Origin of the sequence: Nonlabens sp. Asnod3-A02 (genome assembly GCF_045063755.1) — a bacterium.
Lineage (GTDB): Bacteria > Bacteroidota > Bacteroidia > Flavobacteriales > Flavobacteriaceae > Nonlabens > Nonlabens xylanidelens.
In genome coordinates, this window is the sequence record NZ_JBEFOC010000007.1 from 1,384,115 (window position 1) to 1,441,785 (window position 57,671).

Annotated in this window: 53 protein-coding genes (1 of these 53 cut by a window edge); 18 read left to right on the top strand and 35 right to left on the bottom strand. The window is 34.5% G+C overall.

The window, feature by feature from the left end:
• Together lpxD and ACJJVN_RS09700 are read right to left on the bottom strand one after the other, a co-directional pair.
• On the bottom strand, positions 1 to 339 hold the 5' portion of the coding sequence (gene lpxD, locus ACJJVN_RS09695; protein WP_405377958.1) for a UDP-3-O-(3-hydroxymyristoyl)glucosamine N-acyltransferase. The gene continues 654 nt to the left of window position 1, outside the view; 339 of the gene's 993 nt are visible here — the first part of the coding sequence; its start codon is at positions 337 to 339; its stop codon lies off the left edge, out of view.
• 126 nt (positions 340 to 465) lie between these two features.
• Positions 466 to 1,524 (bottom strand): NAD(P)-dependent alcohol dehydrogenase, encoded by a 1,059-nt coding sequence (locus ACJJVN_RS09700; protein ID WP_405368798.1) that lies wholly within the window; start codon positions 1,522 to 1,524, stop codon positions 466 to 468.
• Between the two features lie 212 nt (positions 1,525 to 1,736).
• Here ACJJVN_RS09700 and ACJJVN_RS09705 point away from each other — a divergent pair, with 212 nt between their 5' ends.
• On the top strand, positions 1,737 to 2,186 hold the full coding sequence (locus ACJJVN_RS09705; protein WP_405368800.1) for a tRNA (cytidine(34)-2'-O)-methyltransferase: 450 nt from the start codon (positions 1,737 to 1,739) through the stop codon (positions 2,184 to 2,186).
• 52 nt (positions 2,187 to 2,238) lie between these two features.
• On the opposite strand, the gene ACJJVN_RS09710 is transcribed toward ACJJVN_RS09705, so the two are convergent.
• The 4 genes from ACJJVN_RS09710 to ACJJVN_RS09725 all read right to left on the bottom strand — a co-directional run bounded on the left by ACJJVN_RS09710 (position 2,239) and on the right by ACJJVN_RS09725 (position 4,555).
• Positions 2,239 to 2,925, bottom strand: a complete 687-nt coding sequence (locus tag ACJJVN_RS09710; protein ID WP_405377959.1) for an OmpA family protein — start codon at positions 2,923 to 2,925, stop codon at positions 2,239 to 2,241.
• 10 nt (positions 2,926 to 2,935) lie between these two features.
• Positions 2,936 to 3,415, bottom strand: coding sequence for a lipocalin family protein (locus ACJJVN_RS09715; RefSeq protein WP_405377960.1), 480 nt, complete (start codon positions 3,413 to 3,415; stop codon positions 2,936 to 2,938).
• A 162-nt stretch (positions 3,416 to 3,577) separates the two neighbouring features.
• Complete coding sequence (locus ACJJVN_RS09720) at positions 3,578 to 4,009, bottom strand: Hsp20/alpha crystallin family protein (protein ID WP_405377961.1); 432 nt, start codon at positions 4,007 to 4,009, stop codon at positions 3,578 to 3,580.
• Positions 4,010 to 4,114: 105 nt separating this feature from the next.
• Complete coding sequence (locus tag ACJJVN_RS09725; protein WP_146080375.1) at positions 4,115 to 4,555, bottom strand: TerB family tellurite resistance protein; 441 nt, start codon at positions 4,553 to 4,555, stop codon at positions 4,115 to 4,117.
• Between the two features lie 45 nt (positions 4,556 to 4,600).
• Here ACJJVN_RS09725 and ACJJVN_RS09730 point away from each other — a divergent pair, with 45 nt between their 5' ends.
• Positions 4,601 to 5,908: a DUF2254 domain-containing protein gene (locus ACJJVN_RS09730; protein ID WP_405377962.1), complete on the top strand. Its 1,308-nt coding sequence runs from the start codon at positions 4,601 to 4,603 to the stop codon at positions 5,906 to 5,908.
• 20 nt (positions 5,909 to 5,928) lie between these two features.
• Here ACJJVN_RS09730 and ACJJVN_RS09735 read toward each other — a convergent pair whose 3' ends face one another.
• The 4 genes from ACJJVN_RS09735 to nadC form a co-directional block, all read right to left on the bottom strand.
• Positions 5,929 to 6,354, bottom strand: coding sequence for a DUF2147 domain-containing protein (locus ACJJVN_RS09735; protein ID WP_405377963.1), 426 nt, complete (start codon positions 6,352 to 6,354; stop codon positions 5,929 to 5,931).
• Positions 6,355 to 6,421: 67 nt separating this feature from the next.
• Entirely contained in the window at positions 6,422 to 6,985 is a 564-nt protein-coding gene (locus ACJJVN_RS09740; protein WP_104515045.1) for a chalcone isomerase family protein, read from the bottom strand.
• Positions 6,986 to 7,014: 29 nt separating this feature from the next.
• Positions 7,015 to 7,947 carry a YihY/virulence factor BrkB family protein gene (locus tag ACJJVN_RS09745; RefSeq protein WP_104515046.1) on the bottom strand — a complete coding sequence of 311 codons (933 nt, stop codon included), beginning with the start codon at positions 7,945 to 7,947 and terminating at the stop codon, positions 7,015 to 7,017.
• Entirely contained in the window at positions 7,940 to 8,806 is an 867-nt protein-coding gene (gene nadC / locus ACJJVN_RS09750) for a carboxylating nicotinate-nucleotide diphosphorylase (protein ID WP_104515047.1), read from the bottom strand. The genes ACJJVN_RS09745 and nadC overlap by 8 nt, the downstream gene beginning before the upstream one ends.
• 196 nt (positions 8,807 to 9,002) lie before the next feature.
• On the opposite strand from nadC, the gene ACJJVN_RS09755 reads away from it, so the two are divergent.
• The 8 genes from ACJJVN_RS09755 (at position 9,003) to ACJJVN_RS09790 (ending at position 19,120) form a co-directional block, all read left to right on the top strand.
• Entirely contained in the window at positions 9,003 to 11,978 is a 2,976-nt protein-coding gene (locus tag ACJJVN_RS09755) for a VIT domain-containing protein (protein ID WP_405377964.1), read from the top strand.
• Positions 11,979 to 12,286: 308 nt separating this feature from the next.
• On the top strand, positions 12,287 to 12,760 hold the full coding sequence (rlmH, locus tag ACJJVN_RS09760) for a 23S rRNA (pseudouridine(1915)-N(3))-methyltransferase RlmH (RefSeq protein ID WP_405377965.1): 474 nt from the start codon (positions 12,287 to 12,289) through the stop codon (positions 12,758 to 12,760).
• A 14-nt stretch (positions 12,761 to 12,774) separates the two neighbouring features.
• Positions 12,775 to 13,773 carry a hypothetical protein gene (locus tag ACJJVN_RS09765; RefSeq protein ID WP_405377966.1) on the top strand — a complete coding sequence of 333 codons (999 nt, stop codon included), beginning with the start codon at positions 12,775 to 12,777 and terminating at the stop codon, positions 13,771 to 13,773.
• Positions 13,774 to 14,364: 591 nt separating this feature from the next.
• On the top strand, positions 14,365 to 16,545 hold the full coding sequence (locus tag ACJJVN_RS09770; protein WP_104515052.1) for an endonuclease MutS2: 2,181 nt from the start codon (positions 14,365 to 14,367) through the stop codon (positions 16,543 to 16,545).
• Positions 16,546 to 16,947 carry a thiol-disulfide oxidoreductase DCC family protein gene (locus tag ACJJVN_RS09775; RefSeq protein WP_405377967.1) on the top strand — a complete coding sequence of 134 codons (402 nt, stop codon included), beginning with the start codon at positions 16,546 to 16,548 and terminating at the stop codon, positions 16,945 to 16,947.
• 62 nt (positions 16,948 to 17,009) lie between these two features.
• Complete coding sequence (locus ACJJVN_RS09780) at positions 17,010 to 18,095, top strand: OmpA family protein (RefSeq protein WP_405377968.1); 1,086 nt, start codon at positions 17,010 to 17,012, stop codon at positions 18,093 to 18,095.
• Between the two features lie 7 nt (positions 18,096 to 18,102).
• Positions 18,103 to 18,684 carry a hypothetical protein gene (locus ACJJVN_RS09785; RefSeq protein WP_405377969.1) on the top strand — a complete coding sequence of 194 codons (582 nt, stop codon included), beginning with the start codon at positions 18,103 to 18,105 and terminating at the stop codon, positions 18,682 to 18,684.
• A 136-nt stretch (positions 18,685 to 18,820) separates the two neighbouring features.
• Positions 18,821 to 19,120, top strand: coding sequence for a hypothetical protein (locus ACJJVN_RS09790; protein WP_405377970.1), 300 nt, complete (start codon positions 18,821 to 18,823; stop codon positions 19,118 to 19,120).
• 6 nt (positions 19,121 to 19,126) lie between these two features.
• Here the strand turns inward: ACJJVN_RS09790 and ACJJVN_RS09795 are convergent, their stop codons facing one another.
• Both ACJJVN_RS09795 and ACJJVN_RS09800 read right to left on the bottom strand, forming a co-directional pair.
• The gene (locus ACJJVN_RS09795) at positions 19,127 to 19,300 is read right to left on the bottom strand and encodes a hypothetical protein (protein WP_405377971.1); all 174 of its coding nucleotides are present in this window, start codon (positions 19,298 to 19,300) and stop codon (positions 19,127 to 19,129) included.
• A gap of 66 nt (positions 19,301 to 19,366) precedes the next feature.
• Positions 19,367 to 23,083, bottom strand: a complete 3,717-nt coding sequence (locus ACJJVN_RS09800) for a metallophosphoesterase (protein ID WP_405377972.1) — start codon at positions 23,081 to 23,083, stop codon at positions 19,367 to 19,369.
• Positions 23,084 to 23,123: 40 nt separating this feature from the next.
• On the opposite strand from ACJJVN_RS09800, the gene ACJJVN_RS09805 reads away from it, so the two are divergent.
• Complete coding sequence (locus ACJJVN_RS09805) at positions 23,124 to 24,323, top strand: Pycsar system effector family protein (protein WP_104515058.1); 1,200 nt, start codon at positions 23,124 to 23,126, stop codon at positions 24,321 to 24,323.
• Here the strand turns inward: ACJJVN_RS09805 and ACJJVN_RS09810 are convergent.
• Entirely contained in the window at positions 24,304 to 26,673 is a 2,370-nt protein-coding gene (locus ACJJVN_RS09810) for a GAF domain-containing protein (RefSeq protein WP_405368824.1), read from the bottom strand. The genes ACJJVN_RS09805 and ACJJVN_RS09810 overlap by 20 nt on opposite strands.
• Before the next feature lie 112 nt (positions 26,674 to 26,785).
• On the opposite strand from ACJJVN_RS09810, the gene ACJJVN_RS09815 reads away from it, so the two are divergent.
• Positions 26,786 to 27,901, top strand: coding sequence for a redoxin domain-containing protein (locus ACJJVN_RS09815; protein ID WP_405377973.1), 1,116 nt, complete (start codon positions 26,786 to 26,788; stop codon positions 27,899 to 27,901).
• Between the two features lie 14 nt (positions 27,902 to 27,915).
• Here the strand turns inward: ACJJVN_RS09815 and ACJJVN_RS09820 are convergent, their stop codons facing one another.
• Entirely contained in the window at positions 27,916 to 28,551 is a 636-nt protein-coding gene (locus ACJJVN_RS09820; RefSeq protein WP_104515061.1) for a rhomboid family intramembrane serine protease, read from the bottom strand.
• Positions 28,552 to 28,599: 48 nt separating this feature from the next.
• Here ACJJVN_RS09820 and ACJJVN_RS09825 point away from each other — a divergent pair, with 48 nt between their 5' ends.
• Positions 28,600 to 29,511 carry a lysophospholipid acyltransferase family protein gene (locus ACJJVN_RS09825; RefSeq protein ID WP_104515062.1) on the top strand — a complete coding sequence of 304 codons (912 nt, stop codon included), beginning with the start codon at positions 28,600 to 28,602 and terminating at the stop codon, positions 29,509 to 29,511.
• Here ACJJVN_RS09825 and glmM read toward each other — a convergent pair.
• Positions 29,471 to 30,865: a phosphoglucosamine mutase gene (glmM, locus tag ACJJVN_RS09830; RefSeq protein ID WP_104515063.1), complete on the bottom strand. Its 1,395-nt coding sequence runs from the start codon at positions 30,863 to 30,865 to the stop codon at positions 29,471 to 29,473. The two genes, ACJJVN_RS09825 and glmM, sit on opposite strands and share 41 nt — an antisense overlap.
• Positions 30,866 to 30,928: 63 nt before the next feature.
• Between glmM and ACJJVN_RS09835 the strand changes: the two genes are divergently transcribed.
• Complete coding sequence (locus ACJJVN_RS09835; protein ID WP_405368833.1) at positions 30,929 to 31,513, top strand: ACP phosphodiesterase; 585 nt, start codon at positions 30,929 to 30,931, stop codon at positions 31,511 to 31,513.
• A 167-nt stretch (positions 31,514 to 31,680) separates the two neighbouring features.
• On the opposite strand, the gene ACJJVN_RS09840 is transcribed toward ACJJVN_RS09835, so the two are convergent.
• The 6 genes from ACJJVN_RS09840 to ACJJVN_RS09865 all read right to left on the bottom strand — a co-directional run bounded on the left by ACJJVN_RS09840 (position 31,681) and on the right by ACJJVN_RS09865 (position 38,465).
• Positions 31,681 to 32,148, bottom strand: a complete 468-nt coding sequence (locus tag ACJJVN_RS09840; RefSeq protein WP_405377974.1) for a hypothetical protein — start codon at positions 32,146 to 32,148, stop codon at positions 31,681 to 31,683.
• A gap of 1,243 nt (positions 32,149 to 33,391) precedes the next feature.
• Positions 33,392 to 33,880 carry a hypothetical protein gene (locus ACJJVN_RS09845; protein WP_405377975.1) on the bottom strand — a complete coding sequence of 163 codons (489 nt, stop codon included), beginning with the start codon at positions 33,878 to 33,880 and terminating at the stop codon, positions 33,392 to 33,394.
• 257 nt (positions 33,881 to 34,137) lie between these two features.
• Entirely contained in the window at positions 34,138 to 35,088 is a 951-nt protein-coding gene (locus ACJJVN_RS09850; protein WP_405377976.1) for a hypothetical protein, read from the bottom strand.
• Positions 35,036 to 36,127: an RHS repeat domain-containing protein gene (locus ACJJVN_RS09855; protein ID WP_405377977.1), complete on the bottom strand. Its 1,092-nt coding sequence runs from the start codon at positions 36,125 to 36,127 to the stop codon at positions 35,036 to 35,038. Before ACJJVN_RS09855 ends, ACJJVN_RS09850 begins: the two co-directional genes overlap by 53 nt.
• A gap of 74 nt (positions 36,128 to 36,201) precedes the next feature.
• Positions 36,202 to 37,308 (bottom strand): OmpA family protein, encoded by a 1,107-nt coding sequence (locus ACJJVN_RS09860; protein WP_405368837.1) that lies wholly within the window; start codon positions 37,306 to 37,308, stop codon positions 36,202 to 36,204.
• Positions 37,309 to 37,445: 137 nt separating this feature from the next.
• Positions 37,446 to 38,465 carry a threonine aldolase family protein gene (locus ACJJVN_RS09865; RefSeq protein ID WP_405377978.1) on the bottom strand — a complete coding sequence of 340 codons (1,020 nt, stop codon included), beginning with the start codon at positions 38,463 to 38,465 and terminating at the stop codon, positions 37,446 to 37,448.
• 120 nt (positions 38,466 to 38,585) lie between these two features.
• Here ACJJVN_RS09865 and prfB point away from each other — a divergent pair, with 120 nt between their 5' ends.
• From prfB to ACJJVN_RS09880, 3 genes are all read left to right on the top strand, one after another.
• Positions 38,586 to 39,692, top strand: coding sequence for a peptide chain release factor 2 (gene prfB / locus ACJJVN_RS09870; protein WP_104515069.1), 1,107 nt, complete (start codon positions 38,586 to 38,588; stop codon positions 39,690 to 39,692).
• A gap of 70 nt (positions 39,693 to 39,762) precedes the next feature.
• Complete coding sequence (locus ACJJVN_RS09875) at positions 39,763 to 42,207, top strand: TonB-dependent receptor domain-containing protein (RefSeq protein WP_405377979.1); 2,445 nt, start codon at positions 39,763 to 39,765, stop codon at positions 42,205 to 42,207.
• A 98-nt stretch (positions 42,208 to 42,305) separates the two neighbouring features.
• Complete coding sequence (locus ACJJVN_RS09880) at positions 42,306 to 42,803, top strand: hypothetical protein (RefSeq protein ID WP_104515071.1); 498 nt, start codon at positions 42,306 to 42,308, stop codon at positions 42,801 to 42,803.
• 77 nt (positions 42,804 to 42,880) lie between these two features.
• On the opposite strand, the gene ACJJVN_RS09885 is transcribed toward ACJJVN_RS09880, so the two are convergent.
• The 14 genes from ACJJVN_RS09885 to ACJJVN_RS09950 all read right to left on the bottom strand — a co-directional run bounded on the left by ACJJVN_RS09885 (position 42,881) and on the right by ACJJVN_RS09950 (position 54,313).
• Positions 42,881 to 43,273 (bottom strand): protease complex subunit PrcB family protein, encoded by a 393-nt coding sequence (locus tag ACJJVN_RS09885; RefSeq protein WP_405377980.1) that lies wholly within the window; start codon positions 43,271 to 43,273, stop codon positions 42,881 to 42,883.
• 31 nt (positions 43,274 to 43,304) lie between these two features.
• Positions 43,305 to 44,441 (bottom strand): N-acetyl-alpha-D-glucosaminyl L-malate synthase BshA, encoded by a 1,137-nt coding sequence (gene bshA, locus ACJJVN_RS09890; RefSeq protein ID WP_104515073.1) that lies wholly within the window; start codon positions 44,439 to 44,441, stop codon positions 43,305 to 43,307.
• A 10-nt stretch (positions 44,442 to 44,451) separates the two neighbouring features.
• Positions 44,452 to 47,385: a glycoside hydrolase family 3 N-terminal domain-containing protein gene (locus tag ACJJVN_RS09895; protein ID WP_405377981.1), complete on the bottom strand. Its 2,934-nt coding sequence runs from the start codon at positions 47,383 to 47,385 to the stop codon at positions 44,452 to 44,454.
• A 139-nt stretch (positions 47,386 to 47,524) separates the two neighbouring features.
• The gene (locus tag ACJJVN_RS09900; RefSeq protein ID WP_146080378.1) at positions 47,525 to 47,743 is read right to left on the bottom strand and encodes a hypothetical protein; all 219 of its coding nucleotides are present in this window, start codon (positions 47,741 to 47,743) and stop codon (positions 47,525 to 47,527) included.
• A 15-nt stretch (positions 47,744 to 47,758) separates the two neighbouring features.
• Positions 47,759 to 48,241 (bottom strand): ABC transporter ATPase, encoded by a 483-nt coding sequence (locus tag ACJJVN_RS09905; RefSeq protein WP_348115875.1) that lies wholly within the window; start codon positions 48,239 to 48,241, stop codon positions 47,759 to 47,761.
• A gap of 3 nt (positions 48,242 to 48,244) precedes the next feature.
• Positions 48,245 to 48,454, bottom strand: coding sequence for a hypothetical protein (locus ACJJVN_RS09910; protein ID WP_405377982.1), 210 nt, complete (start codon positions 48,452 to 48,454; stop codon positions 48,245 to 48,247).
• Positions 48,454 to 48,666 (bottom strand): hypothetical protein, encoded by a 213-nt coding sequence (locus tag ACJJVN_RS09915; RefSeq protein ID WP_405377983.1) that lies wholly within the window; start codon positions 48,664 to 48,666, stop codon positions 48,454 to 48,456. Before ACJJVN_RS09915 ends, ACJJVN_RS09910 begins: the two co-directional genes overlap by 1 nt.
• Positions 48,666 to 48,875, bottom strand: coding sequence for a hypothetical protein (locus ACJJVN_RS09920; RefSeq protein ID WP_104515077.1), 210 nt, complete (start codon positions 48,873 to 48,875; stop codon positions 48,666 to 48,668). Before ACJJVN_RS09920 ends, ACJJVN_RS09915 begins: the two co-directional genes overlap by 1 nt.
• Entirely contained in the window at positions 48,876 to 49,511 is a 636-nt protein-coding gene (locus ACJJVN_RS09925; RefSeq protein WP_405377984.1) for a hypothetical protein, read from the bottom strand.
• Entirely contained in the window at positions 49,512 to 50,303 is a 792-nt protein-coding gene (locus ACJJVN_RS09930) for a (Fe-S)-binding protein (protein WP_405368854.1), read from the bottom strand.
• Positions 50,304 to 50,404: 101 nt separating this feature from the next.
• Positions 50,405 to 50,836 (bottom strand): phosphoheptose isomerase, encoded by a 432-nt coding sequence (locus ACJJVN_RS09935; RefSeq protein WP_104515080.1) that lies wholly within the window; start codon positions 50,834 to 50,836, stop codon positions 50,405 to 50,407.
• A 3-nt stretch (positions 50,837 to 50,839) separates the two neighbouring features.
• Positions 50,840 to 52,195, bottom strand: coding sequence for a 4Fe-4S dicluster domain-containing protein (locus ACJJVN_RS09940; protein WP_405377985.1), 1,356 nt, complete (start codon positions 52,193 to 52,195; stop codon positions 50,840 to 50,842).
• Positions 52,196 to 52,201: 6 nt separating this feature from the next.
• Entirely contained in the window at positions 52,202 to 53,155 is a 954-nt protein-coding gene (locus tag ACJJVN_RS09945; RefSeq protein ID WP_104515082.1) for an MlaD family protein, read from the bottom strand.
• Between the two features lie 72 nt (positions 53,156 to 53,227).
• Complete coding sequence (locus ACJJVN_RS09950) at positions 53,228 to 54,313, bottom strand: N-acetylmuramoyl-L-alanine amidase (protein ID WP_405377986.1); 1,086 nt, start codon at positions 54,311 to 54,313, stop codon at positions 53,228 to 53,230.
• Positions 54,314 to 54,333: 20 nt separating this feature from the next.
• On the opposite strand from ACJJVN_RS09950, the gene ACJJVN_RS09955 reads away from it, so the two are divergent.
• Complete coding sequence (locus ACJJVN_RS09955; protein WP_405377987.1) at positions 54,334 to 57,177, top strand: putative LPS assembly protein LptD; 2,844 nt, start codon at positions 54,334 to 54,336, stop codon at positions 57,175 to 57,177.
• Positions 57,178 to 57,671 lie beyond the last annotated feature (494 nt).

Below are 57,671 nucleotides of genomic sequence, written 5' to 3' on the forward strand. Positions count from 1 at the left end.
TGCTGTTTTATCAACTACTGCTGTTGCATGAATATCGGTATCAAAAGCAGGTGTCTCTGGTTGAAAAGCTTCTAACAATCTCGCCATAGCAAGATCTGCATTTTTAACCTTGATAAAAGCACGATTATCTCCAGGCTGCAACTCTATATTATCATTAATAATAGCAACTGACGAATTTGAATCTGCCCAGAATTTTGCATATTTCTTATTTCCTATAAAAGTAAGATCGCTATTTGAGGCATTTCTTATCTCGTTAACACCTGTTACAGCATGAGTTGTGTTGCCTACTTGTTCTCCTTTTAAGATCTCGTTTATTTGTTCTACAGTAAATGAATGCATAAATAGTTAGTTGTTAAGTGGTAAATCTAAGTATTTATAAAAGAAAAGTAGCACTGTGTGCAGAAACAAGGCATAAAAAAAGACCGTACAAAACGGTCTTTTTAAACTTAATTATTTTTAAATCTCTTATTTCTTCAAAGATTCCATATCAATAACAAAACGGTATTTTACATCATTCTTTTGTACTCTTTCAAAAGCTGTATTGATCTCGTCCATATTGATCATTTCTATATCAGACACAATATTGTGTTCTCCACAAAAGTCTAACATTTCTTGAGTTTCTTTGATACCACCTATTAAAGAACCAGCAACTCTTTTTCTACCTAGAATCACACTACCTCCATGCATAGGCTCTAACGGCTCTATCGCACCTACCATACACATAGTAGAATCACGTTTAAGTAAATGTAAATAAGGATTGATATCGTGTTTTACTGGAACTGTATTAAGAATAAAATCAAAGGTTCCTTTATGTGCTGCCATAGCATCACTATCCTTAGAGATAAGAACACCATCTGCTCCTAGACGCTTAGCATCGTCTGCCTTACCAGGAGAAGTAGTAATCATAATCGTTTCTGCACCCATAGCAGCTGCAAACTTAATACCCATGTGACCTAAACCACCTAGACCTACAACACCTACTTTATCACCTTTCTTGACTTTCCAGTGGTTAAGCGGTGAGAATGTAGTAATTCCAGCACATAATAAAGGTGCGGCAGCTCTTGCGTCTAGATTTTCTGGAACTCTTAGTACAAATTCTTCTCTAACTGTAATACTTGTAGAATAGCCACCAAAAGTATGATCACTATCTGCTCCACCTATTTTATCCTTACCGTTATACGTACCTACCATACCGTTATCACAGAATTGCTCTAGGTCATCTTTACACGCACTACACGTCTGACAAGAGTCTACCATGCAACCTACACCTACTAGATCACCTACTTTATAACTAGAAACACCGTTCCCTATTTGAGAAACCTTTCCTATAATTTCATGACCAGGTACGATAGGGTATTTTGCATTACCCCAGTCATTTTGTTTTGCATGTATATCACTATGACATACACCACAGTAAAGTATATCGATTTTTACATCATTTTCATTAAGATCACGACGTTTAATAGTCATTTCCTTTAAATCTGCATCCTTATTTACTGCTCCGTACGCTTTTACTTCTTGCATTTTTTATTGTTTAAATACCTCCTTATCGGTTCTGGTATTGTGGTTATTATTTAGTTTTGCAAAACTAGCCAGAAATACGTTTTAAATGGGTTAATAACGCGTTAAAGCATTAGTTTTTTGCTATTAAAATTTATGAAAATTCCGCTTTCGCGAAAGCGGAACACATCTAACTACACTCTTCTACTGTATCTTTACCTACTTAATACAAGTTTATGCTACACATAGTTCTCATAGAGCCAGAAATTCATACCAATACTGGTAATATAGGTCGTTTAAGTCTGGCTACAGGTTCTCACTTACACCTAGTAAAACCATTAGGTTTTGAGCTAAGCGATTCTAGATTAAAAAGAGCAGGACTAGATTACTGGCAACATATAGAATTAAGCATCTATGAAAATGCTGATGAGTTTTTTGAGAAAAACAAAGATCGATCTATGGCATTTTTGAGCAGTCATGGAACTAAGGATTATACCGATATACCATTTGAAGAAGGAACGATGATTATCTTCGGGAAAGAGTCTAAAGGTTTATCAAGTGATATTACTGATAGATTTAAAGATCATTTATATAAAATCCCACAATACAGCGAGCATATACGCAGTATTAATCTAGCAAATGCGGTAGCTGTTATTACTTATGAAGGTTTGCGCCAATTGCGATAAATAAAAAACCCAACCATTTCTGGTTGGGTTAAATTTTAAAATTGGTAAGCGTCTATTGGTTAGATTCCATTTGCGCTTCTTTTCTCATCTCTTCTCCTGCTACTATTCCTATCTCTACTCTTCTGTTTTGCGCTCTACCTTCAGCAGTTTCATTAGTTGCTTTAGGAGAAGCCTCACCGCTGTAAGTCATCGCTATTCTATCGCTAGAAATACCATGTGTGGCTAAATAGTCCCTAACACTCGCAGCTCTTTTTCTAGACAATTCAAGGTTGTAATCTTCGGCACCCTGACTATCTGTATGACCTGCAACCAGCACTTCTGTACCAGGATAGTTATTCATTACATCTAACAGCTTATTAAGTGTAGTTTGTGAGTTTGCATTGAGCAGCGATTGATTAGTAGCAAATTTTACTCCACTACCTTCGTCAAAGGTTACTACTATTCCTTCTCCTACTCTTTCTACATCTGCACCAGGTAGGCTAGCTTCTATTTCTTTGGCTTGCTTATCCATATTGCGACCTATTAAGTTACCAGCGATACCACCTATTGCAGCACCTACTACAGCACCTTCAGTCTGGTTATCACCATCGCCTACATTATTTCCTATAATTAAACCTAGAATAGTACCACCTGCAGCACCGATTACGGTACCTTTTTGTTGACTATTGCTATTTTTAACTGCTCCACAACTTACTAATAAAGCAGCTGCGATTACTATTGTGATTATATTTGATTTCATAATTTTAGTTTTAATAATTGTTTTTGACAAAATTCATATTTACATAAACCGTCTCTCCATTTACACTAGCCGGTATACTCCAGGTCATGTTAGATTCATTTGCCCTGGTAATTTCTAGTTGATAGCCCGCATTAGATTCTGATTTATATTTTGTGTCTGTTATTTTAAGTAACAAATCTCCTTTTATCATTTCTTTATTGCCTGGTACATCCCATATAAAATATCTTTCACCTGTTGAACAATTTGCATTATTGATGTTGTATGTACCTCTATTATTGTTAGCTACAAAGTTCCAATTGCTACCCTCAAAACAACTAGCAGCAACATCTTGCAATAGCGTAGATTTAAATTCTCCTACTCCATCATAAGTAACACTCTCTATAATCCAATTACCATCTATAACTCGTGTAGTCTGTTTTACCGCATTAGTTGTAGAACAACTGGTAATCGCAAAAACTACAAGCAACCCTAAAAACAAAATCTTCTTCATAACTATTAATTTTATACGATATTATCATTTATATAATCTGACATGAGTTATAAAGTTCTTAATTAACAAAATTTACCAATAGACTTAACAGAATCCGATCGAAATCAAAAAAAAATCCAACCATAAATGGTTGGATTTTTTAAATCTAAACTTGGCTTACTCTTATTTTAGGGAAATCTTTCTTTTAGGCAGTGGTAATGCTTCTTCCTTCTTAGGAAGCGTTATCAATAAAACGCCATTTTTATATGAAGCATCTATATCATTTTGATTTACCGTTTCTGGTAAGTTAAAACTTCTTTTAAATGATTTCTTACCAAATTCTCTTCTCGTAAACTTAAGAGCAGCGTCTTCTTCTATTTTTTCTACTTGTGAAGCAATAGTAAGAACATCTTTATCTACTTCTATATGTACCTCATCTTTTGAAAAACCTGGGATACTTAATTCTAATAGATAACTCTCTTCTCTCTCTGCTACATTAATCGATGGTACGAAAGATTTTGCAGTCTCTGTTGTACCTCCTAAATAATCGTTTTTAAACATTTCATCAATAAGTGATGGTAACCAATTGTTTGCTGTTGTATGTGCTAATTTCATAATACTAATTTTTAATTGTTATGATTCAGCTTATTCAAACAGGATACCAAACAATAAAAGCGACATGATGTCGCTTTTAGATGGTTTAGCAATGACTAAATGTCATTAATTACTATTTCTTAGGTGTATTTGCATTAATTCTGACGGCGGTATTTCTCCATGTGGATATTTAAGCATGGTTTGCAATAATGCATCTACAGTCGTTTTTCTAAATCCGTATTGTAAAGCTACTTCATGTAATAGCTGTAACTCTAACTCATCTACATGACCATCAATATGCATCATTAACATCATTCTATGAAAATGAACTATACGCTTAGTATAATCCTTAGGCGGCATAGTTGTTAACTCTTCTGGATGGTTAATCATATAATCGATCTCTTCTTCACTTAAATCCATACGTTTTCCTACCGATGTTATAAAGCTCACCTCTTCTTTCTTTAGATGGTTATCTGCATGTGCCATTAGGATTAACTCGCTTATAATGTGTCTCTTTTCTTCTGTAGTGTAGGTCATGTGATATGATAATAATATGTGAAAATACATATTTATTAGGATTAACTTAACCACATTACTCTTACTTTTAAGAATATGAATTCGATTTTTATAAGACTCAAGTCCTTTTTCAACACAATTACTGGTAGTATTGCGTTTTACCCATCTTTTTATGCTGTAAGTGCTATTTTATTCGGTTTATTCATGAAATGGGCCGAAGAAATGAATGTTTCCAAAGCTTTTCAAGAGGTTTTCCCATCTTTAATAATTAACGATGTAGATACAGCAAGAAGCATTTTAACCACTTTAATAGCTGGTGGTATCTCTATGTTGGTCTTTACCTTTTCTATGGTGATGCTTTTATTGAGCCAGGCCGCGGCTAACTACTCACCTCGTGTTCTACCTAATTTAATATCTAATAGAAAACACCAGTTTATTCTTGGCGCATTTCTAGCAACCATTCTATATAATATAATAACAGTGATAGGTATAGATCCATCTGGTAGCGACTACCATCTTCCAGGACTATCGGTATTGATAGGTATTATAAGTGCCTTTGTAGCACTAGCAGCTTTTGTTTACTTTATTCATAGTATTTCTTCTAGCATACAAATCAATAATATACTAGAAAACATATATAATAAATCTAGTAAACGACTACAGAATCTTATAGAACAACAATCGTCACAAGATCAATTTCCCGATACTAGTGAATGGCATACGTATTCAACTAATAGAAGTGGTACCATACAAAACATAAGTGTAGAAGGTTTGAAAAAATCATGTGAGACTTGTAAAACTAAATTTGAAATGCTCACCACCAAAGGGAAATACATTCTAGATGGAGAAGCACTTTTTAAATCTGAAATAGAATTAAGTGATACACAATTAACTGAAGTGCATAAAAATTTTAATTATTCAGAATCTGAATTAGTTAGTGATAACTATGCCTTAGGATTTAAACAAATTACAGAGATAGGTATTAAAGCCATGTCACCAGGTATAAATGATCCAGGGACTGCTATAGACACCATTGATTACCTAACTGACTTAGTGCGTTTAAGAATGCTCAAAAAAGATCACAACATTGTACTTAATGAGGATAAAGAGGTTATAATAAAATTAAACACCACTAAATTTGAAGATCTTATCTATGATATTTTTGCGTCTTACCGCAAGTATTGTAAGGAAGACTTATCTGTAATGGGTAAACTGCTGCAATTATTCTCTCTTTGCATAGGTAGAGAAACCTGTGAACAGTCTTACTACACTACATTACACTTACAGGCACAATTACTTATTCACGATGCCGAAGAATCTATTTCCAACTCTCACGATCTAGATCGATTAAAAACACAATTTGAATCCATAGAAACTCAATACCATCAATTATCTAGTAATTGATCTATTAAGTAAGTATCCATTTAAAGCCTTATCCATGTTTGGGTTCTATAAAATATAGCGATATACCCTCGTACTTTTAACCGGTTAGGATTATCATCATCCAGCCATATTTTACAGGTATATGTTTTACCATTTTCTGGATCTAGAATATCACCTCCCTTATATACGTCTCCTTTTTTATTAAGACCCTGTATAATTTCTAGTCCTAGAATCGGTGCATCTTTCTGTTCTCCTTCACAGTTGATACATAATGCATTTTTAGGCGCATTCTTATCCAGTATTTTAGCAACTTTTCCATAAATCTTTCCATCTCTTTCATAGATTTCTACATGAGCTTTTACCACGCCAGATTCATCATCTATGGTTTTCCATGTACCTGTAACTTGTTGTGCATCCGCTTTCGCGAAAGCGAAAACACAAAGAACTATAAAAACTATATATTTCATTTTATGAGAATTAAAAAAGCCTATGTAAATTACATAGGCTTTCGTTTATTAATAAGTCGCAGATAGATTATTTACCTAACATACCGTCTTTAAGATCATCATCTGCAGGGTCTTCACCTAACCAAATACCGAATAAACCTTTCTTAAATTTTAATCCAGCGATAGTACCTAAGTCTTTACCGTTTTTAGAAACCTTAGTTCCTGTTCCTGGAGCATAAGCGATTTCAAAATGATCACCCTTTACGATTGCTTCACTAAAAAGACCGATAAATTTATTGATTTCAGATTGAATAGCTGCTCTTTCACTATCGGTACAGCTATCGCCGAAACCATCTTCTACAGCACTTTTCATTTTACTTTGTGTTACTTTACTATCTGTAATGTCCAGGGTAATTGCCATAGCCTGATCTGCACTTACTAGAGTAGATCCATTACTACTCTTTGTTGTAGTGTATAAAGCACCTACATAAAGTTCAAACCATAATTTCTGTCTTACACCAGCTCCATTTAAAGAAAGCTCTTGACCAGATACAGTTAAGTTTTTTTCTATAGATACGCCTTCGATAGTTTGCTGTGCAGTTGCAGTATACGTTCCTAAAAGAGCCATAACTGCTAAAAGTAATTTTTTCATTTTTTTAAATATTTTAGTTCTTAAATATACTACACAGATTTCAAATTCCGTGCCTTTAATGATCTAAGTGATGCATTTAATTCAAATCCTAGTAATAAAAGATTAGAATTGAGCCATATATAAACCATAAGAATAAGTAACGCCCCTATCGATCCATAGATCTCGTTATAAGAAGAAAAGTTATCTATATAAATACCGTATAGATATGAGAATATTATAATTAAAAATGTGGTTACTAGCGCGCCTATAGATAAAAAACTACTGGTTCTTCCATCTTTTGTACCGGTGTAATAGAGCGTACATATAAACATGAATAACATGATTATTAAAGTTACATACCTCAATAACTTAAGCCATATCTCCATAGAATCTTCGGTCATGAAATCTCTACTGCGCAATTCTGATATCCAGTACTCTACCACACCAGCTAATACAACACCTAGAAAAAGAAAGACAACTAACATAATAGAAACAGCAATAGCTACTACATACTGTCTAAAGAAACCACGGTTTAACTCTGAATGAAAGCTGCGCTCAAAACCATTAAATATCGCATTGATACCGTTTGCCATTAGAAACAAAGAGGTTAAAAATGCTACGGTAAGTAAACCGCTATTCCCTTGTAAAGCAATTTCTTTAAAAATGTTATCAAATGCACCTGCTGCCTGTGCCGGTAATAAATCATTTACAAAGAGTAATACCTCTTCTTGAAAATTATCTATTTCTATAAAAGGAATTAAGTTAAGTATAAATAGAATAAAAGGAAACAGCGCCATGAAAAAGCTATAAGAAATAGCACTAGCACGGGCAGAAAATGCTCCTTGAACAATACCTAAGTAGTAGGTCTCGCATAAATCCCAAGCGGTCATTCCTTCAAATCCAGGAAGTTTCCACTTGTCAATTAATGCCACTATCCATGATACTACAGGTATGCGGTCTACTATCTTTTTTACTTTACTCATGCACCGCTTTAAGACTTAAATCTAGATTATACACACTATGGGTAAGCGCACCACTAGAAATAAAATCTACACCACATTCTGCATATTTTCTTGCAGTATCTTGTGTTATACCACCACTACTTTCTGTCAGACATTGATCACCTATTAACTCTACCGCTTTTCTAGTATCTTCATAATTAAAATTATCTATAAGAATGCGGTAAACACCGTCATTAGTAAGGATTTCTTTAATCTCTTCTAGATCTCTAGCTTCTACGATAATTTTAAGATCGCGATTTGTATCTTTTAGATATTGTTTTGTTTTCTGAATGGCTTTTGAAACACCGCCAGCAAAATCGATGTGATTATCCTTGAGCATTATCACGTCGTATAATCCATATCTGTGGTTAACGCCGCCACCTATTACTACCGCCCATTTTTCTAGTATACGTATTCCAGGTGTGGTTTTACGAGTGTCTAGAATCTTTGTTCCTGTACCTTCTAATAGGTCTACAAATAATTTAGTTTTTGTAGCAATCGCACTCATACGCTGCATGGCATTCAACGCCAGACGTTCTGCTTTTAAGATGGATTGTGAAGAACCGGTTACATAAAATGCCTCATCACCATATTTTACAGGGCTACCATCTTCTATTCTAACGTCTATCTGTAATGTAGGATCTACTTCTTTGAATACCGCTTTCGCGAAAGCGACACCTGCCAAAATCCCATCGTCCTTAACTAGCAATCTTGCCTTACCTACAGCTGTAGCAGGTATACAGGACAAACTACTATGATCTCCATCACCTACATCTTCTCTCAATGCATTTTGGATAATGCGTTTAATTTCTTCTTGTGCTTCTTTTGAATTGTAGTCCATCGTGTTTATTTACATATCAAAAATAAGGCATTCCTTTATTATGTTAGAATATTTGGTCCATGCTTTTCATAGTTCACTCAATCAAATGGGCAGTTCACTCATTTAAGCTATAAATTAATGCTTAAAGGTTAGAAATTGTATCAAAATTAAACGGCATGTTAATTGAGAATCTTATTTCTCTACAAAACCTAACCTTATGAAAAAGTACTGCAATACATTTCTCGCGTTTTTATTCTTATTCTCACTTTACACTACTGCACAGCAATCTCCTGTTCTTAAAGTAGATGATAAAGAAGTAGGTCTCTCAAAATTAGATATAGATGTTAAGGTCACCGGTAACCGAGTGGTAACTACTTTTGATATGTTGTTTTACAATCCTACTTCTCAAATACTAGAAGGAGAGCTTAATTTCCCACTAGGTGATGGTCATGAAGTGTCGCGTTTTGCCCTAGACGTAAATGGCAAATTAAGAGAAGCCGTAGTGGTAGATAAAGAATTGGGACGTATAGCCTTTGAAGAAGTGGTGCGTCGCGGCGTGGACCCTGCATTATTAGAAAAAGGAACAGGAAATAATTATAAAGCACGCATCTATCCTATTCCTGCAAATGGCCATAAACGTGTAGTTCTAGCCTATGAACAAGAACTTACCTATGAAAATGAAGCACATTATTACCAGCTACCGCTAAGATTCAAGAACACTATAGACGATTTTCATTTGAGAATAGAGTTTCTAGACCAGTCCAAAAAACCTGTATTAATAGATGGACAGTTATCTGGGTTAAAATTCACGGACTGGCAACATAATTATGTGACCGACCTGAGATTAGAAAAATTTAAGGCAGATACCAACCTTAAAATCAAAATACCTACAGACATTGAAAATGATCAACTAACGGTATCTGGAGATCATTTCTATTATTACCAGACATTTTCTAACTTAAAAAAGAAACGTGCCTCTATGAAGGAAGTAACTCTTTTATGGGATGCATCACTATCTATGAAAGATCGTGAGATAGAAAAAGAGCTCGCTTTTTTAGATCTTTTCTTTAAAGAAAATCAAGATATTAAAGTAAACCTAGAGATTTTTAGTAATAAAATAATGACCAATTTATCTGGTATTAAAATTAGAAATGGAAAATGGAATAATATAAAAGATATCTTAAAAAATCAAACTTATGATGGTGGTACAGATTACGGCACAATAGTTAAAACACCTAAAACAGATGCTTACCTCCTATTTACAGATGGTTTAAAAACACTGAGCAATTCTGACTTTTATCCAGATGCACCAGTATTTGTGATTAATAGTTTAAAAAAATCTAATACACCATTATTAAAAGAATGGGCTCGAGCATCTAGTGGTAATTACATAAATCTTGTTACTTATGATACTGCAGCTGCTTATGATATGATTAAATATCAGTCGTTAGAATATTTAGGTTATGCGTCAAATAATAAACAAATAGAAATATTACCTAGAGCGACTCAGTTTATTGATAATAACTTCAGTCTTTATGGTAAAAATGTAAATGCAGGAGAATCTATAGATCTACTTTATGGATATAATGGAAAAGTAACCTTAAGAAAAACCATTAAAATAAGTAAGGATTTAAATAACCAAAACCAGATTAAAAAATACTGGGCACAGCAAAAAATCGCAGAGCTTGCTTTAAATAAAAAAGAGAACAAAAAAGCAATAACAGATCTTGCTGTACAGTACCAACTCGTTACCGATTATACATCTCTTATTGTTCTAGAAGATATACGTGATTACCTAAGGTATAAAATAGAACCGCCTGCCGAATTAAAGCAGGAATACGATCTAGCCATCGCGCAAATGAAAAGAGATTCTATAGCTATGGCAAATAATAAAGTTCAATTTAAAAGTAAGAAAGAAGTCAGTGACTGGTCACCTCGAGATGCTCCTATACAAAGTGAAATTGTAGACAGACCTAACTCTAGCGTAATCCAAAGATTACAAGGTCAAGTATCAGGGATACATGTTGAATCAAGTTCTGGACAGCCAGGAGTTAGTAATAATATTCAAGTTAGAGAAACGAGTACAATTAGCGGATTAATAAATTCAGAAGACTACGAAGCTGCTCCAGACATGCAAGCTCCAAGATCGTTAGAAACCGAGCCAGAGTTAGATGAAATAGTTGTCGTTTCAAGGCAAGATGAGAACACCGGTAGAACCAATAGACAGAATCGATTTAGAGTAGAGCAAGAACGCAAAAAGCAAGTATTAAAACAGCTGGTAGTATCCAATAGAAAAGTGCAAGTTCCTTATTTAACAGCATTGAGAGCTACTAATAGTATAGAAGCAGCCTATCAATTGTATTTGACTAACAGAGAAGATTATAAAGAACAGCCTGCATATTTTATAGATGTAGCTAACTTTTTTAGAAAAGAAAGAAACAATACCCTTTTTTCAGACCGTATTCTATCTAATGTCGCAGAGATTGATTTTGACAATTATGAATTGCTAAAAGTTTATGGTTATCAGTTAGAAAAGCAAGCAAAATTATATGAAGCTATTTTTATCTTTAATCGTGTATTAGAATTGCGCCCAGAAGATTCTCAATCCTATAGAGATCTCGCGATTGCCTATGAAACTGCTGGACTTTGTAATAAAGCATATGCTTTATACCACGATATTATTACTGGTAAAATTTATGAAAAAGGAAACCGCAGAGTATTTCCTTCTATGGAAAGCATCTCTAGAACAGAGCTTAAAAGGCTAGCAAGCAAATACCAAGACGATTTAAAAGATGTAACAGTAAATAAAGAACTATTAAAAGAAGAAACCTATGATCTTAGAATCTTAGTAGACTGGAATCATAACGATACCGATATAGATTTACACATCGTAGATCCTAATCTAGAAGAATGTTTTTACAGTCATCCTACTACAAAAATGGGCGGACAGTTAAGCAAAGATATGACTCAAGGTTTTGGTCCAGAGCAATTCACACTCGCTAATGCCAAAAAAGGAGATTATTACATCAAAGTAAAGTACTATGGAGATCGTTATCAAAAAATAGAAAATCCGACTTTCATGAAAATCACACTAATCAGAAATTATGGGAGACCTAACGAAACTAAAGAGCTTAAATTAATACGTTTAACACACAAAGACGATATAGAAGTCGTTGCAAAAATTACTATTTAAGGTATTTGATTCAGCTTATTAAATAGGTTCTCCATAAAATATTGACATCACCAATTACTTTTTAAAAGCTCCTCGCCTTAGAAAAGGCGAGGACAGATTTATCAGCAAAGCTGCAAATCAGGAGTGGTTGAAAGGTGGTAGTACATAACTTAACAATTTGTATTAATGGATAAAAATTGTTTAGATTACAAAAATCACCGCATCAACCTATCCGTCTTTGTCGCTACGCGCCAAATCCACCTTTCCTTTCTAAGGAAAGGAGCTTTTAGAATTGTAATTAAAAAAAACTATTCCATTAACTTTGCAACATGAAAATTACACTTCTTGCCGTAGGTAAAACAGACGATTCTCGCATAGAACAACTCACTCAAATGTATGTAGATCGATTAGGTCATTACATTAATTTTGATCTTGAGATCATACCAGATCTCAAAAAAACTAAGAATCTAAGCGAAGACCAACAAAAGAACGAAGAAGGAAAATTGATCTTAAACAAGCTAGAAAAGAGTGATTTTGTCACCCTACTAGATGAAAAAGGCAAGAAGTACACCAGCATGCAATTTGCCGAGTTGATCAATAAAAGAAGTGTTTCTGGGTTGAAGAGATTGGTATTTATAATAGGTGGTCCTTATGGTTTCTCCCCAGACGTTTATTCTAGGGCAAATTCTAAATTGTCCCTAAGCGACATGACATTCTCTCATCAAATGGTACGTTTATTTGCTGTAGAACAAATTTACAGAGCTTTTACCATTTTGAGAAATGAACCTTATCATCATGAGTAAAATAATGTTTTATTATGAAATTTAAAAAGATATTGTTATTATTTATTATTGTTTCAATACCTTCATTTGTATTCAGTCAAGTGTATAATAAAACTTATTATGGTGTAGTTTCTGATAGTTTATTTAAGAGACATATGATAACTTTTAAAAATGATTCAATAGTTGAATTAAGTTCTATTCCATGTCACTTTATCTTTAATGACTCTAAAAAAAACATTAAATCAACCTTTAATTATCATAAAAGAAATGATTCAATTTCCATTTTAAAAAATGATTTAGATAAAGATGAAATTAAAAAAATAAATGAATTAGGATATTCTCAATTCTTAAATAATCTTACTTTAAATATTGATAAAAAAGCAATAGTCGATAATAAAAATCAAGTTGTTTATGTATTATTAAGTGATTTCCCAGAAACTTATAATTCTACTTTTATAATTGATCAAGAAATTTTCATAATTAAAAATGGTACTTCAAATTTGTATGGAATGATAAGTAGTTTAACAGAATCTAATGACCAATTAGAAGTGAAATTTGATGCTGCTATTAAAGATGTAATAGATGGTAAGAAAACTTTAAATAGTATTAATGGAATTGAAGCCTTCTACAAATACGGATATAATTACGTTTTAGGTGGTGTTACTGTGATTAGTTCTAATAACGAATCATTAATTTATAAGTTTAAAAAAGAAACAACCAAAGGACGTATATTTAGTAAAACTAGGTGGAAGTACGTTGATTTAGATAGTTTAATACTGAAAAATAATGGTGATTTTCTCAAAACAAAAGAAATGATTTATCATGATTTTTCTTTTCATCAACTTAAAGGAACCTGGGAAATAAAGAATGATACATTATCCTTGAAAGCAAAATATATTAATAAAGGTAAGCTGGAAACAAATTGGTACAAGACTGATTTAATATTGCAATACAAGGTTAAAAAACACAAACTCAAACCTATAGATAAGGAAGGTTTTTTTACGGGAGAAAAATTAAAACTCATTAAGTCATAAAATTCATTTAAAAATATGCATCAGTATCAAAAATTTGCGATACTTATCATTTTACTTTCTTTATTAGGATTACTAGTACAAACCATAGTGGATCCTTATAGAGGAACTTGGTTTCGCCTCTATGGTATGATGTTTTTTTTCTTATCATTTTATGGTAGTGTCGTACTTTCTATTATGAATACAATTGGAATTATTACTTTATACAAAAGACGTTTCAAGAATTATTTTATTTGGATGCTTATCAGTTCCATCCCATTATTTCTCATGATTTATTTTGTATTTATTCACCACCTAATAAATTGAAAAACAAGAATATTAAAGCGAAATCAATCAAACTGAACTAAATTTCAATTTCCCTTATTCTATATTCCATGTATTTTCACTCCATATTTTTCATAACTCTTAAGTCATAAGTCCTAGCTTTTACTGCCCATAACCTTACTGTTTAATCAAATGCCATTAAACTTTAAAATTCATTATTCAATATTCGACATTCTTTTAAGTTCGAGTTCATTTTCTCAACTCTTTACTTAATTTCTTGTAAAATGCCGCTAGAACCATTCCTTCCTAGCTTATTTTTGTAAGACTTTTATGAGAAAAATATCTAACAAAACGATTCAGGATTTAGAGTTTGATGTAGTCCTACAACAAGCTAGTGCTTATTGTATTACAGAAGATGGTAAAACTGCCATTACTACTTTAAAACCTTTTACAAAACGCTTCTTAATAGAAAGAGAACTAGCCTTTACTAATGAGTATTTATGGTCTTTTTCTAGTGAGCATAGCATCCCTAATCATGGCTTTGATCTGATAGAAAAAGAGCTACAGTTATTAGGCATCGATAACAGTACCCTGGATAAAGAAAGTATAAGAAGACTAGCCGTATTACCACGTACCGTAAACGAGCACATTAAATTCTTTAAGAAACTACAAGAGTTTTTCCCACAATTATACAAACGTCTAGAACACATTACTTATAACGATATGATTCCTACACAGGTAGATCTCGTTATGGACCGTTTTGGTGATATTAAAAATGACGCATCACCACATTTAAAAAACATAAGACGCGAGATGAATACCGTGCGAGGCCAGCTTAACGGTAGCTTTGGTCAGGCACTAAGTCATTATGGACAACTGGATTATCTAGATGAAATAAGAGAATCTGTAGTAGAAAACCGCCGTGTACTGGCCGTAAAAGCCATGTACAGACGCAAGGTAAAAGGTAAAATGATGGGTAGCTCTAAGACTGGAAGCATCTCCTACATTGAACCAGAACGCGTGTTAACGCTTTCGCGAAAGCTGTCAGAATTAGAAATAGAAGAACTAGAAGAAATCCAGAGAATTCTTAAAGAACTGACTGATTTTTTACGTGCCTTTATCCCAGAATTTGAAGAGTACAGAACCTATCTTACTCATACAGACGTCATAGCTGCAAAGGCTAAATATGGTCGTAAAATAAAAGGATGTTTACCCATGATGGTAGACCATCAAGAACTAGAACTGGTAGACGCTTATCACCCTTTATTATGGGTTGCAAATAATGAGCGTGGTGAGACTACCTATGCGCAAACCATAAGACTAGCTCCAGATAATAGAATTATAGTTATTTCTGGACCTAACGCAGGTGGTAAATCCATTACTTTAAAGACTATAGGTTTACTTCAATTAATGATACAGACTGGTATGTTGATACCGGTACATGAAAAAAGTAGAATTTGCGTTTTTGAGCACGTACTTACAGACATAGGTGATAATCAAAGTATTGACAACCATTTAAGTACGTACAGTTATCGTTTAAAAAACATGCGCGGTTTTCTTAAAACGGCCAACGATAAAACGCTTTTCTTAATCGATGAATTCGGTACAGGATCTGACCCAGAACTAGGTGGCGCCCTGGCAGAAAGTATGCTAGAAGAGTTAAACAGCCGTAAGTCCTATGGTATCATTACCACGCATTATACAAATTTAAAGATGCTTGCAAACGAGTTGCCAGAAATGACTAATGCAAACATGCTCTTTGATTCTAGAACTTTGGAGCCTATTTATCAGTTACAATTAGGTGAGGCCGGTAGCTCATTTACCTTTGAAGTAGCACAAAAGAATGGTATTCCTTATTCGTTAATTAATAAGGCAAAGAAAAAAGTAGAACGAGGCAAAATACGTTTTGACAAGTCTATCGCAGCTTTACAGAAAGAAAGATCTAACCTGCGACGCAATAATGAGAGCCTACAAAATAAAGAGGTAAAAGCAACGCAGCGTGCTAATAAACTAGAAGATACACAAGAACGTGTGCAGCAAAAACTGCAAGATTTTCAAGAACTCTATGACGGTTACCAGCGTTATATTCAACTAGGTAAAAAATTTGATGGCCTGGCAGAAGCTTTTGAAAACAACAAAAAGAAAAAGCTATTACTAGACGAGCTTATGAAGCTGGTCATTACAGAAAATGTAAAACGTAAACCTGCAAAAAAAGAAGCTGCTCCTAACCGCAAAGCTGTAAAACAACAAAAAGGGAAACAAAAACAAGTAGAACACGAGGTGATACAAAAGGTTCAAAAAATAAGAACCGAAAAGATAAAAGCCAAAGTATCTCAAGTAAAAGAAGAAAAGGTACCAGATGTAGTCTTAAAATTAAATGACCGCGTGCGACTTTCTGGTTCTAAATCTATAGGTACCATAGACCAGATTGAAAAAGGAAAAGCAACGGTTAATTATGGCTTTTTCACGACTTTAGTTGCTCTAGAACAACTAGAAAAAGTAGGGAAATAAATGGAACGCAATCATGATATAGTATTATTTGATGGGGTTTGCAATCTTTGCAATAGTGCCATCTTATTTATTATAAAACGTGATAGAAAGGATCGTTTTAGATTTGCACCATTAGATAGCGATATTGGAAAAGAGTTACTTTCTCAACATCATATGGATTCTTCTAAGATAGATTCTATCGTATTGATTAGTGGTGATTCCGCTTTCGCGAAAGCGGATGCCGCATTAAACATTGCAAAACATTTAAATCATTTGTGGCCAATACTCTACGTGTTTAAGATCGTACCTAGTTTTATATCTGACAAAATTTATGATTTTATAGCTAGAAATCGCTATAAATGGTTTGGTAAAAAAGAGAGTTGCATGATTCCTACACCAAATTTAACATCTAAGTTCCTATAGAAACTCTTCTAAACGTTAATTATTTAACGGTTTGATAGTATATTTAGCGCAAATATATTTACGTGAAAAATTTTTGGCCTGGATTATTAATATTCCTACTCTATTGCATGGGCTGCCTACTTGTATTGGGTTATTTCTTAGGTGATTTAAAAAGCGATGGTGTGCATGTACCAGCGTTAAATGATACAGTAAACAAAAGCACCTCTATTTCTACAAATCCTATTGAGATTACCTCTTTAAAACCAAAAGAAGAAACAACTTTTAAAGAAGACCTAAATACAATAGATACTGTAGTTGTAAAACCTAGTATCGTTACAAATGATTCTGTAAGTCTTTCAACTAAAACAGACACTAAAAACGATTTAAATATAGAACAAACCTCTACCGAATATGAGGCATTACCGTTCTCTGTATTTAATGAGGCAAAAAAAGTGCTCGTACCTTGTAATCTATTTGCTTTAATTTATGAAAATCGCAATAAGGTAAAAATTCCATACGGTTGTATAAATTATGGCGTGGAGATCAAAAAAATATTAAGTCTACACAAAGAATCTTCACTTACCATAACCGGCTATAGCTCTCCAGAAGAACCGTCTACTCTAGGTAAACAGCGTGCAGAGTATCTAAAAAAGTTACTGGTAGGAATAGGTATCGATAGATCTAGATTACATACTAATGCTTCTTTTCAAGATATCAATTATGTAAATGGTAAAGCAAATGGTGGTATTTTAATGCGCATAAACAATAGCGATTCCTTACCTATTACTTCTAGTATTTCTACTGCGCCTGCAAATAAAGAAATAACTGTCCAGACTACACGACCTACTGGTCCTTATGCTTATAAGAAATTCACCTCTGGTTATCAAGGAGATTACTTTTATGGGAACCAGTCTTTTACTTCTTATGTAAGTCAAATTAAAACCTATCTTAAGGATAACCCAAGTAAGAAAATTGAAATATATACTTATACAGATTCTGTAGGTAACGCTATCGATAATATGTCTATATCAAAAGCAAATTCTGCAACAGCGCAACGTATAGTTGCTCAATCTGGTATACCTGGTTATAAAATTAAATCAATATCTATGGGTGAAAAAGCCGTAGATGCCAGCGGTAGTAGTAAGTGTGTTATTTTAAAAGTTAAATAAAGTAGTTATGGAATTTATAGAAAATAACAGCAGCCTACTTCTGGTCATTTTTTTAATGATGTTAGGCGCATTTATAATAGGTTTTCTTTCTGGAAAATCTGGGATAGATACTACTGCTGCCGTTGTGAATAAAGAGTATACTCAAGAAAAGACTATTACCAGCACTATTACTATAGCAAAGAACACGATTACAAATCCAGATGACACCGACTTGCATCGTGTAGAAATAGCAGATATAAGTGAACCTGGTAAAATAAGAGCTATGAAAACCAGAGAACGTGCTGGTAAATTGAGCCAAGAAGTAAAAACGGAAATGGCTAATAAAACGATAGACTTCTCTAACATAGGCATAGGAGATAAATCACAAGCAGATGATTTTAAAAAGATAGTAGGCATAGGCAGCTTTGTAGAAGAGAAACTAAATACAATAGGTATTTATAACTACTCACAACTAGCTCAAATGACTGATGCAGATATCAATGCAATAACTAAAGTGATTGAGTTTTTTCCTGGTAGAATACACCGCGACGACTGGAAAGGACAGGCTAGAGATTTAATGACAAGTAAACAGAGCAGTACGGAAGTATAACTTTAAATACATCTACTTATTAAAATCCAAGTACAAAATAAACAAACTCTATGGATACCTACTAATAGGGCTAGTTTTCTCATTACTAGGTATCTCAAACTTATTCTATCAAGATAACATCTGGTGGACGCATTATATGCAACTATTACTTGGGTTATTATTTATAAGCTATTTTCTATACGGCTTATGGGGTCAGTATCTTACTATACAAAGTAACACCATCGGTAAGCTAAACTCCTTTGGGATTCTTATAAAAATGAATCTAAGCGATGTCATCTGGATTAAAAAAATCAATAAAGATTACACCTTAATTACCGAAGATAAAGAGTTTAAAATTAAAACAGACTGGATAGAAAAGTCCTCACTTTTAAAATTAAATAATGTGTTGCAGCAACTGGATTTACTTGTAGATAAAACTCCTTTTCACAATAAATAGAAAGTACTACTTTTCTGTTTTCTTACTTTGCCAGTAATAGTAAACGCCTACTAGCTCAGTAAAAAAGCCTATGATTATCATACCTTTTGCTCCTAATATCTCAGTAAGGTACATTACAACACCTAATAAAACTATGATGCTGCCTAGAGCGATCATATAAATAGATCCTTTTTTATTCATACGGTAAAAATAAAGCCTTCTCGATAATTACCGAGAAGGCTTTGTTATAATTTTAAAATTCTGAATCTAGAAACTAAATCCTACTTGAAAACTGAACCTCAGTCCATCTTCTCCAGTAAATAAATTAAATGTGGCACCTATTGCATTAGAACTGTTTACCCAAAAACCACCACCGAAATCGTTATGCCATTTATCACTACTCTCACCATCTTGCCACACACGACCTACGTCTGCACCACCGAATATTCCAATTTGCAACGGTACAAATCCTGTCTTAAACTCGTTAAAACTATATCTTACATCTGCACTACCAGCAAGAGCACTCTCTCCAGAGAATCGTTGTGTACGATAACCTCTTAAACCATTATTTTGTCCTACTTGAGCACTTTGATAAAACTGGTAATCGTCACCTATATTAAAAGTAGCTTGTGTAAGCGTTTTAAGAACTAGACTACGGCTGCGGTTTAATGCATTATAGAAACCTAGTTTAGGTTTAATAAAACCAAATGTATTTCCTAAGTCATCTTTATCTGCATTTATTCCTGCTACTATGTCAAAAATCATCCCTCGTGTTGGGTTCAATTTATTATCATAACTCTCATAATTGTAACCTCCATTTAATTCTAAGAACCACTTACGTTCAAAGAATTCAGGATCTTCCTCTGGCGTAGCAAATTGAGTTTCTAAGAATCTACCTTCATCTTCTTCTATTTCAAAACTCTGTATTTCTATTCCTCCTTTTACGTTAGAACCGTACTCACCTTTATAACTAACACCTACTCCACCAGAGATCTCACTTAATCTCACACGATTAAAGTCAAAGTCTAAATCATCGTCTAGGTTTACCGTTTCATTTCCAAAACCGAAGAAATTCTCTGCAAACGTTGGGTTAGAGAACCTTGCTTTTACCGTAAGATTCATTTGATTAAATACACCTGCAAATGTTCCTTTATAGTTGATATCAAAACCTTCTGTAGCAAAGTAATAACCTGCTCTTATTTGATGTACTCTAGTATTAGGGTTGCGGTTAAAGCCGTTTACAGTAAATGTATTTTGAACACCTATTTTAAAACCATCATCTGGATTAAAGCCTATAGCTGGTGTTAGTACATTTGATTTTAAAATACTCTTGCGTGGGTCGTACAAGTTTCTGTTATAACTGTCAGATAATCTAACTCTAGCACCGCCTTTATCTGTAAAAGTGTTCTTCTTAGTTTTATGATCATAAATAGAAATAGACTTTCCATTTTCTAGGTTATAAATATCATTATTTTGTCCACCTATGATTCTAACTTTTATACGGTCTTTACCACTTCCTACGGCCTCTATTATATCATCATCATCTAGTGCATATACCCAGATCTCTTTTGTGTCCTCGGCAAGGAATAAACGATCAACAACGACATCAGCTTTTTTACCATCTTTATTTCTATAAATAGTTACTCTAGTCTTTCCGTCTTCTACTCTATCTACAACTACAAAGTCATCCTTATCTGTACCTGTTACAATAGCTAGATCTGATAAATAGTCATAATAACGCTCAGCAATTTTCACAATATTACCACGACGTATTTTCATGTTATTGATAATCTTCTGTGTGGATTCATCCGGATAAATTTCGGCAGGAAGTTCCTTAAACGCAGCTTCTATAGCCTCGTCACTTAAATTATCTTGTATAAATTGTGCTTGTTCTATCCACATGTCTCTGTCTGCTTCTTGAGCAAGACTGCGGTCTAGGTAAGATGCTGCACTATTGAACCATTTTACATTATCTAACTCTTCGTCATAAGTAGCAAACTGTTTAGTTATACCTATCATAGTTCTTAAAGTTGCAAATAAAGCACCATCAAAGTTAGAAAACACCTGATCCCTATCTCTAGGAATAGGTTTAAATGTACTGTTTCCATCCTTTTTAAACTGTGCCCATCTCCATTGATCCTGGTGTCTGTCCCAATCTCCTAATAACATATCAAACATACGCGCTCTCACAAATGCTTCTTGATCTATTTTGTATTTTTCGTCCTCTCTTATTTTCTCAAAAATATCTGCGGTACTTTCTATATCGTCAGATTTCCCAAAACTAGCAATGTCTTTTTGATTCTCTTCTGGTCGTTCTACAAGCATATAAAGCTCGTCTCCATAATCGTTATTGTAATTTCCTAAAGCCTCTTGTTTAGGCACAAAATAAATTTCTGGATTGGTATGATACACGCCTATTGCATCACTTAATTTAGGCAATGTTAATGCCGCATATGGATGGGCAGCGGTATAGAAGTCAAAAAGAAGATCTTCGGCCGTCGTGTCTTCAAAAGATTCTGCTACGGTGTTTTCTTTAAAAACCGTAGTCTGTAAAAACTGTACGGCACTTTTCTTAAGTGCTCTTAAATTGTATTCTTTTCCATCTTTTGCAACGAGTCTCAAAGAGCGAGTTTGGTGACCACCACCAGCTCTTTCTACTACTAGCCCACCTTTTAAGGTATCTAAAATTGCAACTTTTGCATTGATTTTAGTTCCGTAAAGATCTCTATATTTATTACCCCAGACAGATTCAAACACTGCGCTTTTTTCTACTCTTTCTTGATCGTATATACTCGCTTTCGCGAAAGCGGGATACTCATCTGGCAATGTCTCTAAATCAAACTCTACTGGTTTTTTAATAGCCTCATAAGTAAAAAGCAACTTTTCTTTTCCATTCTCAAAACCATAATATCGCACCCAGCTACTGCCATCTTTCATAACATCTAGTCGAGCAAATCCCATACCACCGTAAGAAAATAAACCGTCATTACTTAGGGTTGCATAACTCTCCTTTGCACCACTACCAGAAACTATCTGTCGTATTCCATCATTTTCTATGTACTGTAAAGTATGCTCATGACCACTAGCAAAAATTATTCTAGGCGCAGCAGATGCTCTCGCTAGCGTTGTAATTCTATTAGTCATTTCTTGATATCTCTTATTCTGTTTATCTTGAGCACTAACACCACCACTAGTTCTAATTTGTGTGGCTAGTGAACCTAAAATAGGAATAGGTAATGCAGACTGTGATGGATATAAATGCTTAATTGCTGCATACTGCCCACCGTGTACACCGTTAGTAAATAATGGATGGTGTAATGCAAAAACTATAGTCTTATCCTGATTTTTCTTTAACTCGCCTTCTATCTCTAAGAAAAATTGCTCTCTTGTCTTAATTTGATCGCAGTTATCATTAATAGTTGGGTGATCATCCCATTTTGCAAGATACCACTGGCTGTCTACTATAATAAGTTGAATTTGCTTATTAATGTCAATACTATTAATAGGACAACCTACTTTAGGTTCCCAAATATTTTTATTATCCAGCGCCTTTTCTATGTAATCTTTTTCTCTATTTACATTATCTAGTCCTTCATCGTACCAGTCGTGATTACCTGGTATAAAAACTGTAGAACCTTGAAATACTTTTGCCACATCTATTTGAGCATTCAGATGATTTTCGGCAACAGGTCTAAACTCGGTATCCTTTTCTGGCATACCTACTGGATAGATATTATCACCTAAAAATATAAGATGATCATTCTCTGTTTTTTGAGATTTAATATAACTTTCTAGCGCTATTAAACCATCACTTTTACCACCTATGGGAGACTTACCTACATCACCTATAAGATAGAACGACTTTTCTATTGCTAGCCCAGAAGGGAATTGCTCTTGAATCTCTTCTTTATATTGAGCTTTAAAACTGGCACATCCAGTAATAATTATTGCTATTAATAATAAAAGAATGTTATTTTTAGTCATAAGTTTGAGAATCATATTAATTTTAGCCCAAACAATAGGAATGAGCGATATTTTAAAAATTACTGACGATTTTGTATTAAATCTGTTAAAAAACCATCTCGATGAAAAATATGTGTATCATAATTATACACATACTCGACGAGTTGTTAAAAGTACACAGGAAATAATCGACAATTCTGAAATCAATGTTAAAGAGCAAAAAGGACTTCTACTTGCAGCATGGCTGCACGATACCGGCTATATTAAAGGTGCTGAAGGACATGAAGAAGAAAGCGCGCGCATCGCTGAGGAGTTTTTAAAAGAACAAAATGAAGATCAAAACTCTATAGACCTTGTTAAAAGACTTATTCTAGCGACTAAATTTAGCGGTGTTCCTGAATGTCCTCTAGAAGAAATTATTAGAGATGCAGACGCATCGCACTTTGCTAAGGATTATTATAATGAAACTAGTGAGTTATTAAAACGCGAGCTTAAACTAAGAGGTCGCGACTATACTGGTAAACAATGGCGCAAAGAGAACATAAAGGTCTTTACAGAAAAGCACCGTTATTACAGCGCTTATGCGATTAAAAACTGGAATACCGCAAAAAATAACAACTTACTAGATCTTATTAAAGCCAAAAAGAAAAAGAAAAATAAGATTGAAAAGGAACAGGTAAAAGTAGATCTTAAAAACCAGAGTCCAGAAAGGGCTATACAGACTCTTTTTAGAACCACGTTACGTAATCACATCAAGTTAAGTGATATTGCAGACACTAAGGCAAACATACTGCTGTCGGTAAATGCTATTATTATATCTCTAGCTCTAGCAAACATTATCCCTAAACTGGATCAAATATCTAACCGTCATTTATTATGGCCTACTCTAGTTTTGATATTATTTTCTGTTGCGAGCATTGTTCTTTCTATTATGTCTACACGTCCTAATGTAACGAGTGGAGAATTTACAGATGAGCAAGTTCAAAAACGCGAAGTAAACCTACTCTTTTTCGGGAATTTTCATAAAGTCCCTTTTAAGAGATATGAAAAAGCAATAATGGGCTTACTAGATAATAAGGAAGAAGTTTACCAGTCTTTGCTTAAAGACTTATGGTTATTAGGTCTGGTATTGAATAGAAAGTATACTTTATTAAGATGGACGTACACCATCTTTATGGTAGGTATCATAACAAGTGTAATCGCTTTTATACTAGCTTTCTACACAACAGATTTTGAACAATTTACAAATGCAATTCCTTAACAAGGTCTTCATAAGTAAGTGTCCCACTGGCTACCTTCACGTCATAAAGTACATTTACTCTTAACGCTTTTAATCCTACAACACCTTGAACATCTTCTAGTTCGAGGTGTTCTATTTCTTTACCTAAAAGATTATTGTACTGTAAGAAACTGATATAACGCATGTACTCACGTTCTGTTTCTTTGTTCGTATAAACGATAGCGATTTTACCTTTTTGGGTAATACGCTCATCGGTTCCTTTAATATTAGCTTTATCTATACGCTTTTTGATCACCTCATAACGCGCATTGTAAGCACCATCTACATCGAAACGTTTTTCATCAATACGGTATCTGATGCTTAGTGTGTTATCAAAAACTAAAATCATACTAGCCGCCTCTATTACGGTAGGCAAATTTTCTTGAACCGAATAGAATTTGTTCTCCATCTCTATCATGGTCTGTAATTGCCATAATCTCAAGTTGTATAAATAAACAACGTTAAATTCTTGATCTACAGCAACACTACTACCTACATAAATATTATGTTCTACACCATCGGTTTTAAAACGCTCAAAAAAGTGAGGGAATATTTCTTGAGCTTCTAACTGTCTTCTATCTATACATGCAGACAGCGATTCATTAATCGCTTGTACCGTGTTATCATAATCGTTTCTAGTTTTATAAATAACACCACTAGATTCGTCTATTTCTAATTGATAATCCCCTACCATCTCTACAATTTTAGGAGATAATTGCATGAGGTGTTCCATTACAGGATTAATTTCTTCTGTAAGCAACTTAATGATATCTCTTTCAGAATTTGCATCTATACTGCCGCTTTCTAATTCTTTGCGATATTCTAGTACACGATACGAGATTTGATCGTAGATGGGTAATTTTTCATACGCTTTCGCGAAAGCGAATATTTCACAAACCTTATCGAGTTGATTAAGTAAATCAAATTTAATAGCCTCGTTGCGAGCGTCACTACTACCTACTATATCAATCTGGCCGTATAATGGATGTACATCTTCAAATTTTACATCTTTAAAAGATTCACTTTGAGAATTGCGAGCACGAGCTTTTAATATTCTACGAGCTTCTCTCTCAAATTTCCATTGTACACTAGAATGTATAGAAGTACACTCTGTTTGTATTAACGCTTTTACACTGTTTTCATATTCCTGCTCTGTACGTATCAAAGCTGCTTTAATATAGCCAGCAATACTGTCTATTTTTATGACATTAAAACTGTTAAGAGCAAATTTCTTTTTACTGACTATTTCTAGTATTCCTATTAACTTTTTTGACTTTGTAATAGGATAAAAAATAGCACTTTTAATATCGTTTTTAAGCAGATTATCTGTTAGAAATTTATTTTGAATTTTAGCTCCATAATCTTCTACATCAGTGATAACTAACGGCTCAAATTCTTCTATTAAGAGTTGATAACTATGTGCACAAAGAGCGTTATCACAGTGTTTCTCATGACTGTCTGCAAGTAAAAAACTTTCTGAATCGTGATAACCTACAGACTCAAATGTTTTATCATAATTATCATAAGACGTAAATCCTACACGTAGATTTTCTAAGTTAAAAATGTTTCTAAAAATAGATTCCATTTTTTCTGTCTGGTCCTTCTTACTATTAGTAGAATCTAAGAGAACCGTTTTTAAGTCAGAAATTGCGGCATCCATAGTTACGTCAGTAAAATTAACGATACCAAAGCCATTAAAAGTATAACTACCTTTAGGAAAACCTTTTTTCCATAACTCTTCATCATCAGGAGATCTAAGGAGGTTTTTTATGTCTTTTTCAGATAATCGATAACGTTCATCGTTTAATTCTATATCTACAAAATCTGCATTATAAGCGACGCGATATGTTCGGTTAACACCATTTGCGTCAGGTATTTTTATTAATATAGGTCTACCTAAATCAATAGATTTACCGTATAACTGATTGAGTATAACACCACAAGACATTCTAAAAGTGTCAAATGAGTTATCTGTCATGATGAGCAGCTTAAAATCTTCTCCTGCATCTTTAAATATATTTTTAAGACGCTCTGTTTTATTAAATAAAATATCAGAAAACGGTATGGTTGCTGCTTTTATCTCATTAAGAGTTAGGGCTGCTGGAAAAAGATCTGAGAGTAAAACATTAATAGACTCTTTATGTATAGCAAGCTCATCTTCTTGAATACCATTAACAAGCTCTTCATGCTCATCTACATATTGAAGTATAGACGAGATGTATAATTTCTTAAAATTACTCTCTTCATGCTGTAAACGAGTGACATACTGATCTACAACCTTTTTAAAGGTTAAGTTCACATTCATATATCCACCGTCGTAATTTCTTCTCATATTACAAAGATACCTTATCTCTTTAATCACCATAGATTATGGTGTTAATTTTTGATTTCTTTAACCAGTACTTTACACATAAATCAATTATTTTAGCCGAAAATCCAATTTCATGAAGTACGCACTGATTCTTTTCACCTTTTTTGCCATAAACCAATGTAATGAAAAAGCAAAAGAAACGCATTTTATAGATGGTAACGCACCTGGAGTAGCAAACGGTATGCGTGTTTACATGAATGCACTGGATGAAAACGGTCGTTCCATTCCTGTAGATACCAACATTGTAATGAACGAGAAATTCTTCTTTGACAAAAAAGAAGAATTAGAATCAGAACAAATGAGGTTCCTTACCATAGATGGTAGTGAGGGAAACATCGTTCTTTTAATTAAAAATGAAAACATCCAGGTAAACGTAAAGAAGGACTCTCTATTTGCTAGTGAAGTAACTGGTAGTGCGTCTAACAAAGCTCTAGAAGATTTTAAATCTAAACAAGCTGCGTATACTGTAAAAGCAAAGTCTTTTAATACACAAAGATCTACAGCTATGAAAAGTCAGGATGTAGAATCTATGACTAGTGTTAATAATCAATGGATGGCGGCAGAGCTAGATTTTAAATCGTACTCTACAAATTTAATAACCACTAATAATAAGAGTATCGTTGCTCCTATGATTTTAGGTGAATTACTTAAAAACAAATTAGTAGATTCTAAAGGTGCTCGTGAACTTTACAACACCTTTGACCCTAGTATTCAAAATTCTTTAATGGCTACTAGAATTGATATGTATTTAAGTAAGGAAGAGTCTGTTGCTATAGGAGCAAAAGCCCCTGACTTTGAAGGAGCAGATCCTGATGGTAAAATGATTAAACTTAATGATGTATTAGGTAAGGTTACATTGATTGATTTTTGGGCATCCTGGTGTGGACCATGTAGACGTGAAAATCCTAATGTAGTGGCAGCTTATAACAAATACCACGACAAAGGTTTTAACATCATAAGTGTATCTCTAGATCGTAAAGGTGGTGATAAGGCATGGAAAGCTGCTATCATTAAAGATAAAATGGACTGGAATCACGTTTCTAGGTTGCAGTACTTTGGACCGATAGCACAATTATATAATGTAAGTGCTATTCCTTCTACCTTTTTACTAGATGAAAATGGAATTATTATAGAGACCAATCTTAGAGGACAGCAATTACACGATAAACTAGAGGAGCTTTTAAACTAAGAGAATCTGGGTATCTAGCGATTTCCCGTAAATCGCATTAAAATAAACAATACAATTATCGCGGCTAGTAAACCTATCGCGGTGACAGTATTGGTATACACTACATCAAAATTATAGATTAAGGTAAGTATAAAACCGGCTACTGCTCCACCAAAATGAGCATCGTGCCCTATATTATCGTTTAATTTTTTCATTCCATAGAAGGAGTATATTAAGTATCCAATTCCAAAAACATAACCTGGTACAAAATATATAGTCATTCCTGGATCTAGAAGAATACCGCTATAAATAATTCCTGAAACCGCACCACTAGCACCTAGCGCGCTATAGTGATACTCATCTTTGTGAAATAAATAGCTCAAAAAATTACCTCCTAGAAGACTGACTAAATAAATAATTAGAAATTTTATATCGCCTAATTCCCTGACTACTGCACCAGAAAAGAAAAACAGTGTCAACATGTTAAAGAAAAGATGACGCTGGTCTGCATGCAAGAAACCACTCGTAAAAAAGCGCCATTGCTCACCTCTCTCTATTCCTGCAATATTGAAAAGGTATTTACTTCTAAAACTATAATCTTGAAATCCTTTGAAGCTAATAATTAAATTAGCAGCTATTACAACTATAGTGACTATATCTAGATTGTACATGTTTAAATTTATAAGATACAAGATAGTATATTTGTTTAAAATTCATAGATGCAAGCCTTGGCTTTTTACCTTATATACCCCATTCTTTGGGTGATCTCTAGATTACCTTTTCCTATAGTCTATTTAATAAGTGATTTCTTCTACTTTATCACCTATTATGTAATCGGTTACCGCAAAGAGGTTATTAGGAATAATATCAAAACTGCTTTTCCAGAAAAGGACGATAAAGAGATCACTAGGTTAGCTAAAAAAAGCACCCAACACTTTTGCGACATTTTTATAGAGATGATAAAATCTATGGGAATGAGTAAAGAATCTATGAAAAAGAGATTTACTTGTAGCAATCCTGAAATGGTTAACGCTTTCGCGAAAGCGAAACAACCCATAATAATAATGTTCGGACATCAAGCTAGTTATGAATGGACTATGGTTCTAGATGACGTGTTAGATTATAAAGTTTATGCGGTATATAAACCTCTTAAAAATAAGAAGTTCAATGATCTTATAGTTAACATAAGAAAAAAGTTTAATAGTGAAATGGTAGCAATGAAAAAAGCTACGGCACTTATGAGCAAATCTGTAGAAAATGAAGCAGCATTATTTGCATTAATTGCAGACCAATCTCCTAAAGCTGGACGTGCACAATATTTTACTAATTTCTTTAATAAACCTAGTGCTGTTTTTAAAGGCGCAGAGCGTATTGCTATAGAGCACGGTACTGCAGTAGTATTTCTTAAAGTAAAGAAGGTTAAACGCGGTTATTACGAGACGGAATTTGTGACCATATCAAAAAATGGATCAGATACAAAGGACTGGGAAATAACCGATAAATTTTTCCAGTTGCTTGAAGAACAAATCGTCAAGCAACCAGAATATTATTTATGGTCTCACAAGAGATGGAAATCTACTCTTGAGAATACTAAGCGTGCTGTTGAGCTATCACCTCTAATTCAGCAATAAAACGATCTGCAAGATCATCTGCTGTTTTTTGAGATGGTGCTTCTGTATAGATACGTATAATAGGTTCTGTATTTGATTTTCTCATGTGTACCCACTGGTCTGCAAAATCTATTTTTATACCGTCTATGCTTGTTACCTCTTCGCTCTTATATTGAGTATGAATATCTTCTAAAATAGCATCTACTGGCATTCCTTTTACCAGCTGTACTTTTTTCTTACTCATAAAATAAGATGGGTAACTAGCTCTTAATTCACTTACTTTCATTTTCTTTTCTGTAAGTAAAGAGAGAAACATAGCAACACCTACTAATGCATCGCGACCGTAATGAGAATCTGGATAGATAATACCACCATTACCTTCTCCACCTATAACAGCGCCTTGATCTTTCATTTTTTGAACGACGTTCACCTCTCCTACTGCAGCAGCATAATAGATACCACCGTGCTTTTCTGTCACATCTCTCAATGCTCTAGAAGAAGAAAGGTTAGAAACGGTATTACCTTTATTATGTCCTAGAATATAATCTGCACAAGCTACAAGTGTGTATTCTTCTCCAAACATTTCTCCAGTCTCATCTACAAATGCTAGTCTATCAACATCTGGATCTACCGTTATACCAAAATGCGCGTTATGAGTCTTTACCGCTTTACATAAATCTCCTAAATGTTCTTTAAGAGGTTCTGGATTGTGAGGGAAATGTCCTGTTGGATCGCAGTACAACTCTACCACTTCTACTCCTAGCGCTTTACATAGTGCAGGGATAGCAATACCACCAGTACTATTTACACCATCTACAACAACTTTAAAACCTGCCGCTTTTATAGCGTCTATTTGTGTAACTGGCATATCCAGCACCATTTTGATATGTCTGTCGATATAATTTTCTATGACTTCTACCGTTCCTAGGTCATCAACATCTGCATAACTGAAATCTTCTTTCTCTGCAGAATCTAGTATTTTCTGTCCTTCAGCACCGTTTAAGAATTCTCCTTTATTATTTAATAATTTTAAAGCATTCCATTGCTTAGGGTTATGACTTGCTGTTAAAATAATACCACCATCGGCATTTTCATTAGGCACAGCCAGTTCTACTGTAGGCGTGGTACTTAAACCTAAATCAACAATATGGCATCCCATACCTATTAAGGTATTTTGCACCAGTGACTGTATCATCGCACCACTTATTCTAGCATCTCTACCTATTACAACTTTAGGGGCTGATTTTCCAGAATTTTCTTTGATCCATATAGCATATGCACTGGCAAATTTTACAGCATCTAGTGGTGTAAGGTTATCGCCAGGTGCACCACCTATGGTACCACGTATTCCTGATATAGATTTTATAAGAGTCATTATATATTACTTTACATTTACAACAAAAGTAATCTTTCTAAAAAGCAATCCCCAATTAAGCCTATGAATTATCTCGCTCACATATATTTATCAAAAGAAGACAAAGAGTTAAGAATAGGAAATTTTATAGCAGATTCTGTCAGAGGTAAAAACTTTAGCATGTTTCCTGATCGTGTGGCACAAGGAATTATACTGCATAGACATATTGATACTTTTACAGACACACATCCTATAGTACGTCAAAGTAAGGATTTAATAAGAGGTGAATATGGACACTGGAGCAGTGTAATAGTAGATATCTATTACGATCATTTTCTAGCTGCAAACTGGTCAGATTTTCACAACCAGCCTCTAGATGAATATGTGCAAGGTTTTTACAAGGACTTGCATGATAGTTATAGTATTTTACCAGATAAAGTACAAAAATTCTTACCTTATATGGTAGAGCAAAATTGGATTAATAGTTATGCAACTGTAGATGGTATTTCTAGAATTTTTCATCAAATGAATGAAAGAACTAAAGGAAGAAGTAAAATGAACTTTGCTCCCATAGATTTAATGAAGTATTACAATGAACTAGAGCGTCACTTCAGAGCATTTTTTGAAGATCTAGAGTTTCATGTTAAGCAACGTATGTTAGAGTTGTAAGAAAGCAAGCGTTTTAAAACGTATCTCTTTATTTTGGAGATTACTTTAATGAAAATATGATTTTGTTTACTCTTTTACTCGTACTCGGTACTAGTTACAAACTAGCACTAGCCGTTGTGTGTATTGGCGCCAGCAAGGGATTTTAAACCATCAACTATTCTGATCCATTACCAATCATCCTCAATATCTTCTATAATCGGACATTGTTCAGAAAAATCGGAATCCCTTTCGATTATAAAAGGGTTTTCAAGTTTATTACTCATATAAAAACTACCATGTTTTATTAAGTCTGTTAATTTTTCTATCTCCCATTCGGTTTTATCAATATTAGATCCAAAAAAGAAAGCATCTTCTTCTCCATTAGATATTTCAAAAGTATTTGAATAATTTTTATTACCTAAAAAAAGAGTGTCCTTATTATGTGTTATAAATAAATTTTTGTACTCATTTTTTATAATTACCGTCTCATTTGAAAAATTACTTACGCCAATATGAATTTCTATATATGGGCTTGAAAACGGAGGAGTATTTTCGCCATAATTCCTAATTTGTAAACACTTTAAACTATAGTTAACTTTACTTCTATTACAAGAAACTAGGGCCAGTCCAAAAATTAATATAAAGATGTATTTCATAATTTACCTATTTTAACTACAAACTCTTTTCTTTTTGATTCTCTCAACTCTTGGTCTTCAATTCCCTTAATCATATCAAAGATTGCATTAGTTGTATTAGTCTGTTAATTCTCAACTGTATTTTATAGTATTCTGAGAAAATTTCTGTATCATAAATATTTAAATGTATTAACATAGCCCTTGCTAGTGCTAGTGCTCGTTTCTAACGAGTACCAAATCAACCAATTAAGAATAGAGTTTAATCAATTCTATAAAACGCTACATAAAAGTAAAACATAAATTTAGACTTAAAAAAACATTACTGGCTTTCTTTACTTTACTCTTTTACTAATGCTCGGTACCAGTTAAAAACTGGCACTAGCGGTCGTTTATACTGGCGCCAGCAGGAGACAGAACTGTTAATGGAAAGCAGTTGTTGTAAAACAGTCTCTAGTTCTTACTAAGTTTCTAAAAAAAACACATGTATCATTTCTTAGAGATAGATCTTTGGAGTATAGATTTACCATGACATCTATCTCATCCATTTGCATTCTGTTATTTACATCGAATTGAAAGTTTAAATTATTCTTCCTTTGTAACATAAACGTGTCTACATCTTTATATATAGGGTATATATTTATGCTATCTATGTACAAATTTCTCAAGTCTAAAGACCTAATTCTAATATTTAATGAACTGTTCGTTGGATGATCATGTAATTCGCAGTCTAACTCCATAAAAGATGATTGATATTCTTTATTTAGATAATAAACATTACATTTTTCACAGGAAATCAATAAAGTCAATAATACAAAAATTAATAAGGAACTGAATTTACGCATATTTCATAGTTGTTTTGAAAGTCAAGCCGTCAGGCGATTAATTTAGGTAGGATTATCTTATCAAATTATTTCTGTGGCTTTATTTTTCTTTTTTCAACAGTCGTATTATCAATTTTAACTTCATTTCTTTCAGGCTCTATTTTTTTATTATGCACTTCAAGTATTACATTTATAATAGATTTAGTCATAGCTTTAGTATCCTTTCCCTTGCTAGCGTTAGTGCTCGTTTCTAACGAGTACCAAACTAACCAATTAAGAATAGAGTTTAATCAATTCTATAAAACGCTACATAAAAATAAAACATAAATTTAGACTTAAAAAAACATTATTAGCTTTCTTTACTTTACTCTTTTACTCATGCTCGGTACCAGTTAAAAACTGGCACTAGCCGTTGTGTGTATTAGCGCCAGCAAGGCTATAGTTTAGTTAACATTTTTACATAATAATTTAGATCCGCAGGTTTTTAAGTCCACATAAATTTCTTCATCATTATAATTGAGTTCAATAGCTTTATTTCTAATCTTCTCAAGAACTTCATAAACTAATCTATCATGTATACGTCGTCTTTCAATTTCTGAAAAGTTATTTTCACTATTGAGCCAGCGTTCTTTTTCAAATGAATAAATATACCTTATAGATTCTGATCCTTGAAAAGTAACCATATAAATCTCTTGAGGTTCTTTATCAAAATAGAATATTCTATATATTAAATGATCATAATCATTAAATTGAAGTAAGTGATTATATTTTTTAGGTAAAGCTAAAATTCCTTCATTATGAGTGGAGTCCGTAACATCTATGAGTGTCTTAGATTTTATATTTGATGATAATATAATTATAGAGCCTATGTTCCCTGATTCATAACAATTTGTCAGTATTATAAAACTAAATAAAATGACTATTTTTTTCATTATTTTATTTTTACTATTGGCTCCTTGCTAGCGCTAGTGCTCGTTTCTAACGAGTACCAAACCAACCAATTAAGAATAGAGTTTAATCAATTCTATAAAACGCTACATAAAAGTAAAACATAAATTTAGACTTAAAAAAAACATTACTAACTTTCTTTACTTTACTCTTTTGCTAATGCTCGGTACCAGTTACAAAATGGCACTAGCAGTCGTCTATACTGGCGCCAGCAGGAGACAATATATTTTACCATAAAATCTCAAATTTTAATCCTAGTAGTTTCGGCAATTTCAAGATCTGTACTTAACTGGAGGTATTTAGCTATAGAGGATATACTGTAACTAGTATTGTTTGAATTCAATTTAAATTTAAGGGCTTCACTTGCTCGGAAATCATCATTTATATGAAATTTATTAATCGTATAATAATAGTTTGATTCTATGTCTATTTTTAAAAAAAAAGAACTTTTTAAATCTAAACTTTCTCCATTTATCGAAGTTAGTTCACTGACCTCTGGGAAATTTTTTATATGATCCGTGCTAATCAAGATATTATTTTCTTTAAATATTTTCTTATCTATTACCAAATAGCTATCAAATACTCTATTCAATTTATCTTGATCAATAGTAAATTTTTTAATTGGTATTTTAATCATTTCATTATTAAGCTTAAAATAATTAGTTTTTTTAGAATTTGACACGAACTCTAAAAATTTATTTTCTTGTATATAAGTACCGTAATTCTTAAAATGTGGGTCTATATATGATGTTTTGCTGTATACCATTAAATGTTCTTTAAATTGACCATTTTTATACACTACTAAAAAAGCTTTGTTATCAAAATAATCATCTTGTTTAAAAAGTGCTTTATATAAATAAAATGATAAACCTTCAATAGTATCAATCCGACCAATCCCATAAAAATTTAAAGATTCATCTAAATTTTCATGTCTAATCCCTTGCTGATCATCGGGAAATATATTATTTAATTCTGATTTTTTAATTTTATTATAATGACTCGATTCCATTAATAAATCATCAATTAAAACATGATTGATATTTGGAAATAAATTTTCAATGTTTTTCCCTAACCAATTTTCATAGTTCTGAGCATTTGTTAAAAAAAAATTAGATAATAAAAATATTGGAAATAAAAAATTAATCTTTAAATTTTTCCATGGGTTTAAGTCCCCTTTTTGCACGTTTTTCATTTACTGTCTTTAGTTTGTCAGCGTTATATTTCTCCTTAGTAATTTCATTATCCTTTTTCTCACCTTGATGTGTTACAGATTTTAAAATATGACTAGTATTTTTAGTTTCTTCCACTAAAACAGGTACAATATCCATACTTATATTTATACCGTTTAGATTCGAAGAATCATCTATCAATATCGGTTGTTGTAAGGATGTAGATTGCATTAAATCAACTTCTATGCCTAACATTTCTAAGTGAGATTTAATTTCTTTGATCTTATCAGATGACACATCTTCTGCTGTAATAGTCATATAAGAAACTAATGAATACGATTCCAACGTAACATCAGAAGTTACTTCAAACTCTCCTACAAATCTTTCACCCAAAATAGTAGCCTTGTCGTATTCTGTTGTTGTACGAGTTTCAGTCACTCCAATTTTTTTGTTTAGTTCTTCTTTCCTAATATCTATTCTTGACTTCACAATAGAACTTAAATTATCTAATAATTTGGAAGGATTATTATAAATACCGTTAAAAAATGGATCTACCATCCTTGGATCAGCTTGAAAATAATTATTGCCTCTAATAGCAAACCTATGCGCTGTTGTGATATTATCATAGTTACCAAAAGATAATGCCGCTTGAGACAGAGAAATATTTTGCTTTACTACTCCGAATTCAACCATCTCGTCATATTCAACCGTAATCACATATTCTGGTGGGCAGCCCCAGCATTTTTTATATTGATCTCTTTTTACAGTAAATTCAAGACCTTCCAATTCAATACCATCAATAACTCTATTCTCACTGAAAGCATAAGGGCTATTCCAAGAATATTGTTTACTCAAAGGGTCAACGGCAAAAAATCTCATAAGTCGCGGATCATGCATCCTATACTTGTAGTTATAGGAGTTTCCTTCTCCTTTTATTTCATCGTCTTTTTCCTGCCCTTGAAATCCGTATCTATAAGAATCGCTATCTACACTACCGTGGCGGTTAGGTAGTAGCATTCCGCCGGGATAGTAATCATTAACCAAAACTTCATTCCATAACATTTCCCAATAATAACAAAAAAAAGGGCTGTCTTGCGACAGCCCTTTTAATACATTTTTTTGAAACTAACTAGTGACTAGTTGTTGATCAAACGGAATTCAGTACGACGGTTTGCTCTGTGCTCACGCTCAGTACAAGAAACACCATCAGCACATCTGTTCTTTAAACGAGTCTCACCATAACCGTTAGCTACGATACGAGATGCGTTGATACCTTTAGAGATAAGGTAGTTTGCTACAGACTGTGCACGTCTTTCAGATAGAGCTTGGTTAGAAGTTCTAGATCCTTTAGAGTCAGTATGAGAAGCAACTTCTACTTTAGAACCAGCAGTACTGTTAAGAGCAGAAAGAAGTTTAGCGTCGATTTCTCTTTTGTCAGCAGCAGTTAATGTAGAGCTACCAGTTGCCCAGTTGATCGCAAGACCATTGTACTCAACTAATTTACAGTCTACCTCAGACCATACAGTAAGACCACCTTTAGAAACTAATCTCTCACGAGATACAGACTTAGATGTAGAAGGAACAACGTTTTCAGTTGTAGAAGCATCAGACTTTAATACAGTCTTAGTAATGTTAGCATATTCTGCAGGAATTTCAATTTCTTCAACTCTAGCTGGTTGATCAACAACACGTACAGTATAAGTACCTGACTGCTCAGCTACTGGAGTACGGTTAAAAGATGCATCACTTGCAAGAGTAGTTAAAGATACAGTAGTATACTCAGCTGGGTAACCTTTATAACACCAGTAACGACAGTCATCTGGGTTAGAAGAAGTACATTCTGCTGGTGGTACTGAACTCATTTCCCATTGTGCATAAGCTGGCTTCACCTCTACAGTTTCAGTAGTTTTACCAAAAGTAGCTGGAGTAATAGAAATAGTAGAACCTGCTTGTTTCTTAAGGTAAGTTCTAGTTTCAGTCTTATAAGTTGCAGGAATTACTCTTAATTTCTTAGAAGCTTCTTTTACAAGAACTCTTTCTGTAACAGTTTCATAAGTTGCAGGAACAACTTTTAACGTCTTATAAGCTGGTGTTGCCACTAAACTTATAGTTTCATTTTCATAAACGTCAGGCGTTGTACAACGTACATAACATTTACCTGGCTCTGGGTTAGTAGGTAAATCTTGAGCAAAAGCAAAACTTCCTGCCGCGATAGCTACTAAGGATAGTACTAATTTTTTCATTTGGAATAAATTTGATTAATAATTATGGTTCAAAGGTCTTTTAAATTTAGAGTAATCCAATTAAATACCTAGTAAAAATAACCCCTCTTAGATGAAAGTACTAATATTATCGATGAAACACATTTTAACAGTGTGTCTTATAGTTTTGTTATAAAATTCTTAAATAATTGGATTACCGCAATATGATCCTTATGAGTGTAATCTAAATGCGTTACTAATCTCAATTTACCTTGCCCCATATTGCTAATAATCAAATCATTACCACTACAGTAATCCATTACTTGCAATTCATCTTCTACCTCAAAGATCACTATATTAGTCTCTACCTCTTCTACTTTGATAACATAAGGTAAAGTTTTAAGTACCTCTCCTAATTCTTTGGCTCTATCGTGATCTTGTTTTAATCTATCTATATTATGGTCTAATGCATAAATAGCTGCTGCTGCCATATACCCTACTTGTCTCATGCCACCACCTAGTACTTTGCGCACACGCATCGCTTTTTTCATGATCTCCTTCTTACCAGTGAGAACGGTCCCTAGCGGTGTCCCCATTCCTTTAGAAAAACACACAGAAATAGTATCAAATATTTCTCCATATTCTTTTGGATCCTGACCGGTCGCTACCAGAGCATTCCATAAACGAGCGCCATCTAGGTGCAGTCCTAGATTATGGTCGTCACACACTTTTCTTACCTCCTTAAATGTGCTCATATCATAACAGGCACCGCCACCTTTATTGGTTGTATTCTCTAAACAAACTAACGTTGTTAAAGCACTGTGATAAAAATCTGGCGGATTTATAGCCTCCATTACCTGAGCTGCCGTAACCATACCACGATCGCCATCTAATAACCTACAAGAAACACCACTATTAAAAGAAGCGCCACCACCTTCATAATTAAATACATGAGCATATTTATCACATATCAATTGCTCTCCAGGCTGAGTATGCATTTTTATAGCAGCCTGATTTGCCATACTACCAGTAGGAAAAAACAAGGCATCTTCCATACCGAACATTTCTGCAACACGTCTCTCTAATTCGTTAACCGTAGGATCTTCCTTATACACATCATCTCCTACTTCCGCTTGGAACATGGCTTGCATCATTTCTTTGCTAGGTTTTGTTACGGTATCACTTCTTAAATCTATCATATGTTTATGTTCTAGTTACGCTTTCGCGAAAGCGAGATAAAAATAATATCTATACCATATATATGTATCTATAATGGCAAAGAATTTAATTCTATTTTTGCAATCGCCGAAAATAGAACTATGATTACTGCCGAACAGGTTAAAGAATTACAAGAACGTGTTGAAAAACTGAAGGATTATCTACAAATTGATGCCAAACAAATTGAGATAACTAACCTAGAAGAGAAGACCTTTTCACCAGATTTTTGGAATACGCCCAAAGATGCAGAGGTCATCATGAAACTATTGCGTACTAAAAAGCAATGGACTACAGATTATGCTACCGCAGTAACTCTTACAGAAGATCTTGAAGTACTCTTTGAATTCTTTAAAGAAGGTGAGGCTAGTGAAGAAGATGTAATGGCAAAGTACAATGCCACTAATGATCTAATTGAAAAGCTAGAGTTTAAAAACATGCTTTCTAACGAGGGTGATGACATGAGTGCCGTCCTACAAATTACTGCCGGCGCTGGTGGTACAGAGTCTTGTGACTGGGCAGAGATGCTTATGAGAATGTACATGATGTGGGCAGAGAAGAATGGTTATAAGGTTAAGGAACTTAACTTTCAGGCAGGTGATGTGGCCGGTATTAAAACCGTTACTCTAGAGATAGAAGGTGATTATAGTTTTGGCTGGTTAAAAAGTGAAAATGGTGTACATAGATTGGTACGTATATCTCCTTTTGACTCTAATGCAAAACGACATACCTCTTTTGCGTCTGTATATGTCTATCCTCTTGCAGACGATTCTATAGAAATAGACATTAACCCAGCAGATATTAATTGGGATTTTGCTAGATCTAGTGGTGCTGGTGGTCAAAATGTGAATAAAGTAGAGACTAAGGCCATACTTACTCACCACCCATCTGGTATAGTAATTCATAATTCTGAAACGCGCTCTCAACTAGAAAACCGTGAAAAAGCGATGCAAATGCTTAAATCACAACTTTTTGAAATAGAATTGCAAAAACGTAATGCCGCGAGACAAGAGATAGAAGCTGGTAAGATGAAAATAGAATGGGGTTCTCAAATACGTAATTATGTATTGCATCCCTATAAACTTATTAAAGATGTGAGAACAGGACATGAAACTGGTAATACAGACGCTGTTCTTAACGGTGACATAGACGCTTTTCTTAAAGCTTTCTTAATGGAAAGTAGTAAAGAAAAGCCTAGTGACGAGCTTTAACGTAACTTTAGCAAAGTCTGATTAACCCTTCAGATAGATTTGCCGTCTTAGAAGAAACTTTAAGATTGTTATGAAAAAAATTATTACGTTACTCCTGTTGTTAACGGCGACATTGGGTTATTCACAAAATTCAAATCCCATTACCATTAAGGGTAAGTTAGTAGATAAAACTTCTGGTGAGGCGCTAGAATTTGCTACTATTTCATTTATTAGTGCTACTCCTGATAAATCTCCACAAGGTGGTGTTACCGATCTAGAAGGTAATTATCAATTTAATGTTACTCCTGGTACTTATACTATTAAGTGGGAATACATCACTTTTAAAAGTCTTATTAAAACAGGCCAGGTAATCGACGCAAATCAAGATTATGGAACTATCGCTCTAGAACAAGACGTTGCAGAGTTAGATGGTGTACTGATCGTAGCAGAAAAAACTACTGTGGACATACGTCTTGATAAAAAAATCTATAACATAGGTAAGGATTTAACTGTACGTGGTGGTAGCGCAAGTGATGTGCTAGATAACGTGCCGTCTGTATCTGTAGATGTAGAAGGAAATGTTGCGTTGAGAGGTAATGATGATGTTACTATTTTAATAGATGGTAGACCGAGTGCTCTCGTAGGATTTAACGGTGCAGAGGCATTAAGACAAATTCCAGCAGATGCGATTGAAAAAATAGAAGTTATAACAGCACCTAGTGCAAGGTATGATGCAGAAGGTACTGCTGGTATCTTAAATATAATTCTAAGAAAAAATAAACTTTTAGGTTTTAACGGTACCCTGCAATTAGATACTGGTTATAACCCACAATTAGGCCTTTCTTTCAATGGTAACTACCGTACTGAAAAATGGAACTTTTTCACCAACACTGGTTTTAGATACAGAGAGACTCCTGGTAACTCTACAACAAATACAGAATATCCAGTCGGTACAGCATTAAATACGTTTGTGAATGAAGAGCGTGATTTTGACCGATTAGGTAGAAACTTCTTTACAAGTCTAGGTGCTGAGTATTTTATAAATGACCAGTCTAGTATAGTTGCAAACATCGTTTACCGTCTAGGTAATGATGACGATGTGAACACAAACGTTATTGAACGTCTAGATGAAAATGGAAATTTAAATGAAGCTACCACACGTGTAGAGGCTGAAGCTGAAGACGATACTAGAGTACAATACTCTCTTGATTACAAGAATGATCTAGATGATAATGGTCAGAAAATTACAGCTAGCATACAGTACTCTACTTCTATCAGTGATCAAAATGCTAACATTCTAGAAACTGAAACTACTACTAACACAATTAATGATGTAGAACGCACATTTACTGATGAAGATGAGCAAAATGCTACAGCGCAATTTGATTATGTTTTACCTATAGGAGAAGACACGCAGTTTGAGGCTGGTTATAGAGGTAACTACCGTGATATTAGCAACTCTTTTTTCTTAGAAGAAATAGCACAAGATGACTTACCTAATGGACCGCTACTTCCAGATGCTGGACTTAACAATACCTTTGATTACGAAGAGTTAGTAAACGCAGTTTATAGTCAGTACGGTAAAGAATTTGGTAAATTTTCTTTCCTTGCAGGTTTAAGATTTGAGCAAACTAATGTTACTATTAAACAAGCTACTAGTAATACAGAAGATAAGAAAGACTACAGCAGCCTCTTCCCTACTCTTAACTTAGGATATGAGTTACAAGACGGTGAAAATATTACTTTAGGGTATAACAGACGTGTAAGAAGACCTCGAGGACGTTTCTTAAACCCTTTCCCAAGTAGATCTAGTGAGTCTAACGTGTTTCAAGGAAATGTAGATCTAGACCCTACTTTTACTAATTCCATAGATTTAGGTTATTTAAGAAGATGGAGTAAATTTACTTTTAATACCTCTATCTATTATAATCGTAGTGATGATAACTGGGAATTTATTCAAGAAGACACAGGTGCTGTAACCGATAATGGTGACCCAATCATAAGACGTACACCAGTAAACCTATCTACACAAGAACGTATAGGTTATGAATTAACTATGATGTACAGACCTTTTAAATGGTGGACTATTAATACAGACTTCAATTTATACAGAGCAACTACGGATGGAGATTTTGGAGGTCAAAATTTTGATTTTGAAAACACTTCATACTTTGCTAGACTGAACCAAAAATTCAGTATCCCATCTGGAATTGATCTGCAGACTAGATTAAATTATCGTGGTGCTTCAGAAAATGCACAAACGACTACCGATGGTATTTTTACTATGAATCTAGCAGCAAGTAAAGACATTTTAGGTGACGATGCTACAATATCTCTTAACGTAAGTGATTTATTTAATAGTCGTAAAAGACAAAGTACTACAATCACTGACGACTTCACAACAGACAGTGAATTTCAATGGAGAGAGAGACAAGTGAATTTAAGCTTTGTGTATAGATTTAATCAAAAGAAGAAAAATGCTCGTAATGGCGGTGCCAACGGTGGTGGCGGTGAGGATTTTGAATTTGAAGGATAAACCTTAACTTCTTTTAAGAACATATCGCATTTAATTAACAATATATAAACTTAATCAATAATTTAACTAGTAGATATTTGTAAAAAATTAAATCAATTATGAAAAAAGTATTTTTTACAGTGATGTTAGTAATAGGTGCAGTAGCCATGAGTGAAGCACAAGAAGTTTCTAAAAATGCGATAGGAATACGTACTGGTGATGGTGACGGTTTTGGTACTGAAATTTCTTACCAAAGGGCTTTAAGTGATAACAATAGATTAGAAATAGATCTAGGTTATGAAAGTGGAGATAATTTTGATGGTTTTAAAGCGACAGGATTATACCAGTGGATGTGGAACATAGAAGGTGGTTTTAACTGGTATGCAGGTGCTGGTGGTGGCTTAGGAACTATTAGTCTAGACGACGATTTCCCTGGAAGAAACAACTTTGATGATGATTCTGAAACTTTCATTTTTGCAGCTGGACAAGTAGGTATAGAATACAACTTTGACATTCCATTACTACTTTCTCTAGACGTACGACCAGAGTTTTACTTTGGTGATTTTAGAGATGGAAATGATCTAGATATCGCCTTAGGAATAAGATATCAGTTCTAGAACAGACGTATGATAAACATACTAAAAACGGCGATCATTTGTGATCGCCGTTTTTTTATGGTATATATTTCCTGTTACTATTTAACAGTCACCTTTATGGAGTCTGCAGGCTGGTTAGCTAGTAGTACTATTCCTGGCGTGGTCATTCCCATGGTTACCATATCTTGTGGTGCAGGAGATTGAGTATAAATTATATATTTGACTACTTCACTCTTGTTCACCTTTACTTTAGTAAAAGAAAAGCCTCCGGTAGATTTCTGCCCCATTGCAGCAACGATAACAGACTGCTTTTTAAAATCTATAACCGGTAGTTCTAAATGTGGTGATCTCGTTTCATTTAATTGCTCATAAAGTGCTACTAACTCTTTTTCATTATCAATCACATAAGCACTTTCTTCTGTAATATTAGTATTGCTCTCTTTAAGAATTATAATGAAATCCTCGCCGCCAGATTTAAGAGTCTGGTTCACTAATTCTTTTTTGCTACAGCACGAGCTTAGACTAATTAGGCTTAGTGCCAGCAAGCACGTTTTCATATAATTTTTCATATTGTGGTATTATATTTAGTATGTCGTATTGTTCCGCTTTCGCGAAAGCGGCATTCTTAAAATCACTTAAAACCTGATCATCTTTTAAGATCTTAATAGCATTTGCAGCCATCTCATCTACATCACCCACATTACTTGTAAAACCAGAAACACCATCTTCATTCACCTCTGGAAGGCCACCTGTATTAGAAGAAATTACTGGTGTGCGATTTGCCATAGCTTCTAGCGCTGCGAGTCCAAAACTTTCTTTTTTTGAAGGCAATAAAAACAAGTCCGAAAAGCAAAGGATGCGGTCTATTTCTGTACTGTTTCCTACCCACTTAATTTTCATTTTTAAGCCTGCTTTATTTGCATATTCTTCTGCAGCAAATCGTTCTGGGCCATCACCTACCATAATGAGTATAGAAGGGATTTCTTTTTGAACCTTCTCAAATATTTTGATAATATCCATCACCCTTTTAACTGGGCGCATGTTAGATACATGAGTGATAATACGCTCTTCTGGAAAAGCCATTACAGACCTGTCACAATCCTTAAACTCGGTCTTATACAAAGACATATCTATAAAATTAGGAACTACATCTATCTCTTTCTTTATATCAAAAAGCTTTAATGTATCTCTCTTTAAACTAGCTGATACAGATGTAACCGCATCACTATTATTAATACTAAAAGTAACCGAAGGCTTATAAACAGGATGGTTACCTACAAGTGTAATATCTGTACCATGCAACGTGGTGACCATAGGTATTATGATGCCTTGTTCTTTTAACATTTGTTGCGCCATGTAACCTGCATAAGCATGCGGTATGGCATAATGTACATGAAGTAATTCTATGCCATATTCTTGAACTACATTAACCAGTTTACTAGATAATGCAAGATCATAGGGCTGGTAATGAAATAAAGGATACTCTTCTACATTTACCTCATGAAAGAATATATTTCTAGATAACAACTCTAGTCGTACCGGTTGTTTATAAGTAACAAAATGAACTTCGTGCCCACGTTGAGCGAGTGCGGTACCCAACATGGTAGCAACTACTCCACTACCACCGAAGGTAGGATAACAAACTATAGCTAGTTTCATTAGTATATTTTTAGTCTATGATCGAGTCATAGATTATTTGCTGTATGTTAGTTCTTATATTTTCTTTAATGATAAACCTGTTTCCAGCATCTGGATGCACGCGGTTAGATAAAAATACATAAACTATTTCTTCTTCAGGATCTGCCCAGGTGTAAGCACCAGTAAATCCACTGTGACCAAAACTACTTTTACCTACACAACCACAAGTAGGTCCAGATACTTTTAATTGTGGTTTATCAAATCCTACACCACGTCTCACATCGTTCTCACAGTAATAACAGGTATTAAATTTATCTATGGTTTCTGGAGTAAAATACTGTCTACCGCCATAGGTACCGCCTTGCATGTACATTTGCATCATTTTTGCCACATCATTTGCTGTAGAAAATAATCCTGCATGACCACCTATTCCGCCCTGCATGGCAGCACCTTGATCATGTACATAACCATGTACGAGTTGTCTTCTAAAAAGGGTATCGTTTTCTGTAGGAACAATTTGATTCAAAGGAAATTTATCACGTGGTAAATATCCAGTACGATTCATACCCAGAGATTCATAAAAATGATTCTGAGTTAATTCATCAAGATTTTTATTATAATGCTTTTCAATATATTTTTTCATTAAGTAATAAGGAAGATCACTGTACTTATATTCTAGCTTTTTTCTTAAATCACTTGTTTTAATACGATTAAATATCGTGTCTTGTACTTGTATGTTTGTGTACATTCCATTTGCCACCTGTATATCAAACCCTTGCTGCGGTCCATTACTGTAGTATTTAGACAACGGCAGTTTAGTTAATGAATCTAGCGTGTAGATATAAAACGGTATCCATGGCTTAAAACGACCATAATGTGACAGCATTTGTTTTACCGTGATTTGTTCTTTATTAGAACTAGTCAAGTCTATATCTAATTTAGAAATAGAATCGTCTAGAGATACTACATGAGACTCTTCTAACTCCATAACCAGCGGTAATGTTCCCAGAATTTTAGTAACCGATGCGATATCGTACACATCACTCTCATTTACTTTACTTTTTTTATTATAAGTATGGTAACCATATGTTTTATCTAGAATCACTTTACCGTGTCTAGCCACTAAAATTTGCATACCTGGCGCTCCTTTTCCATCTATGGTATACTTAGCAATGCTATCTATTTTTGCCACCATACGAGAGTCTAGCCCAACACTAGAAGGGTTATGTCCGTAAGAAAGACGTTTTACATTCTTAACCTTTATACCATCATTAACATTAAATAATCCAGAACTTACTGGCAATGTACCTACAGCATCTCTCGCGCCAAAAATAATTTGCGCACTCACCTCTTGGCTCATTTTGCTATTTTGATAAGACATGACTATACCTTCAAAATTTTCGGTAGTTTTAATCTGATCTAGCATATAGGGTCTCACAAAACCATCAAAAACTACATCGTGTTTTCTCGCTATTTCATACAGCCACGTTAACTCATGTTGTTTTAATCGATATGATTTCCATGGATTTGCATTACTTCTATGCAGCCCTATAATAACCGTATTGTATTTTTCTAGCATAGTAAGCAGTACATCTAACTTATCTGCTGCTACCTTATCGACATTAGTATACCTATTCAATTCTTTAAAAAACACATCTCCACTATCATCTCCTAATTCCACATAAGCGATTTTTTTAGTTTCTAGATTTTGAAGAGGTAAGATATTATTCTTATTTTTCAGTACTGTAATTGCCTTAGATATAGCATTTTCATACACCACGTCATCTTGCTCTGTATTTAAATCCTTTACTAGATTAGAAATAACAATAGGCTTGTATTCATGAAGACCTACCACATACTTAGACATTAAAATTTTCTTTACAGAATAAGCTAGGCGTTCTTCTGTTACATCACCACTTGCAATAGCTTCTGTAATTTTTGCGATAGACTTCGGTATATTTTCAGAAATAAGTAGCACATCATTACCTGCTTTAAAAGCTGCAAGATCAATCTCTCCAGGTGCGCTGAAGTTACTTGCACCCTTCATATTAAGAGCATCAGTAAAAATAAGACCGTTAAAACCTAATTTAGTTTTCAATATATCAGTCACTACTTTGTGGCTGATGCTTGTAGGATAACCAGCACGAGGCTCTAGACTAGGTATATTTAAATGTGCTATCATCACACTAGCCATACCTTCCTTAATCAACTTTCTATAAGGATATAATTCTACACTATCTATACGCTCTGCACTAAAATCTACCGTAGGCAACGTCTTGTGACTGTCTTGATCTGTATCTCCATGACCAGGAAAATGCTTTGCACAAGCTAGTGTACCAGTACTTTGCATTCCTTTCATAAAAGCACCAGCTTTATCCGTCACATTGTACATGTCTTCACCAAAACTTCTATTCCCTATAATAGGGTTCTTAGGATTTGTATTGATATCTACATCAGGAGCAAAATTGATATGAACGCCCAGTCTTTTACAGTGCTCACCTATACGCTGTCCCACTTCATAACTAGAAGTATTACCTGGCGTTGCACCCAGCGTCATATTCCATGGGAAAGCATACGTATCTTCTAGACGCATGGAGAGACCCCATTCTGCATCCATTGCGATTAACATTTTAGTCTTAGATTTTGCTTGTAACTCGTTAGTTAAATAGGCTTGTTCTACAGGACCACCTTTAGAAAAAATAACACCACCTATTTTATGTTTCTCTACCAGATTGCGCACATGGTCTTCATGAGCTTTTCCTTTATTAGAAAACATATCTACCATAAACAGCTGCCCTATCCTTTCTTTTTGAGATAGACTGTTATAAACACTATCTACCCAATGCATTTGGGCAATAGAATCTGCAGCAATAAGAGGCTTGTTATTAGTTAATTGCGCTTGTGATGTGTACGCTTTCGCGAAAGCTAACACTACCAAAAGCAATGATGCATTTTTAAATTTCATATAATATATCAAGAATTTTAAATAAGGAAACCAAGAATCGTTCCTTACTCGAAAGATACCGAAAAACAAAAGGACTGCATAAAAAAACCAGCTTAAAAGTAAGCTGGTTTTTAACTGTTTTATTAACTAAAATCATACCTTAAAGACACTCACAAGTGCAACTATCTCCTTCAAAAAAATCACTGCTGTGATGATAACTCGCAATACCGTCTGGACAGATAAATTGTGCTGTTTCTAAACACTCTTCAGAACTTTTAGTATTCAGGTAACTGAAACTAACCGTCGATATCATAATCAATATCATGGAGATCGCTATAACCACTTTAAATTTATCGATAAAGGCGATTACTCTAGTCATAACAAAAGGTGTTTTCTAGAAAAATCTAGAATGCCAGCTATCGCTTGCCGGTACTTCCCAGTGTTCTTTATATTCTCCTACTGTTTCTACTAGATTATTAAAAACTATGGTTTTAGGAGAAACCGATTTTGCTTTACACATTTTTTTAAAATCTGCTAGATCTTTATGTGCGACATACTGCCCATTTTTAAAAGTAACATTCATCTTATCCATTAAATCCACACGATATGCTTTTTCTATAGACTGTATAAAACGCACACTTGCATCTATAGAACAACCTGTCGCTCCAGCCTCTGACTGGTCCAGACCTATCACTATAAATCTATTATATGGATAGTCTACACCTGCTCTAAGATCTTTACCATGAGCAGTCCACTTCTGTAAAAAATTATCCATTTGTGGTTTCAACTCATTGATCTCATCAGTGGTAAAAGGTCTATTTGCTTGGTAAATCCACACTCTAGCATCGTCTGGAAGATCTTTGAAATTTGCGTGCATAATTTATTTTTTTGCTTTTAAAGTAAAGTAACTCATTAAAAATAATAAAACCCCAAACAGAAGAGAAGAGAGCAAAGAAGCCTTGAGGTTAAAGGGCTCGTCACCAAAAAAGTAATCATACGACTCCATAATACAAGTAAATATTACCGTAACCGTAATGGTATAAATCAATCTCGCTTTAAGAGATGCTCTATTCTGTTTATTTGTAAACATTACTTTTTCTTTTTATTTATGGAATAACCAGAACTAAAAAAGCCAAAGATAAACATCGCTATGAAAAAGAAAATGTAGTATCCCCAATCATAGTCTGCCATATCAAAAACGGTAAATATGATGTAACAAAATAAAGTAGTAAAACCAGAGCTTAATAATGCGTAGATAAAACGTGTCTTTACTGGCACTCTATCAAAGTTAAATAAACTCATTATTTTTTATTTTTACTACTATTTCTCATGGACCACCATATAATACCAGCTACTAATAAACCGAACATTATAAAATCTACAGCAAACTTGAGAATGCTAAAACCTGTGTCTTCAGTAATTTGATAAAATATAGACATGATTATGGCATACACAAGACCACCGAATGCTCCTGAAAGGACAATGCTTTTATAATCTAGTTTCTCTTTCAATTACTCTTCTATTGTATCAATTCTATCTAGAACTAACATGTTGCGGTATTCACCTATACGTGGGTCATAAATATCGAGTTCCATTGCGGTAAATACATAAGATTTCTTACCCTTTACAGCGTCTTCTAGTAACTCGTCATTATCCACATAAGTAAGCCATATAACTTTATGTCTGCGGCCGTCTTCATCTTTTATTTCAAAAGTGGTGAATTTCTTATCGTCAGATTTTACTATTTTACCTGTAAACTCGATGTATTCTTGCTCATCGTATTCTTCTTCTTCAGATGATACTTGTGCTTGTCTAACATCCCTAGCTATCATCATAAAAATAGGTAAAGCCTCTTCACATGTTGATGCTAGTGTTACACCTACCTGCTTTCCTATGTTAAGAGATTTCTGCGGATTTGTTATATCAAGTCCTTTTTCATTAAAATATTCCTGATCATTTGAATACACTTGCATGATACAACGACCAAATTCTAATTCTGCTTTTTCTCTTGTATCAAGACCTTCTTTACCTTCAATACATTCACAAACACCATTAGATAGTTTTGTTATTGCTTCTTTGTCAAATTCCTGTGCATTTACAACTACTGTTGCAAGAAATGCGATACTAAGTAATAATAAATTTCTCATTTATAAATCTGCTGCGCTTGCTATTAATTCTGCTACATCCATTACTTCTACCTGACCTTCTTTTTCTACCGCCTTAACACCGTCTGTAATCATTGTGTTACAGAAAGGACATCCTGCAGCAATAATCTCTGCACCAGTATCTACCGCTTCTTCTGTACGTTCTACGTTTATGTCTTTATTACCTTCTTCTGGCTCTTTAAACATTTGTGCACCACCAGCACCACAACATAAACCGTTGCGACGGCTGCGTTTCATTTCTATAAGTGCCGCATCTAGTTTTTCTATTAAATCACGTGGCGCTTCATAAATCTCATTTGCACGACCTAGATAACATGGATCGTGATACGTGATTTTCTTACCTTTAAATTTCCCGCCTTCTATGGTTAATTTACCGTCTGCGATTAAATCTTTAAGAAAAGAAGTGTGGTGTACTACTTCATAGTTACCACCTAATTCTGGGTATTCATTTTTAAGCGTATTAAAACAGTGTGGACATGCCGTTACTATTTTTTTAATACCATATCCATTCAACACCTCGATATTCATCATGGCTTGCATCTGGAATAAGAACTCATTACCAGCACGTTTTGCAGGATCTCCAGAACAACTTTCTTCTGCTCCTAAAACTGCAAATTCTACACCTGCCTTATTTAAAAGCTTTACAAAAGCCTTTGTTATTTTCTTTGCTCTATCGTCAAAACTACCGCTGCATCCTACCCAGAACAAAACCTCTGGTTGTTTGCCTTGCGCTATAAATTCTGCTGCTGTAGGTACTACTAAATTATTACTCATATCTTAAAAATTAAGAATCCAAAAAGTATGAATTCAGAATAGGTATAAATTTTTATTATTAATTAGAGGGATCTCGCTTTCGCGAAAGCGAATCCTACAAATTATTTATGGTTTTTAAAAACCTCTATAGTCACTTCTTTTTCTACCAGGTGTGTAAACTCACCTGTATAACGTGTCGCTCTTACCATGTGGTTATCTATCCAGTGGTAATTACCACCTCTAGGTTTACCCATTAATAAACTATGAAATTTAAACCCATGTTTATTTAACCAGTCTGTAGTCACCTCGCGGTGTTCTTCTGTTCTAGAAGTAAAGAAGCAAATCACATGACCTTGATCATACCATTCATTAAGCGTTTTTAAAGCATCAGGAAATGGTGCACAAGTCGCCATTCTTTCTGGTTCTTCATTAGGCACATCTTCTGTAATGGTACCGTCTATATCGATTAAATAATTCTTTACTCCTTCTGGAAGTACTGGACTAGCTAGAGATCCATCTTCATTAAGGGCTTCATTAAACTGTTCTTCACTCATAATTTACTCTTTTGACCAGTTTAAACGGTCCATTTGGTTATACGGCCATGGCGCACCATTGTTCTCTATGTTACCCATAGTAACATTAAGTTCTGTAGGTGCCGCACTATTTTCTAATACTAAATATCTTCTCATTTCCATTATGATACTTAATGGATCGATACCTATAGGACAAGCCTCTACACATGCGTTACATGTAGTACAAGCCCATAATTCTTCTGGTGTGATGTAGTCGTTTAATAAGGTCTTACCGTCATCTTTCCACTCACCTTCTTTATTTATTACCGCACCTACATCTTCTAGTCTATCACGAGTTTCCATCATGATTTTACGCGGGCTTAATTTCTTACCAGTAATATTTGCTGGACACTCTGACGTACAACGTCCACATTCTGTACAGGTATATGCATTAAGTAACTGTACTTGATCGAGATCAAAAATATCATTTGCTCCTAGCGCTGCAGGAACTTCGTCTGCCTCACTTGGATCTGGTGCTGCAAATGGATCTGCGTCTGGATCCATCATCATTTTTACTTCTTTAGTAACAGCAGCCATGTTAGTCAACTGCCCTTTAGGAGTAAGTTTTGCAAAATATACATTTGGAAAAGCAAGCATAATGTGTAAATGCTTAGACCAGTACAAGTAGTTTAAGAAAATAAGAATACCTACGATGTGCAACCACCAGCAAGTTCTTTCAATAATATGTAAAGTTTCAAAACTTAGACCATCAAATAACGGCGCTATAAAACCACTGATAGGAAAACTACCTGCGTTGATATAATGTAATGCTGCCTCGCTAGTAAACTGTCCTGCAAGAACACCTTGTTGTATGGTAAAGTCTGCTGCGTTCATGGTTAAAAACAACGACATTAAAACTACTTCAAAATAAAGAATATAATTGGCATCATTTTTAGGCCAGCCTTTAAGCTCTCCCATAATGAAACGTTTAATGTTCATTACATTTCTTCTTATCCAGAAAACGATAACAGATGCTAGAACTAAAAAGGCAAGGATTTCAAATGTTGCTATCAAGAAATCGTACACACCACCTAAGAAAGGAGCAAATATTCTATGCTGTCCTGTGATACCATCTATGATAATCTCTAGGACTTCTATGTTAATAATCACAAAACCTACATAAACTACTATATGCAAGAAACCAGCAACTGGACGGCGCACCATTTTAGATTGCCCTAAAGCGATACGTGCCATTTGTCCAAATCGTTCTCCTTTACGGTCAGAGCGATCTACTTCTTTTCCTAGCTTAATATTGCGAATCATTTTTTTAATATTGCTCGCAAAAAATCCTACTCCAGCAATAAGGAGTAATGTAAAAATAATATTAGGTATATATTCCATGGTCAATTATTGATCTCTATCTTCTGGTTTTTCATACTCTCCAGGCTTTTTTCCAAATACAGAAAAATGCACATAACGCTTAGGATTCAATTTGATATCCTGCATCAACATTTCTGCCTGTCGTGTGGTTCTTTCTAGGTTGTTATAAAGTTTATCATCGGTCATTAATTTACCGAGACTTCCTTTACCTGATGCTACATCGTCTAGAACTACATTAAATTTAGAAATTGCATTTTCTAATTCTTTTACCGTACCAGCTATTTCCACTTGTGCTAGTGTGTCAGATATAGCGGCAAAGTTTCTGGTAGTCACATCTAGATTCTTAATCGTACTATTAAGTTCTGTTTTGTTATCGGCTAGTAAAGAGCTTGCATTTTTAGAAAGTCCTCTTATTTCTACAAGCGTTTTATTTACTTCGTCTAAGCTGTTAGTAATCGCAAGTCTAGTATCTGGATTTAGTGTTTGATTTACTGCAGATAGAACAGAGTCTGCATTTACAATCATGCTTTCTATCTTATCCTTTAAAGGTAAAAATTCTTCCATAACCTTACCTTGTAACCCTTCGTCTGTACTAGATTTAAGAGTATCACCAGGTTGCGCAGGTCTTGCTTTACTTTGATAATTAGGTACAATCGCTAGTGCTTTACCACCTATAATACTGGTGCTGTAAACAGAAGCTACACTTTCTGAAGAGAATTTGAAAGATTCATTTACATGAAACTTAACCAGCAATCTACCAGAACTGTCTAAAAAGTCTATGTTATCGATATTACCGACACGTAAACCGTTAATAGTCACTGGTGCAGACGACGTAAGTCCTTCTACATTATCATACACGGCATAGAAGGAACGATCATCACTCAAAAGATTGCGACCTTTTAAATATTGATACCCAAAAATAAAGAGTGCTATTGCTCCCACAGTAAGCATTCCAACTTTAATTTCCTTTGAAAATTTCATTTATATCCTTTTCTACGAAGGTAAAGATACGGCAAGCTTAATTTATATGGACTAACATTTTTTTATGAGTTATCACAACCTACGACGTTCTCCATTCTCATAAATCACGATAAACGCTGATTTATAACCCTTTGCGATGGCTTTTTTACGCAAATCAGACGCCTCTTTTAGGCTAGAAAAATTACCAGTAAAGTATCGATATATACCACCATCCTTCTCTCTAGAGATTTCTGGCAGCTTATTAAAGTTGTAGGACTTTGCTTCAAGTCTCTTACTACTCGCACTTATTTGCACCTTATAAATAGCATTACTAGCGGCTGGTTTTATAACCGTAGGACTAGAAGTATCTACCTGTTCTACTTCAAAAAGGTTGATATCTCTATTTTTTTGATAATCCAGTACCGCGTCATAAATAGAAGCCGCTACTTTTTTCTGTCCAGCGCTGCTTTTAAGAAAGGTGCGCTCCTCTTTATTAGTTAGAAAACCGGTTTCTATAAGTACACTAGGCATATAAGAAAGTCTCAGTACGGCAAATCCTGCTTGCTTCACACCTCTATTCTTACGCTTTAAATCTTCGGCAAATCGTTTTTGAACGTTTGCACCCATTTCTATACTATTATCCAGGTATTCTTCTTGAATCATAAGATTAGTAGCAAAGCTAGATGGATCATTGGGGTCAAAACCCACATACTTTTCCTTATAATCTTCTTCTAATAAGATAACAGAATTCTCTCGTTGTACCACTTCTAGATTATCTGCATTTCTATGTATTCCTAGCACCCATGTTTCATTTCCTTTGGCCTGTGTTGCCGCGGCAGCATTACAGTGTACCGACACAAAAAGGTCTGCTTTTGCATTATTTGCTATGTCTGCTCGTTGATATAATTCTAGAAATTTATCTGTCGTACGCGTGTAAACCACTTTAATATCGGCATGCGACTCGAGTTGTTTTCCCAGTATTTTAACAACTTTAAGCGCTATATCCGACTCTTTTGTGTTGGCTACAAATTTACCAGAGTCCTTACCACCATGGCCTGCATCTAGTACAACGGTAAAAACCTTTTTAACATTAGTTTTTGTAGAATCGATGGGTATATTTGCAATCGATAACACTGGTATAATAATTAAGGCAATAATAAGATATAACTTCGTTTTCATATTAAACTTATGAGTTGTGAATGTGTTGTTTATTAATTCGCTTTCGCGAAAGCGTAATTATCAAAAAACGCTTAAAATTTATATGTAGTTTTGACATTTCAAAAACCAGACCATTTCTAACAACGAAAATAGTACAACCTAGATTGCATTTACATTTAAAGCATATAATTTTTTTAACGCTCTTTTTATTAAGTGCTGCTACTGCAATAGCACAAGAGCTACCAGAAACTGGTACACCTATACCAGCACCAGCGCCACAACCTACTGAAAAAGAAGCAGAAAAAAAGCCTGCCAAAACTGTGGTTAATATAGAGGACCTTAAAAAAGAGAACGACACCGTCGTTAACGATTCTATAAAAAAGCCCAAAGCAGTTCTAGAATACGTAGTAGAATCTACCGCAAAGGACTATAAACGCATCGATAGAAGAGCAAATACCGTTACCCTTTATAATGAGGCAAAAATCACTTATGGAGACATTACCATAGAAGCTGGTACCATAATTATTAATAACAATACTGGTAATATAACAGCCTATGGTATCGTGCAAGATTCTCTAGGTTACACACAAAAACCGGTCTTTACACAAGGTACCAATGTGGTTAAACCAGACTCTATAGTATTTAATAAAGACTCTCAAAAAGCGCTTACCTATAATTCTAGCACCACGCAAGGAGAGTTTAATGTCGTGGCAGACGTGACTAAAAAGGTAAACGATTCTGTTTTCTACATGAAAAACGCACGTTTTACCACTTCTAAGAATCCAGATAATCCAGAATATTATTTCCTGGCACGTAAAATAAAATTTGTCCCAGGTAAAAAGATCGTCACCGGTCTGGTAAACATGTACATTGCAGACGTGCCTACACCGCTAGGTTTACCCTTTGCTTATTTCCCTATGACTACAGAGCGCAAGAGTGGTGTCGTTATCCCATCCTTCGGTAACAACAACACGCAGGGATATTTTTTACAAAACGGTGGTTACTATTTTGCCGTTAACGACTACATGGACCTTACCGTATTAGGAGACTATTTTACAAACGGTAGTTATGGTGCACGAGTAGAGAGCAATTACCGCGTGCGGTATAAATATAACGGTAGTTTAAGATTCCTTTTTGAAAACCAACTACAAAGCGAGCGTGGTTTTTCTGACTTTTCACAAACCTCTCGTTACAACATTAACTGGCAGCACTCACAAGACAGCAAGTCCAGTCCTAGTTCCACATTTAGCGCCAGTGTAAACCTGGGTAGTAGTGAGTTTTATAGAGAGTCCTTTAACCAGATCAACCAGAGCGCCACACTAGTAAACAACCTGAGCAGTTCCATATCCTATTCAAAATCCTTCAGTGGAGAGCCGCAAGTAAATTTGAGCGCCAGTATAACACAAAACCAAAACACCAACACAGACGTCGTTAACCTTACCCTACCTACTCTACAAGGTAGTGTCTCTAGAGTCTATCCATTTGCACCCAAAGAAGGTGTAAAAAAAGGAGTGATTCAAAATATAAATTTACAGTACAATTTAAGAGGTGAAAATCGCATTACCACAAATGGAGACGATTTCCTGACAGAAAAAATGTTTGACAACGCCGTTTCTGGTTTACAACACAGCATACCGGTAGCGACTAACTTTAAAGCAGGATACTTCAGTTTCAGTGCCAATGCCAACTTTCAAGAAAACTGGGTGTTTGAAACCTTCAGACAGAAATTTGTAGAAGATGAAGACGGTGTTTTTGAAACCGTGACAGACACCATAAGCGGTTTTGACGCTTACCGCACCTATAGTTATGGAGCCAGTGTAGGTACTACCGTTTATGGTAGCTGGAAATCAAAAAATCCAGAATCAAAAATACAGGCCATACGTCACATCATACGTCCTAATTTAAGCTACAGTGCAAATCCTAGTTTTGAGCAATACTACGACCGTATATTAACAGAGCAAGGTATGGACGCTCCTACCGAAGAAGAGCAATTCTTCAGCCGTTTTGAAGGAACCTTGTTCGGTGCACCAGGACGTAATTTTTCTAGTAGCGTTAGTCTAGGTATACAAAACAACATAGAGGCCAAAGTGCGCGATCGCGATTCTACAAAAACCGATCTACGCAAGGTACAAGTACTTAAATCACTATCCTTTAACACCTCATACAACATTGCAGGAGATTCCCTTAACTGGAGTCCAGTTACCCTACGTGGTGTCATACCCATAACTAAGAACATAGACCTTAACTTTGACGCAAACCTAGATCCCTATGCCCTAGATAATAACAACAACCGCATCGATACCTTTAATATAGATAACGGCGGTAGTTTATTTAGACTTACACGAGCAGGAATACGTACCAGTTTTAAACTGAGTAGTGAAGACTTTAAAAAAGGCGACAAAGACAGCGATAAAGAAAAATCTAACGAGCGCACCCAACAAAATGGTGGTCGCGATGACGACCTCTTCGGCCAGTCCATAGACTACAGTCGCGAGCAAAAACAAGAGCCCGTAAAGCAAGACGTAGACGTAAATAAAGACCGCTATAAATTTGATTTACCGTGGTCACTCAACTTTGCCTACACCATGACCTATAACAACGCACAGCGCCAGAACGAGATCAACCAGCAAAGTCTTATGGTAAGCGGTGACCTAGAACTGTCCCCACGATGGTCCATAGGTGGTAACACCGGTTATGATTTTGCAAATAAAGGTGTGTCCTTTACCACCCTACGTTTTCAGCGCGATCTAGAGAGTTTTACCATGAGTTTTAACTGGACACCTATAGGTACCAGTAACAGCTGGTTCTTCTTTATAGGGATAAAAGCAAGCGCCTTGAGCGATATTAAATGGGACCAGCGCAAACAGCCAGACCCAACATTTTAATACCCCAATAAAAAGCAGCACCTACCCTACAGTCTAGACACATAAAATAACTATACTATAGATACCGCTTGCGCGAAAGCGGAACATCTAACCAACACATTACAACACAACACACACCCAAAAGACCAACCAGATGCGTTGGTCTTTTTTAGGTCTAGAAATGAAAGAAACTCTAGCCGATATTAAACGTTTAATATTAAAAAGTTCTTATATACACCTAAAACCGCAATACATAAAATTTTACAAAAAAGTTCTTATATACACCCCATATGGTAGGGTTAGTTAATGGTTTTTTAGTAAATTGCTTATATATAACAGTTCAGGCCAATTACCTGCGGCCGTAGTTCTACGCTATAAAATTTTAATTTGTTCCTATTGCGAACTAATATTACTCTACTCCATAGCCATGAAAAATATAAAGCAATCTCTAGGATAAACAAATTAACAATTTTAAGACTCCCAAACTACTAATTGGCCTGAACGGGCAAAGGTGT

What these genes read in the sequence shown, in the direction of transcription:
- ACJJVN_RS09700 (WP_405368798.1), bottom strand. Translation starts at nt 1,524, where the DNA reads ATGCAAGAAGTAAAAGCGTACGGAGCAGTAAATAAGGATGCAGATTTA.
- ACJJVN_RS09705 (WP_405368800.1), top strand. Translation starts at nt 1,737, where the DNA reads ATGCTACACATAGTTCTCATAGAGCCAGAAATTCATACCAATACTGGT.
- ACJJVN_RS09710 (WP_405377959.1), bottom strand. Translation starts at nt 2,925, where the DNA reads ATGAAATCAAATATAATCACAATAGTAATCGCAGCTGCTTTATTAGTA.
- ACJJVN_RS09715 (WP_405377960.1), bottom strand. Translation starts at nt 3,415, where the DNA reads ATGAAGAAGATTTTGTTTTTAGGGTTGCTTGTAGTTTTTGCGATTACC.
- ACJJVN_RS09720 (WP_405377961.1), bottom strand. Translation starts at nt 4,009, where the DNA reads ATGAAATTAGCACATACAACAGCAAACAATTGGTTACCATCACTTATT.
- ACJJVN_RS09725 (WP_146080375.1), bottom strand. Translation starts at nt 4,555, where the DNA reads ATGTATTTTCACATATTATTATCATATCACATGACCTACACTACAGAA.
- ACJJVN_RS09730 (WP_405377962.1), top strand. Translation starts at nt 4,601, where the DNA reads ATGAATTCGATTTTTATAAGACTCAAGTCCTTTTTCAACACAATTACT.
- ACJJVN_RS09735 (WP_405377963.1), bottom strand. Translation starts at nt 6,354, where the DNA reads ATGAAATATATAGTTTTTATAGTTCTTTGTGTTTTCGCTTTCGCGAAA.
- ACJJVN_RS09740 (WP_104515045.1), bottom strand. Translation starts at nt 6,985, where the DNA reads ATGAAAAAATTACTTTTAGCAGTTATGGCTCTTTTAGGAACGTATACT.
- ACJJVN_RS09745 (WP_104515046.1), bottom strand. Translation starts at nt 7,947, where the DNA reads ATGAGTAAAGTAAAAAAGATAGTAGACCGCATACCTGTAGTATCATGG.
- nadC (WP_104515047.1), bottom strand. Translation starts at nt 8,806, where the DNA reads ATGGACTACAATTCAAAAGAAGCACAAGAAGAAATTAAACGCATTATC.
- ACJJVN_RS09755 (WP_405377964.1), top strand. Translation starts at nt 9,003, where the DNA reads ATGAAAAAGTACTGCAATACATTTCTCGCGTTTTTATTCTTATTCTCA.
- rlmH (WP_405377965.1), top strand. Translation starts at nt 12,287, where the DNA reads ATGAAAATTACACTTCTTGCCGTAGGTAAAACAGACGATTCTCGCATA.
- ACJJVN_RS09765 (WP_405377966.1), top strand. Translation starts at nt 12,775, where the DNA reads ATGAAATTTAAAAAGATATTGTTATTATTTATTATTGTTTCAATACCT.
- ACJJVN_RS09770 (WP_104515052.1), top strand. Translation starts at nt 14,365, where the DNA reads ATGAGAAAAATATCTAACAAAACGATTCAGGATTTAGAGTTTGATGTA.
- ACJJVN_RS09775 (WP_405377967.1), top strand. Translation starts at nt 16,546, where the DNA reads ATGGAACGCAATCATGATATAGTATTATTTGATGGGGTTTGCAATCTT.
- ACJJVN_RS09785 (WP_405377969.1), top strand. Translation starts at nt 18,103, where the DNA reads ATGGAATTTATAGAAAATAACAGCAGCCTACTTCTGGTCATTTTTTTA.
- ACJJVN_RS09790 (WP_405377970.1), top strand. Translation starts at nt 18,821, where the DNA reads ATGCAACTATTACTTGGGTTATTATTTATAAGCTATTTTCTATACGGC.
- ACJJVN_RS09795 (WP_405377971.1), bottom strand. Translation starts at nt 19,300, where the DNA reads ATGAATAAAAAAGGATCTATTTATATGATCGCTCTAGGCAGCATCATA.
- ACJJVN_RS09800 (WP_405377972.1), bottom strand. Translation starts at nt 23,083, where the DNA reads ATGACTAAAAATAACATTCTTTTATTATTAATAGCAATAATTATTACT.
- ACJJVN_RS09805 (WP_104515058.1), top strand. Translation starts at nt 23,124, where the DNA reads ATGAGCGATATTTTAAAAATTACTGACGATTTTGTATTAAATCTGTTA.
- ACJJVN_RS09810 (WP_405368824.1), bottom strand. Translation starts at nt 26,673, where the DNA reads ATGAGAAGAAATTACGACGGTGGATATATGAATGTGAACTTAACCTTT.
- ACJJVN_RS09815 (WP_405377973.1), top strand. Translation starts at nt 26,786, where the DNA reads ATGAAGTACGCACTGATTCTTTTCACCTTTTTTGCCATAAACCAATGT.
- ACJJVN_RS09820 (WP_104515061.1), bottom strand. Translation starts at nt 28,551, where the DNA reads ATGTACAATCTAGATATAGTCACTATAGTTGTAATAGCTGCTAATTTA.
- ACJJVN_RS09825 (WP_104515062.1), top strand. Translation starts at nt 28,600, where the DNA reads ATGCAAGCCTTGGCTTTTTACCTTATATACCCCATTCTTTGGGTGATC.
- glmM (WP_104515063.1), bottom strand. Translation starts at nt 30,865, where the DNA reads ATGACTCTTATAAAATCTATATCAGGAATACGTGGTACCATAGGTGGT.
- ACJJVN_RS09835 (WP_405368833.1), top strand. Translation starts at nt 30,929, where the DNA reads ATGAATTATCTCGCTCACATATATTTATCAAAAGAAGACAAAGAGTTA.
- ACJJVN_RS09840 (WP_405377974.1), bottom strand. Translation starts at nt 32,148, where the DNA reads ATGAAATACATCTTTATATTAATTTTTGGACTGGCCCTAGTTTCTTGT.
- ACJJVN_RS09845 (WP_405377975.1), bottom strand. Translation starts at nt 33,880, where the DNA reads ATGAAAAAAATAGTCATTTTATTTAGTTTTATAATACTGACAAATTGT.
- ACJJVN_RS09850 (WP_405377976.1), bottom strand. Translation starts at nt 35,088, where the DNA reads ATGAAAAACGTGCAAAAAGGGGACTTAAACCCATGGAAAAATTTAAAG.
- ACJJVN_RS09855 (WP_405377977.1), bottom strand. Translation starts at nt 36,127, where the DNA reads ATGTTATGGAATGAAGTTTTGGTTAATGATTACTATCCCGGCGGAATG.
- ACJJVN_RS09860 (WP_405368837.1), bottom strand. Translation starts at nt 37,308, where the DNA reads ATGAAAAAATTAGTACTATCCTTAGTAGCTATCGCGGCAGGAAGTTTT.
- ACJJVN_RS09865 (WP_405377978.1), bottom strand. Translation starts at nt 38,465, where the DNA reads ATGATAGATTTAAGAAGTGATACCGTAACAAAACCTAGCAAAGAAATG.
- prfB (WP_104515069.1), top strand. Translation starts at nt 38,586, where the DNA reads ATGATTACTGCCGAACAGGTTAAAGAATTACAAGAACGTGTTGAAAAA.
- ACJJVN_RS09875 (WP_405377979.1), top strand. Translation starts at nt 39,763, where the DNA reads ATGAAAAAAATTATTACGTTACTCCTGTTGTTAACGGCGACATTGGGT.
- ACJJVN_RS09880 (WP_104515071.1), top strand. Translation starts at nt 42,306, where the DNA reads ATGAAAAAAGTATTTTTTACAGTGATGTTAGTAATAGGTGCAGTAGCC.
- bshA (WP_104515073.1), bottom strand. Translation starts at nt 44,441, where the DNA reads ATGAAACTAGCTATAGTTTGTTATCCTACCTTCGGTGGTAGTGGAGTA.
- ACJJVN_RS09895 (WP_405377981.1), bottom strand. Translation starts at nt 47,385, where the DNA reads ATGAAATTTAAAAATGCATCATTGCTTTTGGTAGTGTTAGCTTTCGCG.
- ACJJVN_RS09900 (WP_146080378.1), bottom strand. Translation starts at nt 47,743, where the DNA reads ATGACTAGAGTAATCGCCTTTATCGATAAATTTAAAGTGGTTATAGCG.
- ACJJVN_RS09905 (WP_348115875.1), bottom strand. Translation starts at nt 48,241, where the DNA reads ATGCACGCAAATTTCAAAGATCTTCCAGACGATGCTAGAGTGTGGATT.
- ACJJVN_RS09910 (WP_405377982.1), bottom strand. Translation starts at nt 48,454, where the DNA reads ATGTTTACAAATAAACAGAATAGAGCATCTCTTAAAGCGAGATTGATT.
- ACJJVN_RS09915 (WP_405377983.1), bottom strand. Translation starts at nt 48,666, where the DNA reads ATGAGTTTATTTAACTTTGATAGAGTGCCAGTAAAGACACGTTTTATC.
- ACJJVN_RS09925 (WP_405377984.1), bottom strand. Translation starts at nt 49,511, where the DNA reads ATGAGAAATTTATTATTACTTAGTATCGCATTTCTTGCAACAGTAGTT.
- ACJJVN_RS09930 (WP_405368854.1), bottom strand. Translation starts at nt 50,303, where the DNA reads ATGAGTAATAATTTAGTAGTACCTACAGCAGCAGAATTTATAGCGCAA.
- ACJJVN_RS09935 (WP_104515080.1), bottom strand. Translation starts at nt 50,836, where the DNA reads ATGAGTGAAGAACAGTTTAATGAAGCCCTTAATGAAGATGGATCTCTA.
- ACJJVN_RS09940 (WP_405377985.1), bottom strand. Translation starts at nt 52,195, where the DNA reads ATGGAATATATACCTAATATTATTTTTACATTACTCCTTATTGCTGGA.
- ACJJVN_RS09945 (WP_104515082.1), bottom strand. Translation starts at nt 53,155, where the DNA reads ATGAAATTTTCAAAGGAAATTAAAGTTGGAATGCTTACTGTGGGAGCA.
- ACJJVN_RS09950 (WP_405377986.1), bottom strand. Translation starts at nt 54,313, where the DNA reads ATGAAAACGAAGTTATATCTTATTATTGCCTTAATTATTATACCAGTG.
- ACJJVN_RS09955 (WP_405377987.1), top strand. Translation starts at nt 54,334, where the DNA reads ATGTGTTGTTTATTAATTCGCTTTCGCGAAAGCGTAATTATCAAAAAA.